55 protein-coding genes (1 of these 55 cut by a window edge) are annotated in these 56962 nt (G+C 61.9%); 12 read left to right on the top strand and 43 right to left on the bottom strand.

Going from position 1 to position 56962, the window contains the following annotated elements:
- Together lspA and C404_RS55770 are read right to left on the bottom strand one after the other, a co-directional pair.
- Positions 1–991, bottom strand: the 5' portion of a protein-coding gene (lspA, locus tag C404_RS55775) for a signal peptidase II (protein WP_009241671.1). The gene continues 83 nt to the left of window position 1, outside the view; 991 of the gene's 1074 nt are visible here — the first part of the coding sequence; its start codon is at positions 989–991; its stop codon lies off the left edge, out of view.
- The gene (locus C404_RS55770) at positions 988–3387 is read right to left on the bottom strand and encodes a heavy metal translocating P-type ATPase (protein WP_009241672.1); all 2400 of its coding nucleotides are present in this window, start codon (positions 3385–3387) and stop codon (positions 988–990) included. Before C404_RS55770 ends, lspA begins: the two co-directional genes overlap by 4 nt.
- Positions 3388–3472: 85 nt before the next feature.
- Here C404_RS55770 and cadR point away from each other — a divergent pair, with 85 nt between their 5' ends.
- Together cadR and C404_RS55760 are read left to right on the top strand one after the other, a co-directional pair.
- Positions 3473–3907, top strand: coding sequence for a Cd(II)/Pb(II)-responsive transcriptional regulator (cadR, locus tag C404_RS55765; RefSeq protein WP_009241673.1), 435 nt, complete (start codon positions 3473–3475; stop codon positions 3905–3907).
- Between the two features lie 160 nt (positions 3908–4067).
- On the top strand, positions 4068–5990 hold the full coding sequence (locus C404_RS55760) for a cytochrome c/FTR1 family iron permease (protein WP_009241674.1): 1923 nt from the start codon (positions 4068–4070) through the stop codon (positions 5988–5990).
- 71 nt (positions 5991–6061) lie between these two features.
- Here C404_RS55760 and C404_RS55755 read toward each other — a convergent pair whose 3' ends face one another.
- From C404_RS55755 to C404_RS55725, 7 genes are all read right to left on the bottom strand, one after another.
- A complete protein-coding gene (locus C404_RS55755; RefSeq protein WP_009241675.1) occupies positions 6062–7246 on the bottom strand; it encodes an MFS transporter in 1185 nt (394 codons plus the stop codon).
- Positions 7247–7455: 209 nt separating this feature from the next.
- Positions 7456–7899, bottom strand: coding sequence for an arsenic resistance N-acetyltransferase ArsN2 (gene arsN2, locus C404_RS55750; protein WP_009241676.1), 444 nt, complete (start codon positions 7897–7899; stop codon positions 7456–7458).
- 8 nt (positions 7900–7907) lie between these two features.
- On the bottom strand, positions 7908–8612 hold the full coding sequence (locus tag C404_RS55745; RefSeq protein ID WP_009241677.1) for an aquaporin: 705 nt from the start codon (positions 8610–8612) through the stop codon (positions 7908–7910).
- 5 nt (positions 8613–8617) lie between these two features.
- Positions 8618–9112, bottom strand: a complete 495-nt coding sequence (locus tag C404_RS55740) for an arsenate reductase ArsC (RefSeq protein ID WP_009241678.1) — start codon at positions 9110–9112, stop codon at positions 8618–8620.
- Between the two features lie 14 nt (positions 9113–9126).
- The gene (locus tag C404_RS55735; protein ID WP_009241679.1) at positions 9127–9621 is read right to left on the bottom strand and encodes an arsenate reductase ArsC; all 495 of its coding nucleotides are present in this window, start codon (positions 9619–9621) and stop codon (positions 9127–9129) included.
- Between the two features lie 10 nt (positions 9622–9631).
- On the bottom strand, positions 9632–10114 hold the full coding sequence (locus tag C404_RS55730; protein WP_009241680.1) for an ArsI/CadI family heavy metal resistance metalloenzyme: 483 nt from the start codon (positions 10112–10114) through the stop codon (positions 9632–9634).
- 13 nt (positions 10115–10127) lie between these two features.
- Positions 10128–10451 carry an ArsR/SmtB family transcription factor gene (locus C404_RS55725; RefSeq protein WP_009277705.1) on the bottom strand — a complete coding sequence of 108 codons (324 nt, stop codon included), beginning with the start codon at positions 10449–10451 and terminating at the stop codon, positions 10128–10130.
- Between the two features lie 118 nt (positions 10452–10569).
- On the opposite strand from C404_RS55725, the gene C404_RS55720 reads away from it, so the two are divergent.
- The gene (locus C404_RS55720) at positions 10570–11403 is read left to right on the top strand and encodes a recombinase (protein WP_009241682.1); all 834 of its coding nucleotides are present in this window, start codon (positions 10570–10572) and stop codon (positions 11401–11403) included.
- 344 nt (positions 11404–11747) lie between these two features.
- On the top strand, positions 11748–13013 hold the full coding sequence (locus C404_RS55715; RefSeq protein ID WP_009241683.1) for a hypothetical protein: 1266 nt from the start codon (positions 11748–11750) through the stop codon (positions 13011–13013).
- A 43-nt stretch (positions 13014–13056) separates the two neighbouring features.
- Here C404_RS55715 and C404_RS55710 read toward each other — a convergent pair whose 3' ends face one another.
- From C404_RS55710 to C404_RS55690, 5 genes are read right to left on the bottom strand one after another with little or no spacing between them, the layout of a single operon-like run.
- Positions 13057–13545 (bottom strand): DUF411 domain-containing protein, encoded by a 489-nt coding sequence (locus C404_RS55710; protein WP_021197391.1) that lies wholly within the window; start codon positions 13543–13545, stop codon positions 13057–13059.
- A 31-nt stretch (positions 13546–13576) separates the two neighbouring features.
- Positions 13577–14506, bottom strand: a complete 930-nt coding sequence (copD, locus tag C404_RS55705; protein WP_009241685.1) for a copper homeostasis membrane protein CopD — start codon at positions 14504–14506, stop codon at positions 13577–13579.
- A gap of 4 nt (positions 14507–14510) precedes the next feature.
- Complete coding sequence (gene copC / locus C404_RS55700) at positions 14511–14897, bottom strand: copper homeostasis periplasmic binding protein CopC (RefSeq protein ID WP_009241686.1); 387 nt, start codon at positions 14895–14897, stop codon at positions 14511–14513.
- Positions 14898–14929: 32 nt separating this feature from the next.
- On the bottom strand, positions 14930–15904 hold the full coding sequence (locus C404_RS55695; protein ID WP_009241687.1) for a copper resistance protein B: 975 nt from the start codon (positions 15902–15904) through the stop codon (positions 14930–14932).
- Positions 15904–17799 carry a copper resistance system multicopper oxidase gene (locus tag C404_RS55690; protein ID WP_009241688.1) on the bottom strand — a complete coding sequence of 632 codons (1896 nt, stop codon included), beginning with the start codon at positions 17797–17799 and terminating at the stop codon, positions 15904–15906. The genes C404_RS55695 and C404_RS55690 overlap by 1 nt, the downstream gene beginning before the upstream one ends.
- A gap of 171 nt (positions 17800–17970) precedes the next feature.
- Between C404_RS55690 and C404_RS55685 the strand changes: the two genes are divergently transcribed.
- Entirely contained in the window at positions 17971–18657 is a 687-nt protein-coding gene (locus C404_RS55685) for a heavy metal response regulator transcription factor (RefSeq protein ID WP_012435757.1), read from the top strand.
- Positions 18657–20054, top strand: coding sequence for a heavy metal sensor histidine kinase (locus tag C404_RS55680; protein WP_009241690.1), 1398 nt, complete (start codon positions 18657–18659; stop codon positions 20052–20054). Before C404_RS55685 ends, C404_RS55680 begins: the two co-directional genes overlap by 1 nt.
- Positions 20055–20176: 122 nt before the next feature.
- Here C404_RS55680 and copC (C404_RS59705) read toward each other — a convergent pair whose 3' ends face one another.
- Entirely contained in the window at positions 20177–20563 is a 387-nt protein-coding gene (copC, locus tag C404_RS59705) for a copper homeostasis periplasmic binding protein CopC (protein WP_009277764.1), read from the bottom strand.
- 577 nt (positions 20564–21140) lie between these two features.
- On the opposite strand from copC (C404_RS59705), the gene C404_RS59700 reads away from it, so the two are divergent.
- Complete coding sequence (locus C404_RS59700; RefSeq protein WP_012435756.1) at positions 21141–21467, top strand: four-helix bundle copper-binding protein; 327 nt, start codon at positions 21141–21143, stop codon at positions 21465–21467.
- 165 nt (positions 21468–21632) lie between these two features.
- Here C404_RS59700 and C404_RS55675 read toward each other — a convergent pair whose 3' ends face one another.
- The 11 genes from C404_RS55675 to C404_RS55625 form a co-directional block, all read right to left on the bottom strand.
- Positions 21633–22940 (bottom strand): MFS transporter, encoded by a 1308-nt coding sequence (locus C404_RS55675; protein ID WP_004635140.1) that lies wholly within the window; start codon positions 22938–22940, stop codon positions 21633–21635.
- A 7-nt stretch (positions 22941–22947) separates the two neighbouring features.
- A complete protein-coding gene (locus tag C404_RS55670) occupies positions 22948–25392 on the bottom strand; it encodes a heavy metal translocating P-type ATPase (RefSeq protein ID WP_004635142.1) in 2445 nt (814 codons plus the stop codon).
- Positions 25389–26039: a DUF6629 family protein gene (locus C404_RS55665; protein WP_004635145.1), complete on the bottom strand. Its 651-nt coding sequence runs from the start codon at positions 26037–26039 to the stop codon at positions 25389–25391. The genes C404_RS55670 and C404_RS55665 overlap by 4 nt, the downstream gene beginning before the upstream one ends.
- A gap of 4 nt (positions 26040–26043) precedes the next feature.
- Positions 26044–27387 (bottom strand): SAM-dependent methyltransferase, encoded by a 1344-nt coding sequence (locus C404_RS55660; RefSeq protein ID WP_009241691.1) that lies wholly within the window; start codon positions 27385–27387, stop codon positions 26044–26046.
- Positions 27388–27529: 142 nt separating this feature from the next.
- The gene (locus C404_RS55655) at positions 27530–28435 is read right to left on the bottom strand and encodes a ribose-phosphate pyrophosphokinase (RefSeq protein WP_004635153.1); all 906 of its coding nucleotides are present in this window, start codon (positions 28433–28435) and stop codon (positions 27530–27532) included.
- Positions 28432–29946: a thymidine phosphorylase family protein gene (locus C404_RS55650; RefSeq protein ID WP_004635154.1), complete on the bottom strand. Its 1515-nt coding sequence runs from the start codon at positions 29944–29946 to the stop codon at positions 28432–28434. Before C404_RS55650 ends, C404_RS55655 begins: the two co-directional genes overlap by 4 nt.
- The gene (locus C404_RS55645; protein ID WP_004635157.1) at positions 29943–31307 is read right to left on the bottom strand and encodes an MBL fold metallo-hydrolase; all 1365 of its coding nucleotides are present in this window, start codon (positions 31305–31307) and stop codon (positions 29943–29945) included. Before C404_RS55645 ends, C404_RS55650 begins: the two co-directional genes overlap by 4 nt.
- A gap of 16 nt (positions 31308–31323) precedes the next feature.
- A complete protein-coding gene (locus C404_RS55640) occupies positions 31324–31989 on the bottom strand; it encodes a methyltransferase family protein (protein WP_004635159.1) in 666 nt (221 codons plus the stop codon).
- 23 nt (positions 31990–32012) lie between these two features.
- Positions 32013–32327, bottom strand: a complete 315-nt coding sequence (locus C404_RS55635; protein ID WP_004635160.1) for a DUF2933 domain-containing protein — start codon at positions 32325–32327, stop codon at positions 32013–32015.
- 73 nt (positions 32328–32400) lie between these two features.
- Positions 32401–32694: a heavy-metal-associated domain-containing protein gene (locus tag C404_RS55630; RefSeq protein WP_004635162.1), complete on the bottom strand. Its 294-nt coding sequence runs from the start codon at positions 32692–32694 to the stop codon at positions 32401–32403.
- A gap of 771 nt (positions 32695–33465) precedes the next feature.
- Positions 33466–35061, bottom strand: a complete 1596-nt coding sequence (locus C404_RS55625; protein ID WP_004635167.1) for an oleate hydratase — start codon at positions 35059–35061, stop codon at positions 33466–33468.
- Positions 35062–35439: 378 nt separating this feature from the next.
- Between C404_RS55625 and ftsH the strand changes: the two genes are divergently transcribed.
- Positions 35440–37380, top strand: coding sequence for an ATP-dependent zinc metalloprotease FtsH (gene ftsH, locus C404_RS55620; protein WP_009241692.1), 1941 nt, complete (start codon positions 35440–35442; stop codon positions 37378–37380).
- A 112-nt stretch (positions 37381–37492) separates the two neighbouring features.
- Here ftsH and C404_RS55615 read toward each other — a convergent pair whose 3' ends face one another.
- Both C404_RS55615 and ppk2 read right to left on the bottom strand, forming a co-directional pair.
- Entirely contained in the window at positions 37493–38098 is a 606-nt protein-coding gene (locus tag C404_RS55615) for a YqaA family protein (protein ID WP_009241693.1), read from the bottom strand.
- Between the two features lie 76 nt (positions 38099–38174).
- A complete protein-coding gene (gene ppk2 / locus C404_RS55610; protein WP_004635170.1) occupies positions 38175–39035 on the bottom strand; it encodes a polyphosphate kinase 2 in 861 nt (286 codons plus the stop codon).
- 348 nt (positions 39036–39383) lie between these two features.
- Here ppk2 and C404_RS55605 point away from each other — a divergent pair, with 348 nt between their 5' ends.
- A complete protein-coding gene (locus C404_RS55605) occupies positions 39384–39632 on the top strand; it encodes a hypothetical protein (protein ID WP_004635173.1) in 249 nt (82 codons plus the stop codon).
- 156 nt (positions 39633–39788) lie between these two features.
- Here the strand turns inward: C404_RS55605 and C404_RS55600 are convergent, their stop codons facing one another.
- The 4 genes from C404_RS55600 to C404_RS55585 are packed head-to-tail and all read right to left on the bottom strand — an operon-like array spanning position 39789 to position 42318.
- On the bottom strand, positions 39789–40265 hold the full coding sequence (locus C404_RS55600) for a hypothetical protein (RefSeq protein ID WP_009241694.1): 477 nt from the start codon (positions 40263–40265) through the stop codon (positions 39789–39791).
- A 51-nt stretch (positions 40266–40316) separates the two neighbouring features.
- Positions 40317–40817 carry a TPM domain-containing protein gene (locus tag C404_RS55595; RefSeq protein WP_004635178.1) on the bottom strand — a complete coding sequence of 167 codons (501 nt, stop codon included), beginning with the start codon at positions 40815–40817 and terminating at the stop codon, positions 40317–40319.
- Complete coding sequence (locus C404_RS55590) at positions 40817–41698, bottom strand: TPM domain-containing protein (RefSeq protein ID WP_004635180.1); 882 nt, start codon at positions 41696–41698, stop codon at positions 40817–40819. The genes C404_RS55595 and C404_RS55590 overlap by 1 nt, the downstream gene beginning before the upstream one ends.
- A complete protein-coding gene (locus C404_RS55585) occupies positions 41695–42318 on the bottom strand; it encodes a LemA family protein (protein WP_004635183.1) in 624 nt (207 codons plus the stop codon). Before C404_RS55585 ends, C404_RS55590 begins: the two co-directional genes overlap by 4 nt.
- A 254-nt stretch (positions 42319–42572) precedes the next feature.
- Here C404_RS55585 and C404_RS55580 point away from each other — a divergent pair, with 254 nt between their 5' ends.
- Positions 42573–43757, top strand: coding sequence for a methionine adenosyltransferase (locus tag C404_RS55580; protein ID WP_004635185.1), 1185 nt, complete (start codon positions 42573–42575; stop codon positions 43755–43757).
- A 50-nt stretch (positions 43758–43807) separates the two neighbouring features.
- Here C404_RS55580 and C404_RS55575 read toward each other — a convergent pair whose 3' ends face one another.
- The 6 genes from C404_RS55575 to C404_RS55550 form a co-directional block, all read right to left on the bottom strand.
- Positions 43808–45505, bottom strand: coding sequence for an ABC1 kinase family protein (locus C404_RS55575; protein ID WP_004635187.1), 1698 nt, complete (start codon positions 45503–45505; stop codon positions 43808–43810).
- Between the two features lie 96 nt (positions 45506–45601).
- Positions 45602–46747 (bottom strand): hypothetical protein, encoded by a 1146-nt coding sequence (locus C404_RS55570; RefSeq protein WP_004635189.1) that lies wholly within the window; start codon positions 46745–46747, stop codon positions 45602–45604.
- Entirely contained in the window at positions 46740–49232 is a 2493-nt protein-coding gene (locus tag C404_RS55565) for an ABC transporter permease (RefSeq protein ID WP_004635192.1), read from the bottom strand. Before C404_RS55565 ends, C404_RS55570 begins: the two co-directional genes overlap by 8 nt.
- Positions 49229–49933, bottom strand: coding sequence for an ABC transporter ATP-binding protein (locus tag C404_RS55560; RefSeq protein ID WP_004635197.1), 705 nt, complete (start codon positions 49931–49933; stop codon positions 49229–49231). The genes C404_RS55565 and C404_RS55560 overlap by 4 nt, the downstream gene beginning before the upstream one ends.
- The gene (locus C404_RS55555; protein ID WP_021197388.1) at positions 49930–50733 is read right to left on the bottom strand and encodes an outer membrane lipoprotein-sorting protein; all 804 of its coding nucleotides are present in this window, start codon (positions 50731–50733) and stop codon (positions 49930–49932) included. The genes C404_RS55560 and C404_RS55555 overlap by 4 nt, the downstream gene beginning before the upstream one ends.
- Before the next feature lie 9 nt (positions 50734–50742).
- The gene (locus tag C404_RS55550) at positions 50743–50967 is read right to left on the bottom strand and encodes a hypothetical protein (protein ID WP_004635200.1); all 225 of its coding nucleotides are present in this window, start codon (positions 50965–50967) and stop codon (positions 50743–50745) included.
- A gap of 490 nt (positions 50968–51457) precedes the next feature.
- Between C404_RS55550 and C404_RS55545 the strand changes: the two genes are divergently transcribed.
- Positions 51458–51703: a hypothetical protein gene (locus C404_RS55545; RefSeq protein ID WP_004635201.1), complete on the top strand. Its 246-nt coding sequence runs from the start codon at positions 51458–51460 to the stop codon at positions 51701–51703.
- A 186-nt stretch (positions 51704–51889) separates the two neighbouring features.
- Positions 51890–53773: a DUF3141 domain-containing protein gene (locus C404_RS55540; RefSeq protein WP_004635203.1), complete on the top strand. Its 1884-nt coding sequence runs from the start codon at positions 51890–51892 to the stop codon at positions 53771–53773.
- A 415-nt stretch (positions 53774–54188) separates the two neighbouring features.
- On the opposite strand, the gene C404_RS55535 is transcribed toward C404_RS55540, so the two are convergent.
- The 5 genes from C404_RS55535 to C404_RS55515 form a co-directional block, all read right to left on the bottom strand.
- Positions 54189–54851 (bottom strand): methyltransferase family protein, encoded by a 663-nt coding sequence (locus C404_RS55535; RefSeq protein ID WP_004635205.1) that lies wholly within the window; start codon positions 54849–54851, stop codon positions 54189–54191.
- 2 nt (positions 54852–54853) lie between these two features.
- Positions 54854–55105: a DUF2933 domain-containing protein gene (locus C404_RS55530; protein ID WP_004635207.1), complete on the bottom strand. Its 252-nt coding sequence runs from the start codon at positions 55103–55105 to the stop codon at positions 54854–54856.
- 44 nt (positions 55106–55149) lie between these two features.
- Positions 55150–55449 carry a YHS domain-containing protein gene (locus tag C404_RS55525; protein ID WP_004635209.1) on the bottom strand — a complete coding sequence of 100 codons (300 nt, stop codon included), beginning with the start codon at positions 55447–55449 and terminating at the stop codon, positions 55150–55152.
- A gap of 14 nt (positions 55450–55463) precedes the next feature.
- A complete protein-coding gene (locus C404_RS55520) occupies positions 55464–55682 on the bottom strand; it encodes a hypothetical protein (protein ID WP_004635211.1) in 219 nt (72 codons plus the stop codon).
- Positions 55679–56962 (bottom strand): heavy metal translocating P-type ATPase (locus C404_RS55515; RefSeq protein ID WP_021197385.1); only part of this gene is annotated, 1284 nt, incomplete at its 5' end. The genes C404_RS55515 and C404_RS55520, both read right to left, overlap by 4 nt.

Raw genomic sequence — 56962 nt, 5'->3', positions numbered from 1 at the left:
CCATATCAGCAAGGTTGAATGCCGGCCAGTGGAGTTGCATCCAATGCAGGTCCAGAAAGTCCACGACCTGACCACGCCAGACGCGGTCTGTGAGATTTCCCGCTGCACCGCCAAGGATCAAGCTGTACGCCAAAGCTTCCATACGAGACAACCGCTTGCGCAACGTGTGGGCCAACCACGCTGAGACAGCCAGGCCCAAGCCAATAAAAAGGTAGCGCTGCCAGCCGGCCTCATTGGCGAGGAAACTGAAGGCCGCGCCAGGATTGCGCACGTACACGAGGTTGAACGTTGACGTGATCTCAACCCGCTCACCATAGGCAAACATCCGCGTGATGGCGAACTTGGCAGCTTGATCGGCCATGAAGCAACACGCCGCAACGCCATACCAGACCGCGTTCGGTGTGCCACGGTTCCTCCATGTTGCAGCAAGCAACGGCACCAGGTGGCCAGCGACAACGACGCAGCCAGCCCCGAGGGTCCAGCCCGCAAGTACATCCGCCGGAAAATGCATCCCCGCCGCAATGCGTGACCACCCGACGAGAGCGGCGTAGCACACCAAGGCGAGATGGCCTCGACGTCCCATCAAGGGCCAGAGTGCGCCCACAACCAGTGCCGCGTAGGTCGCGTGTCCGCTGGGCAGGCTGTAGCGCAGTTCCGCTACGCCGATGACGTGCACGAGAGTGCCAAGCACTGCGGGCGGCCGCGGGAAATCCAGCCCCCACTTCAACGCGGAAGCGGCCAGCAAGGCGAGCGCAAAGGCCACGCCGAACGTGACCAGACGGTGCCGCACAGCGCATGCGCGAGTCGGATTCGATGCAGACGTGGACCACCACCACAGGCCCAGCAGCATGAGCGGCGCGGTCCAATAGCTCCCAACCAGACTAAAAAGCCACGCCCACGGGTCCAGCGCGCCCGGCGTCCCGGAATTGATGGCCTGGAACAGCGCGACATTCCAGCCGCCCCAGTCGTACAACAGGAACTTCCAATTCATTTGCGCAGCAACCTCAGCCCGTTGCCGACCACCAGCAGGCTGGCCCCCATGTCGGCAAACACCGCCATCCACATGGTGGCCTGGCCGGTAAAGGTCAGCACCAGGAACACCACCTTGATGCCGAGCGCCAGCGCAATGTTCTGCTTCAGAACTCCCGCCGTGGACCGGGATAGCCGTACAAAGGCCGGGAGCTTGCGCAGATCGTCGTCCATCAGCGCGACGTCGGCCGTTTCGATCGCCGTGTCCGTCCCGGCGGCCCCCATCGCGAAACCGATATCGGCCCGTGCCAGCGCCGGCGCGTCGTTGATGCCATCGCCGACCATGCCGATGGTTCCCTGTGCCGATAGCTGCTCGATTTCGCGCTGCTTGTCTTCCGGTAGCAGGTTGCCCCGAGCTTTGTCGATACCCACTTGCTGCGCGATCGCCTCCGCGGTGTGCGGGTTGTCACCACTGAGCATCACGGTTTTGATGCCCAGCGCGTGCAGGTCCTTGATCGCCTGGCGACTGCTGTCCTTGATGGTGTCGGCCACGCCGAACAGCGCGCGTACGCCGTCCGGGCCGATCAGCATCACGACGGTTTTGCCCTGGGTTTCGAGGGTGGCAAGGTTGGTTTCCAATGCCGGCGAGCACACCCCGAGTTCCTCAACCAGGCGATGATTGCCCAAGTGATAGAGCGCACCGTCGATATGGCCCCGGACGCCGCGCCCAGGCATGGCCGCGAAATCGGCGACCTCGCCTGGGGTGAGACCTTTGTCCTGCGCTGCGCGGGCCACCGCCTGAGAGACGGGGTGGTCGGAGCGAATCGCCAGGCTGGCGGCAAGCCTCTCGGCGGCCGAGGGGTCTGTGCCGTTCCAGGCCATGACATCGGTGAGCGCCGGCTTGCCGTGTGTGATGGTGCCGGTCTTGTCGAGCGCCAACCATTTCAGCTTGCGCCCCTCTTCGAGATAGACCCCGCCCTTGATCAGGATGCCGCGTCGCGCGGCGGCGGCCAGGCCGCTCACGATGCTCACCGGCGTCGAAATCACGAGGGCGCAGGGACACGCGATCACCAGCAGTACGAGGGCCTTGTAGATCCAATCCAGCCAGGCGGCACCGAACAGGAGCGGCGGCAAGATGGCCACCGCCAGCGCGACGGCGAAGACGATGGGGGTGTACAGCCGGGCGAACTGATCAACGAAACGCTGCGTGGGTGCGCGACTGCCTTGAGCAGCCTCCACTGCGTGGATGATGCGTGCCAGCGTAGAGTCGCTTGCCGCCGCGGTGACGCGGTACTCGAACGATCCGGACTCGTTGATGGTGCCGGCGAACACCGGGTCGCCTTCCGCCTTCTCGACCGGCAGGCTCTCGCCCGTAATCGGTGCCTGGTTCACGGAGGAGCGCCCCTGCAGCACCTCGCCATCGAGCGCGATGCGCTCGCCCGGCTTGACCCGCACCCGGCTGCCGACGGCAACGGTCTTGGCATCGACGTCGCCCCAGCTCCCATCGCTGCGCTGAACCATGGCGGTCTCGGGCGCGAGATCCATCAAACCACGGATCGCGTCACGCGCACGATCCAGCGACCGGGCTTCGACGACTTCGGCCAGCGCGAACAAGACCATCACCATCGCTGCTTCCGGCCAGTGGCCGATCACCATCGCGCCCGTCACCGCAATCGACATGAGGGCACTCATGTTCAGGTTGCGGTTCTTGAGCGCGATCCAGCCTTTCTTGTAGGTGGTGAGCCCGCCGGTCAGGATCGCGGCTAATGCCAGGACCACCACCACCCAGTGATTGCCACCGTTGAGCCAATAGACGACCTCCGCCAGTACGGCGTTCGCCCCGGAAATGGCAAGCGGCCACCATTTGGTGGGCGCGGCATCCGGCACAGAAGCGGGTGCGGCAGCGGAGGTGTCGCGGACCTCGGCATCGAAGCCAAGCGATTGGATGGCGGCCAATACTTGGGGCAACGTGTGCGCAGCGTGACGGACCGCCAGCGTGCGCTGAACGAGGTTGAAATCAAGACCGGCCACACCCGGCACGCCCGCCAGCTTGCCCCGAATCAGTGCTTCCTCAGTGGGACAGTCCATCTGCCGGATGGTCAGGACCGTGCTTTGCGCGGAACGCGTCTCTTCCGCGCGCACGGCTTGCATGCCAATGGCCGACAACGCCTGTTCGATTGAGGCCGGGGACGGCAGCCGGTGATTGACGGTCAGCGAACGCTGTACCAGATTGAACTCAAGCTTCACCACCCCAGGCAACGTCGCCAGCTTGTTGCGAATGAGCGCTTCCTCGGTTGGGCAATCCATGTTGTCGATCCGGTAGCGCGAGCGCTTCAAATCGACGCCAGTTGCATCGGGGGCCGGAGGCGCCACGTTGACAGCAGCGCAATCGCATCCCTTCGGGCCGCATTCGCTCACGGCAACTCCTTGTCGCTTGAATTGGATTGGGCTTAAGTACACACTCTATAGTTACTATAGAGTCAAGAGACTCCTGCCCAACATCATGACGATTCAGATCGGTGAACTGGCCAAGCGCACGGCGTGCCCGGTTCAAACCATCCGCTACTACGAGCGCGAAGGCCTGCTGCCGCCGCCTGAGCGCAGCTCAGGAAATTTCCGGCTGTATGGCGAGCGGCACATTGAACGGCTGCAGTTCATCCTCCACTGCCGGTCGCTGGACATGCCGCTGAGCGACGTGCGGGCTCTGCTGCGCTACCGCGAGCAACCGCGCGAGGATTGCGGTGCGGTGAACACCCTCCTGGACAAGCATATCCATGAGGTCGAGCGGCGCATCGAGGCGCTTGCGGCCTTGAAGCGCCATCTGTACGCGTTGCGCGAAAGCTGCTCCGATGGCCGGGCCGCTGAAGCGTGCGGGATCCTGCAAGGGTTGTCCGACGCGAGTTACGGGTGCGACGCTGACGTCACCCGTCAAGGCTGATACGCAGCCCACAGGTCATCGTCCCGATTCTTCGCGCCGATCATCTCTCAGGAACCGCCTGCACGGCTGCAGGGAGGACGTGGATGGCTTTTGCTGCGAAACATGAATTACAATCATTCTCATTTAAGGCAATCTCTCCCGCTTCGCCGGAAGGTTTTTCATGCAGCTGCAGCGCGTCGTTTCTCTCCTCCTGTTCTACCTTCTGGCATCGGTCTCAAGCGCGTACGCCGACACGCTGTCGACGCAAGACAAGACCAAGCAGGTCTGGCAGTTGCTTGATTATCTGGCGGTCGATTACGGCCGCTCCGTCAAGGACGGGCAGGTCGCCAATGCCGACGAGTACGCCGAAATGCAGGAATTTGCGCATGCGGCGGAGCGCCAGATTGCAGAGTTGCCGGCGGGGCCCGGCACGCAAGCACTGCTCAAGGATGCCGGGGCATTGCGCTCGCAAATCGCCGACAAAGCCGCGCCAGCCGCAGTCGGTGAGCAGGCGCACAAGCTCGCGGATAGCTTGCTGGCAGCCTATCCGGTGCCAATGGCGCCCAGCAAGGTGCCCGACCTCAAGCGTGGGGCCACGCTGTATCAAAATCAGTGTGCGTCCTGCCACGGTAGCTCCGGACACGCCGATGGCGTTCTGGCCGCCAAACTGAGTCCGCCGCCCATTGCCCTGGCCGATCATCAACGGGCTCAGGAGCGCAGCGTCTTCGCGCTCCAGCAGATCATCACGCGCGGTGTCGAGGGCACCTCGATGCCGAGCTTCGCGCAGCTCACCGACGACGATCGCTGGGCGCTCGCCTATTTTGCGTCGACCCTGTCGTATTCCGATGCGGATCGGCAAGCCGGCGCCAAGTTGTGGGCGTCCCGCCCTGAGTTGCATGGCGCGGTGCCCACGCTCGCCAAACTCAGCCAGACGCCCGAGGCGTCGCTGGCTAAGTCGACCAGCCCGGATGCTGCGCGGCAATTGACCGCTTACCTCAGAAGCGCTCCGGACGTGCTGAGCGCGTCCACCGCTGACAGTCTCGCGATTGCCAAGGACAAGCTGAAGGAAAGCGTGGCCGCCTTCGACCAAGGTGACAAAGCGACCGCCTCGCGCCTTGCGCTTTCCGCCTACCTCGACGGCTTCGAGCCGGTTGAGCCCGCCTTGGCCGCCAAGAACCAGGCGCTGTTCCAGGACATCGAAAAGACGATGGGGCTGTACCGCAACGCCATCACAACCGGACAGGCAGGGCAAGTGCAGGAAATCGCTCAGCGTCTGCAGACCATGTTGACCGAAGCCCAGGACGCGCTGGGCGGCACTAACGATCCGCTGTCGACCTTCCTGGGCGCCTTGACGATCCTGCTGCGCGAAGGCCTTGAAGCGCTGCTCGTCGTGGTCGCCATGATGGCGTTCCTGAAGAAAGCGGAGCGCACGGACGTGCTTCCGTACGTCCATGCCGGCTGGATTGTTGCACTGGCCGCCGGTGGGCTGACGTGGGCCGTCGCCACCTATCTGGTGGACTTGAGCGGCGCCAGCCGCGAGATGACCGAAGGTTTCTCGGCGATCTTTGCGGCCGTGGTCCTGCTTGGCGTGGGGATGTGGATGCACCAGAAGAGCCTGGCCGGTCGCTGGCAGGCCTACGTGAAGCAGAAGCTGTCGTCGGCGCTGAACAAGCGCTCGGCGATCATGCTGTTCGTGCTGTCGTTCGTGACGGTGTACCGCGAGGTGTTCGAGACAGTGCTGTTCTACGCCGCACTGTGGAGCGAAGGCAACGGCATCTACCTGCTGGCCGGCTTGGGCTCGGGGATCGCCATCCTGGCAGCCATCGCCGTTGTTCTACTGCGATCCTCGGCACGCCTGCCGATCCGCCAGTTCTTTGCCTTCAGTTCGGCTCTGGTCGCTGTCCTGGCGGTAGTGCTGATCGGCAAAGGGGTCGCAGCGCTGCAGAAGGTCGGCTTCCTGCACATCACGCCGATTTCGATGCCGCGCATCGACGTGCTGGGAATTTACCCCTCTGTGCAGACCGTGCTGGCCCAGGTGGCGATTCTGTTGATCATTGCCGGCATGATCGCCTACAACGTGCGGTCTGCATCGAACAAGGCATAAGCGTCAGCCTACCGCGAACCAGGGGTCCGGCCGAAGCGCGTCGGACTCGTACAGCCTCAAGTGAGCTGCCGTCACCGGCGCATACGCCCGGCACCTGCCGTCTCGCCCGACGACAGCCTCCGCGCGCCATACCGCGCAAGGATGATCAACGCGATGGTGGCCACACAGAAGGCAGCGCCGGCATAGAAGGTGAAAGCGGCCCCGAGCTGGTCCCACAGCAGGCCAGCCAAGGCGCTGGCCACCAGCAGCGCTAGGCCGCTGGCCAGGTTGAAGAAGCCGAAAGCAGTACCGCGCAAATCCTCTGGGGCGGTGTCGGCGACCATGGTGGCGAGCAGCCCCTGCGTCATGCCCATGTGAAGGCCCCACACTGCCACACCGGCAAGCGTGGCGGCCCAATGCGCGCTTACTGCTAGCACCAGGTCGGCGAGAATCAGGACCCCAAGGCCCCACGCCAGCAGCGTGGTGTGACGTAGGCGATCGGACAGCTTGCCAAACGGATAGGCCGAGAGCGAATAGACGACGTTCATCGCGACCAACACCAGCGGCGCCAGGTATAGCGGCAGGCCGACCTGCTGGGAGCGCAGCACCAGAAACGCTTCGCTAAAGCGCGCCAGCGTGAACAGCGCTCCAATTGCGACCACTTGCCAGTATGGACGTCCAAGCCGGACAAGGTTCGCCCACTTGATCGGGTTGGTCCGCTTGGCGCCGATGTGGGTATCCGGTTCCCGCACGCCGACCAGAAGGAGCAACACCGAGAGAATGCCCGGGATGACGGCCACCCAGAAAACAGCCCTGAAATCGTTCGCCCACAAAAACATCAGGCCAATGGCGATCAGGGGGCCGAGAAAGGCGCCCACAGTATCCAAAGACTGCCGCAACCCGAAGGCTGCCCCTCGGAGATGCGGTGGCGCAATGTCTGCGACCAGCGCGTCACGGGGTGCGCCCCGAATGCCCTTGCCGATCCGGTCGGCCAGACGCGCCGCCAGCACGACTCCCACCCCTGGCGCCAGCGCGAAGAACGGCTTAGACAGCGCCCCAAGGGCATAGCCCAGCACCGCGATCCCTTTACGCTTGCCGAGGTAGTCGCTCAATGCGCCCGAAAACACCTTGACGATCAACGCAGTCGCCTCGGCGACACCCTCGATGAGGCCAACATAGAAGGCACTCGCGCCGAGTGCGGTCACCATGAAGACAGGCAGCAGGCTGTGAATGATTTCCGACGAAATGTCCATCAGCAGGCTGACAAAGCCAAGCATCCAAATCCCTGCGGGTATCTGGCTCAAGGTGGTGCGAGTGGGTGCAGTCACAGCGATTGGCTCTGTGTCGGGTGGATCGATCCTGCCATAGCGAGGCCGAGAACCGCGGTCGCTTGAGCCGCGCTGGTCGCGCCCATACCGTATGGCCGCGCCACGAGTCTATCCGCTCCCTTGAGGTCGTCGCGACACAAACGGGCATTTTCCCGCGATTACAGCAGGTTCTTTGTCATACACGTGGCGGACGCCGGACACAGCAAGCTGAATTGCGAGCTGGATTGAAGCGAGCCAGGCGCCAAGCGCCGGTCGAAGCGCTCGTACCCCAGCGCGGTGAAGTAGCCTGCTGCTGTCGTCGTCAGCAGAAAGAGGCGGCTTACGCCAATGGCAAAGGCATCGCGCTCGGCGATTCCCACGAGGGCGCGGCCAAGACCGTTCTGGCGGGCGCATTTGGCGACGGCGACCGATCGGAGCAGCGCATCCGACCCGTATAGCTCCAACCCTGCACAAGCCAAAAGCTCTCCATCCTGCACAGCCAGGTGGAAGCGGCTGACTTGCCCGACCGCAACATCCTCGCTCGGCAGCCCTTCCTCAATGAGCAGCGCGCGAATGGCTGGATAGTCCTCAGGGCGTGCAGGGCGAAAGTCAGGTGTGCTCATTGGAGAAGTCAATCCGCCGGGTGTTCGCCGGAGGACTCGATGACGTTGGGATGCCCGCGACGCGCCAGACGCGGCTCCAGCATCCGGTGCAGCATCAATCCGAGCACCGCGCCAGCGCATTCGGCCAGCACAAAACCCGGTACGCTGCTTGGGGCAATGCCGGCGAAACTGTTGCTGAACATGCGTCCGAACGCGGCCGCCGGGTTGGCGAACGACGTAGAGGCCGTAAACCAGTAGGCCGCACCGATGTAGGCCGCCACCATGGAAGAGGCACGACCGTTCGGCGCACGCAGAATCACCAGCAGCAGCCCCGCGGTCGCCACCGCCTCGGCAATCCATTGCCCCGGTCCGCTGCGCACCTTGGTCGAGAACTGCAGGATCGTCATGTCGAACATGGCGTGCGCCAGCCATGCACCCAGTACCGCCCCCACAAGCTGTGCCGCGATGTAGGGAGCGAGCGCCGAACCGGGCAGTTCTGCGCGTGCCGCCATGACCGCACGGACAGCCGGATTGAAGTGCGCGCCGCTGATCGGCCCGAACACCTCGATCAGGATGTAGAGGCCGCCGACCGTGGCAGCTGTGTTGGCCAGCAGTGCCACCGCGACGTTGCCGCCCGCCAGGCGCTCGGCCATGATGCCGGACCCGATGACAATGGCGAGCAGTAGCGCCGTGCCCAATGCTTCGGCGGCAAGCCGGCTGCGCAGATCCACCATGGCGTTCAGTCTTGCGAGATGCGTTCGAGCTGCGCTTGCAACTCGGCGTTGGAGAGCGTATCGAGTGGCAACGCCAGCAGTTGTAGCATGCGGTAGCCGATGGCTTGGCGCGTCACCTCAAACGCTTGTCGCTTACCCTCGTCGCCGCCTGGAGCGTTGGATGGGTCGGCATAGCCCCAATGCACCTTGACCGGGCTGCCCGGCCAGTAGGGACATTGCTCGGCGGCGGCGCTGTCGCACACGGTGATGACGACGCGCATCTGTGGCGCACCGTCAGCGACGAACTCGTCCCAGCTCTTGCTGCGATAACCGGCGGTGTCGATGCCGGCGTTGGTGAGGGCTTCCAATGCAAACGGGTTGAGGCGGCCGCTCGGCGCGCTACCGGCGCTGTAGGCGCGCACGTCTTTGCCGAGCTTTTGTGCCCAGTGGTTGAGCATGCCTTCACTCAGCACGCTGCGTGCGGAGTTGTGGGTGCAGAGGATAAGGACGTTTGTAGTCATGGGAAGAAATCGGGTTATTGCTGGCCGATGTCGCGCACAGCCTTCTGTAAGGCAACGGTATCGAGCTTTGGAATTGGCAACGACAGGAACAGCTCGATGCGGCGCTTCAGGGTGATGGCTGCATCGCGGATGGCCTGCTGCTTGCGCTCGTCGGAACCCTCCACCGCTGCAGGATCAACCACACCCCAATGGGCGGTCATGGGCTGGCCCGGCCATACCGGACACACCTCGCCGGCTGCCTTGTCGCAGACGGTGAAAACGAAGTCCAGTTCGGGCGCGCCGTCTTGCGAGAACTCGTCCCAGCTCTTGCTACGGAACCCGTCCGTCGGGATACCGAACTGCTGCAGGGCATGCAGCGCAAACGGGTTCACCGCACCGGCGGGGTGGCTACCTGCGGAGAAGGCCTTGAATCGGTCGCCACCGAGGTGGTTCAACAGACCCTCGGCCAGGATCGAGCGCGCGGAATTGCCGGTGCAGATGAACAGCACGTTGTAGGTCTTGTCGGCCATGGAGGGGCTCCTAGCAGCAGGACGAACCCGACTTCACCGCAATCCCAATCGGCTTTCCACCCGGCGCACGCGGAGCGCAGCAGGCGGAGCCTTCAGTAGCAACTTCTTCCTTCTTGCCTTCGCTGAATACCGGGATGTTGCCGAGCGAATGGAAGTGCTCCCACGCGATGCCCTGCGGGTCGGTGATCCAGTGCTTGTCGCTACGGGCGTAGCAGCAGGTGGTCTCGCCCTCGTCCAGCAACGCCATGTCTGCGGCTTCGGCTCGCGCCTTCAACTCGGCCAACTCGGCAGCGTCATCGACCTGGAAGCCGAGGTGGTCCACTCCGGCGGCGCTGCCGCGCGTGGAGATGGCAAAGTTGATGCGCGGATCGTCCAGCATCCATTTCGCATAGTCGCTTTCCACGCGCGCCGGCTCGGCGGCGAACAGCTTCGAATAGAAGGCGATGCTCTTGCCAAGATCGTCAACGTGAACGTGTACGTGAAATCGCTTCATTTGGCATCTCCAGTCAGCATTTGCATGCGGTGGTGTCGGCTTCCAGGCAGGCTTCGCCCTGGCAGCAGTTGGCGGTCAGGAAGCCCAACAGTGCATCCATATGGTCGTAGGCCGCGCGGTAGATCAGGTTGCGGCCGTCGCGCTCTTGCGTCACCAGGTGCGCGTTCATCAGTTCCTTGAGGTGGAACGACAAGGTCGCACCCGGCACGTCGAGCTGTTCGGCGATCGCACCTGGAGTCATGCCCGTGGGCCCAGCCACCACCAGCATGCGGAAAACTTGCAGGCGGAGGCTGTGCGCGAGCGCGGCGAGGGATCGGATGACGTCGTTTTCTTCCATATTTCCAATGTAGTAGAAATATGGATTGATGGCAAGGAGTACGGTCACTGTTGACCGGTGCCACATCACGGTGCTGCAGCGGCGACAATATGGCCATCCAGCCCACCACGACTGCTTCATGGCCGACATCGACCGATACCTGGAAGCCGCAACCCGCGATCACACGCGACGCAGCTATCAGTCTGCCATCCGCCATTTCGAGCGGGAATGGGGAGGCTTCCTGCCGGCCAGCGCCGACAACATTGCGCAGTATTTGGCCGAGCACGCGCAGACGCTTTCCATCAACACGCTGCGTCAGCGTTTGGCTGCGATCGCGCAATGGCACATCTCGCAGGGCTTTCCGGACCCCACCCGAGCGCCACATGTCCGCAAGGTTCTGAAGGGCATCCAGGCGCTGCACCCGGCCCAGGAGCGACGTGCCAAGCCGCTGCAGCTCGCCCAACTGGAGCAGTTGGTGGCGTGGCTGGACGCGCAAATTGCGGCAGACTCGGCCGCGGGAAACGTCCATCCACTACAAGTTCATGCCCGCAACAAGGCGCTGGTGCTGATCGGCTTCTGGCGGGGCTTCCGCTCCGACGAACTGAGCCGGCTGCAGATCGAGCACATCACGGTCGAGGCCGGCCGGGGCATGACGATCTTCCTGCCGCGCACCAAGACGGACCGCAACCACGTGGGCACCACCCACAAGGCACCGGCCCTGTCGCGCTTGTGTCCGGTCGCCGCCTACGAGGCTTGGCTGGGCGCATCCGGATTGGCCGGCGGCCCCGTGTTCCGACGGATCGATCGCTGGGGACGGATGGCCGACGACGGGCTGCAGGCCAGCAGCATCGTGCCGTTGCTGCGTTCGCTGTTTCGTGACGCAGGCCTGGCGCAGGCGGGTAGCTACAGCAGCCACTCGCTGCGGCGCGGCTTCGCCACCTGGGCCAATGGGAGGGATGGCCGGGATTCGTAAAAAATCCGCCACATCCGATCTAAGGTGCTGATTTGAAAAGAAAATAGGTCATAGGATCAAGCGGTGGAGCGCGCCTCTATGGATTCAAGGGGCAACGTACACTTCAAAAACATACACCTTCGCAATTGGCCGTACGGCCACCGACCCTGCTCTCAGTGAGCCACACTGGTATCACCTGACGCCTGCGGTGCACGTTCCAGGGTGTCCGCCGAAATCAGTTTGCGCCCATACAGCATTCCCGGCACCAGCACGCTGGTTATCGAAACAAGACGCGCATACGAGCGACAAATTGAACGCATTCTTTGAGAAGATAGACTCCGATCTTTTGAAGAACACTGGCGTGCATGACCGATTTGACAAGAACGCTCATTGAGCGATGGAAAGCTGACAGGGACGGGACATATCAGACGTGGTTTCTCTGGCCGGAGCGCCTCAAGAACTTCCGCTCCATTCGGCGCGGCATCGGCGCGGTCGTCAATGAGATTCAAGCTGGGACATTCGGCAACGCCTATCGCGGGTCCCCCCTCGAAACCGTGGTCTCCTCGATTGCAGAGCAGCGCCAGATCTTCAAGGGGGCGGACCATGCCTTCCTCTGGAAGCCCAAACTGCGCATCCCGGACATCTATGAGAATGCCGATCATCAGCGAGCGTTCGCCAGGCTGCTGCATACGTGCAATTGCTGCGACACCGAACAAGAACTGGTTCAAGCGATTCAGCAGTTGAACCAACACGGCATCAAGGGGCTGGGCCCGGCCGTCGCCAACCTGCTGTACTTCATTCACCCGACGCTGGCGGTTCCCTTCAACACCGCGATCGTCAACGGATACAACGCGCTGACGGGTTCTCGCGTCAAGCTCGGGAAATGGGACCACTACCTGGCCATGCGCGAGGGTGTGCTGTCCCTGAATGGTCGCTACCGCGACCTCCTGTCCAACGATTTGGGCGCAGTTGCCGGACTGCTGTTCGATATCGGAATGGAGCGCTATCCGGCGCCGCCGCGAGAAGGCGATGCTGCCACGATCGCTGAGTGGGAGAGCAATCTGGCCAAGGCGCGCGAGGAAGCGGCCTCCTTCGCCAAACAACTTCAGGCGGGACGAACCGACGATGCCTCCCATACAGAGGTGCAAGGCTGGTTGCGCGATCTCGGCAAGGCACTGGGCTTCGCAGTATGGGTGGCAACCAACGACCGTAGCCGCCCTTACAACGGCGGCGTGCTCAGCGATGGCTGCCTGGCAACGTTGCCGAACTCGCTGTTGGTAGCGGGTGCCGACACCGTGCCCCTTATCGACGTCGTTTGGCTGAACGCTGCTTCGCTGGAGGTGGAAGCCGCCTTCGAGGTCGAACACACCACTTCGATCTACTCAGGCATCGTGCGACTGCTTGATTTAGCCCTGGGCACAGAACAGCCGGCGAAGAAACACCTGTTCCTGGTTGCGCCGGATGGACGAGAGGCCGACGTGCGCGCTCAACTTGCACGCCCCGCCTTCAGCCGCGTATCGGAACTTGGCATCCGATATGTGCCCTACACCAGCCTCACCGAGCACCGGGAAACCATGGCCCGGTTCGGCGCAGGTATCAAGCCGATTGAAGCCATCGCCAAAACGCTCTGACCGGTGGCACGATTGCGGGTGCCAAGGAGACGGTCACACCCCATCAGCTGTATGCGCGGAACACGGTGGCCTGTCCGTCCAATCCGATCAGCAGGACGTTGTATGGCATGCGCCGATTACCGTATGCCGGCCCATCCATGCCAGGGGCGCCGAGCGGCATGCTGGGGACCGCCAGCCCGATCGCTTTCGGGCGCTCCTGCAGCAGACGCTTGATTTCGCGTGCCGGAACATGGCCTTCCAGCGCATAGTCCTGCACGATGCCCGTGTGACAAGAGGCATAGCGCTCTGGCATGCCAGCCTTTCGCCTGGCTTCCACCGTTTCCTCGACGTCATGTGCAACCACGTCGAACCCGTTGTCCCGCAAGTGGGCAAGCCAATCCTTGCAGCAGCCGCAACCCGGCGTTTTCCACACCTGGATCACGGGTTTCGATCCGGCCTTTTGCGCCAGGGCTACGGCAGGCAGCAGTAACAGACCTGCAATCAGGGACCGTCTTGTCGCGGACACGGGCTTGGCAGTCGGCGATTTCATCATCATGGTTCCTCCGGCAAACAGGTAAGCAGTATCAGGTTCCAGGCGGCGAAAGCACACCAAGCCAAGCGACCAACGCCAAAATCAGTATGGCAAGGCTGGTTTCCATGACCAGACTGCGGCGCAGTGCTATCACCGCGTGGACGTGGTCTGCGGCCCTAACCGCCGCCGCAAGCCGTGGGCTCAGCCGATAACGATTGGCTGCGGCCAGTCCGAGCATCAGCGCGAACAAAGCCAGCTTGATCAACAATAAGCGCCCGTATGGCGTGGTGAACAACCCGTTAATCGTCGGCCCAACGATCAAAAAATAGTTGAACGTCCCTGTCGCAAACAGCGTGGCAACAATCAGCGTCCCAAGACGCGCGAAGCCATTGGATGTGTGACTAAGGATTTCCACCGTTTCCGATGAGGCCGCTTGTCTTGTCGACGCCAGCAGCACAAACGCTGCCAATGCGCCAACCCAGGCGCCCGCGGCCAAAACGTGCGCGATATCAAATGTGAGATGAAGGTATCCCTTCACACCGTCGTCCATCGCCCCATGCCCGGCCCAAGTGACCGTTAGCAGAGCCACCGCACCCAGCCCGGCGCACACGCCGAAGTGAGGCGCTGGGTGCTTCCGCAAACGCGCAACGGCGACCAAGCATCCGGCCAGGGCCACCAATCGCGCCATCCAGGCCAGGCCAACCGCGGTGGTGGTCAGCATCATGCTGAAGACATGGCTGGTGAGTTCAGCGTACTCGGTGGCCCCCGTCATCGCCTTGGCCATGACAACGAAGCTCCAGAGCGACAGCACGATGCCCAATGCGGCAGTGACTCCGACGGCACGGACGTATCGGCGCGCAATCGCCGTGGCCCGGTGATCGGGTCGCAACGCCTGGACCCCGAACAGCGAGACCCCGAAAAGGATCGTCAAGTCCAGGTACAGCCCAAAGCGCAGGGCGATATTGAGCCAATCGTCCGCCATGGCCTTACTTCACCTTGAACGTGAAATTCCCCGTCATCGGGTGGGTATCCGACGAGACCGCGCGCCACTCCACCTTGTACGTCCCGGTCGTCAGCGGTTGTGCGGGCGTGATGACCATCGTCTTGGCGTCGTCGCCGGCGGAGACTTTTGCGCCAACCTTCATCGGGTTATGCCCCGACATGCCGGGCATCTCCGTCATGACGAGATTGGCCCCGGAGAATTGTGTCGTGAGGGTCTCCGAGAACTTCAGCTCGATCTTCGTCGGCGCAGTCACTTCCGCCTGATCGGCGGGCGTCGAAGAGACCAGTTTGGGATGCGCGAACGCGGCCGAAGCCAGAAGCGCCAAGGACGTGCCAATGATGGCCTTGGTGGCAAAACGAGACGTGAACATAGAAACACCCTTGTGGTTGGGAGTTGAGAAAACTAGAACCAGAGGCGCACACCCGCAACAAAACGGGTGTCGCCGCGGCGCCCACCGGCCGCTTCGATCATGTTGGCGGTACCGCCAAATGCCTGACTGCGTTCGACGCCGATATAGGGCGCAAACTGGCGGCTGAACTCATAGCGCAGCCGCAAGCCCACCGTCGCGTTGGAAAGCCCGCTGCCAACGGCGAGATCGGGATCGCGCTTGCCATAGAAGTTGGCTTCGATGCGCGGCTGCAGGATCAGCCGCTGGGTCAGCAACAGCTCGTATTCGCTGGACAGACGCAATGCCGTGCGTCCACTATTGCCCACATAGGCGGTGGCCTCGACATCGAACCAGTATGGAGCCAGACCTTGCACGCCGAAGGCCACCCAGTTGCGTGTGGGTCGGCCGAAACCCGTGTCATTCCGCACACCGAGCTGGGTATCCCAGAACGTTGTGACGGCATGGCTCCACAGCAACTCGGTGCGCGCCTCTTCGAAGCGCCCCTTTGAGACATCGCCTTCGGCTTTTAGGACCGCTTTGTTGTACACGCTGCCGAACCGGGCTTGCAATTCGTAGGCGGTTGCATTGGCATCGTTACCGTGCACCCACTCCAGCCGGTCAACCAGCACTGAGCCAAAGTTGTGCGCGTCCGCCATCATCATCATGTGGCGGGGATCGCCCAGTGCGTATTTGCCGGTGCCGAGCTGGTATCCGCCCGAGTAAGCATCGGGATCGCGTGCGTCGGGCGGCGCCGAACCATCCTGCATCTTCATGCTGCCGTGGTCCATGCCTTGCATCGAGCCGTGGTCCATCCCCTGCATTGAGCTGCCAGTATTCTGAGCGCCAGATTGGGACGCCGGGGTTGTCTCCCCGTTCATCAGTTGGATTTCCTGGGCCGAGGCAACGCCGATGCCGGCGGCAGCCAGCGCCACAGTCAACAGTGTTCTTACGTGCTTGTGCATGATCAATCCGCTGTGAAAGTCGAGCATCAGACCACCACCACTTCGCGGAACATACCCGCATCCATGTGCAACATCAGGTGGCAATGCCAGGCCCAGCGACCCAGCGCGTCCGCTGTGACGAGAAAGCTGATCCGTTGGGCGGGCTGGACGGGGATGGTATGCCGGCGCGCGAGGAACGTACCGTCCGGCGCTTCCAGTTCGCTCCACATACCATGCAGGTGCATGGGGTGCGTCATCATCGTGTCGTTGTGGAGGATGACGCGCAGCCGTTCGCCATAACGGAAGTGCACAGGTGTCGATTTGCCGAACTCCACGCCGTCGAACGACCACGTGTAGCGCTCCATGTTGCCGGTGAGGTGCAGTTCCACCTCGCGCTCCGGACCGCGCTTATCCATCGGACCGCCGATGGTATGCATGTCGGCGAGCACCAGAACGCGGCGCCCGTTGTTGCGCAGACCGACGCCGGGATCGTCCAGGTTGGTGCGCGCCATGTCGACGTGCATATCGGTGCTCGGACCGTATTCCGTGCGCGCGTGCCGTGCTGTCTTGCTCGGCACCTTCAAGCTGTTAGCCGCTCCGCCGGATTCCGCATGCTGGCTGTGGTCCATCATCTGCATGCCGCCGGAGTCCATCATGGTCATGCCAGTGTCGTCCATCATCTGCATGTCGCCATGATCCATACCGGGCATGCCGCCGTGGTTCATACCGGACATCGCACCATGGTCCATGCCCGACATGCCACCGTGGCTCATGCCACCCATACCGCCCATGTCACCCATCATGTCAGCCATGGACAGCCATTCCACCTTGTCGAGCGCAGGCACTGCAGCCTGCAAGCCCCGGCAGACAGCCAGCGTGCCACGTGCATAACCAGTACGGTCCATCGACTGCGAGAAGATGGTGTAGGCGTCGTCCTTGGGCGCGACCAGCACATCGCAAGTCTCGCCGGGGCCGAAGCGGAATTCGTCCACCGTGACCGGCTCGATGTTCTGCCCATCGACCTGAACCACCTTGAGTTTCAGCCCCGGGATGCGCACGTCGTAGAACGTGTTGCCGGAGCCGTTAATGAAGCGCAACCGCACAGTCTCGCCCGGCGTAAACAGGCCCGTCCAATTGCCGGCCGGCGTGACGCCGTTGGTCAGATAGGTGAGCGTTGCACTGGAGAGATCGGCCAGATCGGTCGGGTTCATGCGCATCTGGTTCCACATGGCCCGCTTTTCCATGGCCGCCTTCCAGCCATCGTTGGAAACGTCGCGGAAGAAGTCCACCACCGTAGGCTGGTGGTAGTTGTAGTAGTCGCCCTGCGTCTTGAGCTTGGAGAGGACGCGCATCGGATCTTCGTCGGTCCAGTCCGACAGCAGCACGCTGTAATCGCGGTCGGCCCGGATCGCGTCACCGCCGGCGGCATCGATGATGAGGGCGCCATAGACCCCGGTCATCTCCTGGAAGCCCGAATGCGAGTGGTACCAGTAGCTGCCGCTTTGTCGCACCTTGAAGCGGTAGGTAAAGGTCTCGCCGGGCGGAATGCCGTGGAAGCTGATGCCCGGTACGCCATCCATCTCGAACGGCAGGACAATGCCGTGCCAGTGGATTGACGTCGGCTCGCGCAGGCGATTGGTCACGCGCAAGGTGACGGTGTCACCCTCGCGCCAGCGCAGCGTGGGCCCCGGGAGCATGCCATTGATGGTCGTGGCCATAGCCGGCTTGCCCGTGAAGTTGACCGGCGTCTCGTCGATCACCAAGTCGAATTCGGTGCCGCGCAGCACTGGTGCGGTCCCCAGCGCGGTGGACGCAGCGGATGCCGCCGAAGTGAAACCACCCAGGCCCAAACCGGCGATGACACCGCCGGCAGCCAAACCTTGCACAAACCGCCGCCGCGGCAGGTTCGGTAGCACGAGGCCGGATGCACGATTGCTGCGCATGATCGAGATTTCCTTAACAAAATGTCCGACTCTGAAAGGTGGGTGCAGGCTACCCAGCGCCAGGCTACCCCGACCTGACTGAAACATTACAAATCCGTCATCTTGGTGTGATGCCGCCTGCAGCGCGGTACTCTACAGCCCATAAATCATAGGAAGTGATTCAGGCGCGATATGAAACTGTTGGTCGTCGAGGACGAGCCCAAAACCGGAGAGTATCTGCAGCAAGGCCTGACCGAAGCCGGCTTTGTGGTCGATCTGGCACGCAACGGTACTGACGGCCGCCATCTGGCCATGTCGGGCGACTACGACTTGCTGTTGCTGGACGTGATGCTGCCTGACGTGGATGGCTGGCAGATCGTCCAATCGTTGCGCGCTGCGGAACAGGCGGTGCCGGTGTTGTTCTTGACCGCCCGCGACAGCGTGGCCGACCGCGTCAAAGGCCTTGAAATGGGCGCCGACGACTACTTGGTGAAGCCATTCGCGTTTGCTGAGTTGCTAGCCCGGGTCCGCACGCTGCTGCGCCGGGGAACCGGTGCCGTCTCGTCCGACCGAATCCAAGTGGCCGACCTTGTGCTGGATTTGGCTCGCCGTCGTGCCTCACGCGGAGGCCAGAAGATCCCGCTGACGAGCAAGGAGTTCTCCCTGCTGGAGCTGCTGGTCCGCCGCCGTGGCGAGGTCTTGCCTCGCTCCCTGATCGCCTCGCAGGTCTGGGACATGAACTTCGACAGTGATACCAATGTGATCGACGTCGCCATTCGCCGGTTGCGCGCCAAGATCGACGACCACTTCGAGCCGAAGCTGATCCAAACGGTACGCGGCATGGGTTATGTACTGGAAGCGCCCGAGGACGCGGCCTGATGGGGCAGTTCTCCCTGACCACTCGGCTCACCGCGTATTTCTCGCTGTGTTCGGCAGCCGTCTTGCTGGGCCTGGGCGTGGTGATTGCGCTGGCCATGGATCAGCACTTTGCGGTGGAGGACTACACCGCGCTGCGCGAGAACGTCAGCGTCATTGAAAAGATTGTCGAATCGAGTCCCGCCGAACAGGTCCCCGAACGCATCCGCGAGGCAATCCAACATCGCACCGATCTCGTAGCTCGTATCCAGGGTTCGGACGGGCACATGCTGTACGTAACCCAGGATTTCGATTTTCAAGCGGCAACGCAAGCGCTGGCGCAGTTGCGGCATACCAGCGAAACCCTCGTTTGGGCGCAAGGCGGTCAGCAATATCGGGGCATGCACGCGGCCATCCCACTGCGAGATGGATCATCGGGCGAGCTTGATGTCCTGCTGGGGATCAACACGGACATTCACGCCCACTTCCTCCACACCTTCCGCGGGACGCTCGCTTTCTATATCGCCGTCGCAGCGCTGGCCACGGGCCTATTCGGCTGGTGGGCTGCACGCCGAGGCCTGGCGCCTTTGCGCACCATGGCCTCGCGGGCGCGCACGGTGACTGCCGACAAGCTCGATGAACGCATGCCTGTTGATACCGTGCCAGTCGAAGTGGCGGACCTTGCCGCGACCCTGAACGGCATGTTGGAGCGCCTGCAGAACGATTTCCGCCGCTTGTCGGACTTCTCGACCGACATCGCCCATGAACTGCGTACGCCTATCACGAACCTGCTCACGCAGACGGAGGTCGTGCTATCCCAGCCGCGCGAGGGCACGAAGTATCGCGATGTGCTGACCTCCAATGCGGAGGAACTGCAGCGCCTGGCACGCATGGTGTCCGACATGCTGTACCTCGCCAAGATGGAGCACAGCCTGACGCTGCCAAGCGCCGAAGACATCCGCATCGCTGACGAAATCCGCGCGTTGTTCGATTTCTATGACGCGCTTGCAGAAGACAAGGCTGTCCTGCTCGAAACGCGGGGCGATGGACACGTCACAGGAGACCGGCTCATGCTGCGCCGTGCGTTGAGCAACCTGCTCTCCAACGCCATCCGGCACACCCCGCGACATGGCCGCGTGGTCGTCTCGGTCAGTGATGATCGCGACGGCATGACGGTTTCGGTAGACAACGACGGCAGCGAGATCGCGCCGCAGCTGCTGCCATTTATCTTCGAGCGCTTTTTCCGGGCGGACAAATCGCGCGCGCGGCCCGAGTCGGAAAGTGCCGGCCTTGGCTTGGCCATCACCAAAGCGATCGTTGCGGCGCACGGCGGCACCATCACCGTTGCGCGCATTGACGGGCGCACACGGTTCTCTATCCGCCTACCGCGTTGCATCGATGCCGCAATATTGTCTGTATAGTTCTTTGCACACTGCGGCGACTACTGCCAAGCCGGGCTTGGCGGGCATTTTGGGTCGCAAACCGAAACAGCCGCCGGTTTCGCGCGCCACTCCGATGGACTCAAACGATGAGGATCGGCGCTTCATCGTACTCGGAATACGATCCTGCCATTGACAGGATGCCCATCGGATGAGACCGCTTGCCAGTCAACGCGATAGGAACCAGCCATGAGAGGTTGAGTCGGCTGAATAACGACCGTCTTGGCGTCTCCGCCACGCGATACTTCAGCCGGAATCTTCATCGGCCCGTGAAGCGCCCGGCCCGGCAGCCACGCCATAACTAGATTACCTCCCGAAGGCGGGAATACAAGTTCCTCTGAAAATCTCAATTCGATTCGCTTTGGGGCGGCCACTTCAGAATTGTTCGCTGGTCTCGATGAAACCAGCTTTGGATGGCCGAGAGCGATCTCGCTCAGAATCGCGAACAGGACGGTGACTGAGCCTCGCAATGCGCGGCGACTTGCGGACATGGCGCACCTCCGTTTCTTGGGAATGTGCATTTAGCTTAAGTCGTTGCACACGGAGCCTGTTGATGCAGGTCAGACCACCCACGAGCAACTAGCGTGCGATGAGATGGTAATCGGTGTCCCAAAACAGCACGATATGGCAATGCGTACCGAAGTTGTTGGTGCGCGCGGTAGCGCCCGCTGGGTGATGTCACGACGCATAGAGGTGTACGGGTTCGGCACCGGCTCGACACCGTCCACCAGAGGCTAGTTCTAGACCACTTTGCTGTGGCGCTGCTACGTTGGTGATTTGCTGCCCAATGCGATCCGGCACACCCCCGCGACATGGCCTTGTGGTCGTCGTGGCGCACGCGCGTCTCCACGTGCCGACCGCATTCCGCCGAGAGCGCGAACACTTCGGTTCACCATGGGCCACTGGCGGAAAGCGCACATGACCGCCACATGGCGGTCCGATTACGGTTCGGACAGATCTGGCCATTTGCGACTCAACGTGCCCCGCCTCTTTGGCACAAGGCGCCGTCCTTGCTTTCTCGTGGGTGCGCATGCCATGTCGGTACGCCAACCACCCAGGAGAACGACGATGTCTCACCAAACCTATCAAGAATGTCTCGACGCCTGTAACGCGTGTCAGGTCACATGCTTGCACTGTGCTGTGGCTTGCCTCAACGAGCCAAGCCCGGCGGAACTTGCCGACTGTATTCGCCTGGATCTCGATTGCGCGGAGTTGTGCCAGACTGCCGTTGGTTATATGGCACGCGGCAGCAGCCAAGCCAAAGCCGTTTGCGTATTATGCGCAACCATCTGTCAGAAATGCGGCGCAGAGTGCGCGAAGCATGCACACGACCACTGTCAAACTTGCGCACGTGCGTGTGAGGAATGCGCGCAAGCCTGTCGAGCTATGCAATAACGGCTTTGAACCCCAGTTCAATTGGAAGGAGCAAATGGCGCTGATAGGTCACATCCGCCGTCACGTGTTACACCATCCACGAATTGCCGGTTCGGTGCGCTGCCATTGGAAAGCGGCCTCAAAAGCACAATGCGCGCACATAGCACGAGGAATTTTCATTGTTGTTCATGCGCCCCGCCCTTCCCTCGTCTGCCTTTCTCCTTCTGCTTGAAAGCTGCGCTGCTCTGGCTGACGTTCAGCCTGCCGCGCCGCGCCCCACCAACGCAGTGCAGCCACACTACCAAGCAGCAACACAGCCGCCGCTGCCCAAAATGGAGCGAACGTATTCCATCCAAACAGGGTACCGGCACTCACCGAACCTAGTGCCTGCCCCAGGTTGCCTGCGGCTGCCTGCCTTGCCAACAGCGACCCAGCGAAACTACGGTCACCTTCCAGCAACTCATAAGACAGCACCGGTCCAATCATGCCGACGCCGGTAGCCACCACGGCGATTAGCAGCCCAAGCGCGGCGGCATCGGGCACCAGTGCGGCAAAGCCCAGTGCCACCGCTGAGCCGGCAAATGCGCCGGCAACCCAGCGATGGTCGATATGCTTGCGCACTGCCGGAAGCAGCAGCAAAGCCTGCGCGGCGAGCATCGCCAGGCTGCACGTGACAAACATCACCGCAATCATCGAGTTGGGTAGGCGCAGTGTCTGGCCACCAAACAGGCTGAAGCCGACTTCGAAGGTACCTGCGGCAAAGGACGCCAGCAGGGCTAACAGCATCGATACAGCAACGAAGCGCTTGCGCTGCCGGGTCATCTGCACCGAGCCGCTGTCGAGCAAGATCGGCTTGGTCGTGCTCAGGCAGCGGCGAACCGCCAACAGAAGTGGCAGTCCGACCGATGCGACCACCAACGCGGGCCAGTTGACCATACTGGGCATCTGGCCTGCAGGCATGCCCATCAGCGGCCCGGCAAGCCAACTACCGAACGCGGGGCCCGCGAGAAAGCCAACGAACGATGCACTACCGATCAGCACAAAGCGCCGACTCCTGTCCTCGGTATTGCTGATGTCGGTCACATAGGCCTGGGCACCGGGCACGATAGCCGCTGCCCCCGCCCCGGCGATCAATCGACCGCCATAGATCGCCATGAGACTGGGTATTAGCGCGACCATCGCGGTTCCCAGCACAAACATAGCGAAGCCGGTAGTCAGCGCCGCCGCCCGCCCACGATGATCCGACTGGCGGCCCCACCACGGCGCAAAGATGAACAGCGCGAGCGTGTAGATTCCTCCCAGCATGCCAACGTGCCACGCCAGCGTTTGCCGCGTCGCACCAGGCAGGTACTGCGCCAGATACAACTGCAGCAACGGCAGCCCGACTCCATAGCCGAGAGAGACAACAAATACCAGAGCAAGCAGCACGACCAACGCTGGCCTGACGGCCCGCGCATCGAGGGGTGCGGGAGTGGCGGACGATTGATTAAGCATGATGCCTTCAGCCCGCGCCGTGAGCGGCCACCGGAGCGGTCACGCCGTTGTGGACCGTCGCCGCGCTTGCGCGTCGGATTCCAGTCAGCCGGGTTCGCTTGAGCATTAGCGCGTTAATCGCCACTAGCGCAGAGCTGCCCGACATGGTAATCGCCGCCACCTCGGGGCTGATCGTGAATGGGTAGAGTACGCCGGCCGCCAACGGGAACGCCACTACGTTATAGGCGACCGCCCACCACAGGTTCTGATGCATCTTTCGCAAGGTCGCGCGGGACAGTTCAATCGCACCGACCACATCCAGCGGATCGCTTTTCATCAGGACCACATCGGCACTCTCCATCGCGACATCGGTGCCCGCACCGATCGCGAAGCCCACGTCGGCTTGCGTCAGCGCCGGAGCATCATTGACGCCATCGCCCACCATGCCGACCTTCTTGCCCTGCCCCTGCAGTTCCTTGACCTTTGCGGCCTTGTCGCCCGGCAGCACGTCGGCCAGCACGATGTCGATGCCCAATTCCTTCGCAATGCGCTCAGCGGTCGAACGGTTGTCACCGGTTAGCATTGCGACCTGCACCCCGCGGCCATGCAGTGCCTTGATCGTCTCGGCCGAAGACGGCCTCACTGCGTCGGCGATCGCGATCAAACCGATCAGGCGACCGCCGTGTGCGACGTGCACCACGGTGCGGCCTTGGCCCTGCAGACGGTCGGCATCTGCCTTGAGCGCGCCAAGGTCAACGCCATTGGCCTCCATCAACCGCCGATTACCGAGCAGGGCCAGCCGACCGGCCACCACCGCCTGCGTGCCCTGCCCATCGATGTTGGTGAAATCCGTCACCGCTTCGGAGGCCAGTGCGCCGGCACGCTTGAGGATCGCGACCGCAAGCGGGTGTTCGGAGAGCTTTTCGACCGAGCCTGAAACGCGCAGCAGGTCGTCTGGCGTTACGTCCCGGGCCACCGCTATATCGACCACTTCCGGCTCGCCAAGCGTCAGGGTGCCGGTCTTGTCGAAGATCACCACATTTAGCCGTGTCGCGTCCTCCAGCGCCGCAGCATTCTTGAACAAGATGCCGTTCATCGCGCCCAGGCCGGTACCCACCATCACCGCCATCGGCGTCGCCAACCCCAGTGCATCTGGGCAGGCAATCACAAACACCGTGATCGTGAGTGTCAGTGCCAGCAGTACCGGCTGCCCGAGCACGAAGTACCAGACAGCGAAAGTGGCCACACCGATCAGGAAGGCGATCACGACCAGCCATTGTGAGGCCTGGTCGGCCAGCAACTGCGCTGGCGCTTTGGAATTCTGCGCCTCCTGCACCAGTTTGACGATCTGCGCCAACGCGGTGTCGGCACCCACCTTGGTCGCACGATAACGGAAGCTGCCGCTCTTGTTGATCGTCGCGCCAATCACCTTGTCGCCCACCATCTTCTTCACCGGCATCGACTCGCCGGTGAGCATCGATTCGTCCACCTGAGAACCGCCCTCGAGCACCTCGCCGTCAACCGGAATCTTGTCGCCAGGACGCACCAGGACGATGTCGTCGAGCAGCACTTCGGCGGTCGCCACAGTCACTTCCTTGCCGGCGCGCAAGACAGTGGCCTTTGGCGGGGCCAAATCCATCAGCGCGCGGATGGCTTCCGACGCTCCTGCGCGCGCGCGCATCTCCAGCCAGTGGCCCAGCAGAATGAACACCAGCAACACCGACACAGCCTCATAGAACTGCGCACCGCCGAAAATGAAGGTGCTGCCGACACTGAAGACGTAGCCGGTGCCGACGCTCAGCACCACCAACACCGCCATGTTGAGCACGCCATTGCGCAACGCACGCGCGGCGGCGACGAAGAACGGCCACGCGGGGTAGATCACCGCAGCGGTGGCGAGCAGGAACAGCCACAGCCCCAAATCCAAGCCGAACGGTGGCTTCAGCTTGATGAAATCCATGCCCATCGGGGCATACAGGAAGATCGGCACCGTAAACGCCAGGCAGACCCAGAAACGGTTGCGCATGTCGCGCGCCATCCCCTTGGCATCCATACCGGGGCCATGGCCCATCTCGTGGGCCATTGCATCCATGCCACCGTGAGCCATCGCGGCGTGGTCGTGCGCGACGGGCGCCTCCGCTGTGGCCGGCCCACCAGCGGCATGTACGTGCCGCTCAGGATGCTCGTGCTGAATATGGCCGTGCGCGTGTGCCGGCGCCACAGCATGCTCCATCGGCCCGCACATGTGCCGGGGCAACATTTCGCCCGCACAGTGGTACCCGCAGTCCTGGATTGCCGCCCGGATGCGTTCCGGATCAATGCGCCCCTGGTCGTACGTCACCGTGGCCGATCCGGCCACCGCGTTGACCGAGACATGCTCAATGCCCGGCATCTGCGCTAGGTGCTTTTCGACGCCGCGCGCTGCCAGCGGCGATAGTAGCCCTGCCACCTCGAATGTGTTGGTTGTGCTCATGAGGGAATCCGTTGTTGGGGAATCGAACGCAGTGCGATGAAGTGCAGTGCGACAGCGCCACTCAGCAGCGCGGCGAAGAAGCACCACACCGAAATGAACCAATGGGCATAGAAAACGTAGGCGGTGAACGAAGCGGCCAGCGTGAGCGCCCCGAACACCTTGACCCAAACATGGCTGGAGAGCAACAGGCTCACCGTCGTGGAAAGCAGGTACAGCGTCATCGACGCGACAATGTAGAAATGCGGGGACTGGTAGTCCACATGGCCTGCCATCGGGCGCGCCTGAATCGGGTTGACCACCAGGCTGTACAACAGGTATGCACCCACAGCCAGACCCATAACCACAAAGGCCAACAACCCTCGGCGGCGCGGACCCCGGGGCTCTAGCAGCCATGCCGCTAAGGGGACGTACACCGGCCACAGTACGTGGGAGAAAAATGAGTACACCTGCGTAGCAACAAAGTTAAGCCAAGCGGGGCCACCAAAACTGAGCCAGACCACCCCCTCGACAAGCTGCTGGATCGCAAACAGCAATGGGATGGCGGCATAAGGGCGCTCCGCCGGGCAGCGCGCCATACGCAGCGTCACGGTGCCGATTGCCAGCAGTAGCGTGCCGGAGCCAAAGCTGGCCGTCGCGGAAAAGCACATAGCGCTAGTTCCCCCAATCCCAATGCGGTCGACTGCGGTACAGATCACGCCGTGTCATCGGCACAGGCCATTTACCCGGGTGGCGATTGGACGCCAGGATTTGATAGATGCCGGAGCCACCGGCCTCGAACTCCAACGCGCAGGCCGCCATGTACAGGCGCCAGACGCGATAGGCGGCTTCTCCAACTTCAGCGATCGCCGCATCGCGCTGAGCCTCCAGGCGATGCACCCAGTGCCGTAAGGTCATCGCGTAGTGCGGGCGCAGTCCCTCGACGTCATGGATCTCAAAGCCCGCGCGCTCCATGCCGAGTTGGATGTTGCTGATGCAATCAAGCTCGCCGTCGGGAAATACATAGCGATTGATGAACTCGGTGGCAGCTGTCTTGTTCCACCCTTCCTCGTCGTGCGTGATGCCGTGGTTCAAGAATAGGCCGCCCGGCTTGAGCATCCGACGCACCACCGCATAGTAGGCCGGCAGGTTGCGCAGGCCGACGTGCTCGAACATCCCGATGCTGGAAACCTTGTCGTAGACACCCTCGCCTTCCAGATCACGGTAATCGCGCAACTCCACCGTGACGCGATCCTGTAACCCTTCGATCCGAATGCGCTCGCGGGCGTATTCGAGCTGTCGCTCGCTTAGGGTGATGCCGTGGGCGTGCACACCGTGCTCGCGCGCGGCCCAACATACGAGCGCCCCCCAGCCGCAGCCGATATCCAGCAGCCGTTCGCCGGGCCGCAGGCGCAGCTTGCGGCAAACGTGCTCAAGCTTGTTGCGCTGCGCCGTGTCCAGCGAATCGGAGGGCTGCTCGAAGTAGGCGCAGGAGTACACCCGCTCCTCGTCCAGCCACAACCCATAGAACTTGTTGGACACGTCATAGTGGAACGAGATCGCGGCGCGATCGCTGTGGCGCGAATGCCGGTGCGCGAAGCGCCGGGCGACCCGGGATGCGAAGCCCGCATCCGGTTTGATCTCACCCAGGTCCGGAGCGGGCAGCATTAACGCGTCCTTTAACAGCGCGAGCTTGTCGCGCCACGACAACTGGATCGACTCGAAATGGTTCTTCAACCGGAGCGCGCCGTACAGGTCTCCCTCGATGTCGAGCACGCCCCGAAAGTACGCGTCAGCCAATAAAAGGGGACTGCGCGCCACCACCAACTGACGCAACAGGCTGGGGTCCCGCACCACCAACGTGAAATCGACCGCCGTATCGTGCCCGTGCAGCGTGTCGTTCCACAGCCGCAGTGCGGGCGGCTTCTCCATCCCAGCGAGCAACCGACGCAGGATGCGTAGCGCCGGCTCGGTGTCGGTCGAAGGAACGCTGCCAATAAATGCCTTGGTGCTGTTCATCTCTTGCCCTCCCGTTGGGTTGATGGCTCGTCGCGGTCCTCTCCGCCAATTGACACGATGAAGCGCCAACCCGACATCGGAATCGCGGCTTTGCAAAATCCGGCCAGATCTATCTCGAAGTGAACGTGCGGAGTCTTGGCACTCATGTGGCACCCCCGGGGTCTTGCATGAGTTCACGAACCGCGGACGCTAGGTCCGGGGCAACGGAGATTCCATTGGTGGGATGGACAACCGTGTCGCAGCTCACCACCAGCCCGGCCCCAGTGGACTCCAAATCCTGAACCGCGTTGCCTGAAAACACCGCGTGAATCGCGATGCACACAGGCGCGGCCAAGCCCGCGCGCCGCAGATGACCAATGGTCTCGGCCATCGTGCGACCGGTGGAGACAATGTCATCGACCAGCACCGGCGTGTGGTCGCGCCAGCGCTCCACATCCGGCACCGAAACCTCGACATCCCGGTCACCTTTGCGGACCTTGTGCAGCACCACCATGGGCGCGTCCGCCCTGCTTGCGACATCGGCCACCCATTGGTTGCTCTCCTCGTCAGGGCCCACAAGCGCCGGGCGTGTCACATGGGCGCGCAGCCATGCCGCCACAGCCGGCGCCGCGTGGACGTGACGCGTTGGGATTACATAGACCTGCGACAACTTGGTGATGCGGTGCAAGTGGGGATCGACTGTTGCCAGCCAATCAAATCCACGCGACAACCAGGCTGCAAAATGCCGTGCACTCACCGTCTCACCCGGCTGGAAGCAACTATCCTGTCGCATGTAGGCGAGGTAAGGTGCGACCAGACCAACGTCGGTCGCACCGTTCTCCCGGGCGGCCGCCGCCAACAGCAGCAACGGAATCAGCTTGTCGTCCGGCCGGTCTAGCGTGCAGACGATGGCGACCCGCCGCCCCTCCACGGCAGACTCCACCCGCACATACGACTCTCCATCCGGAAAGCGCCGCACCGTCGTAGTCCCGCGCTCTGCGCCCAACGCCGAAGCCAGCTTCTCTGCCATCGCTTCATTGCCCGGCATGGCAAAAATCAGTGGCGTCATCTCGAATCTCCCACATCGATCAGCGGGTGAGCCTCCAGGTAGTCGAACGCGTAGTCCAACTCGCCGAGCGCTTCGGCATGCACGGTGAACAGCGGCATACCTCGCTCGACGCGATCCCCCAGCTTGACATGCAGTTCGAGCCCGGCAGCGGGTGCCTTCGGTGCCCCGGCGAGCTTGGCCACGCGAGCCAACCGCCGGCTGTCGATCTCACGTACCATCCCGTCACGTTCGGCCAGCACAGGCTCGCGTAGCCGCGCCCGCTGCGGCTCGCGTAAGCCCCCTTGCGCTTTGCAGATCGCCTGGAATTTGGCCCACGCGGCGCCGCTATCAAGCAACCGCTGAGCGACCAAGACGCCAGTACCCGGCTCGCTGTGACCGCAAAATTCCAACAGTTGTCCAGCCAATGCGACAGCGCGCACGCTCAGATCCTCGGGCGCGCGCTCGGCACGCTGAAGGACTGCCAGCACGTCGTGCGCCTCCAGTGAGGGACCAATGCCACGGCCCACCGGCTGCGTCCCGTCCGTACGCACTACCTGCAAGTGCAAATCAAAGGCCTGCGCTACCTGCTCCAGCATTTGCTTCAGGCACTCGTAGTCTGCGTCACTGCGCACCTTGGCGGTCGGCCCGACCGGCACATCGATCACGGAGTGGGTAGCGCCGGCAGCGATCTTCTTCGACAGCACAGATGCCACGAGCTGCGCGTCGCTGTCGAGGTCCAGCGGGCGCTCGACGCGGATCAACATGTCGTCGGCCGGGCTGAGCGCCAGCGAGCCTCCCCAGACAAAGCAGCCGCCCTCGCGTTGGACAACGCGGCGCATCTGCTCCAAATCGAGCGCCACCGGCGTCATCGTTTCGATCACGTCGGCGGTGCCAGCCGGCGAGGTAATGGCCCTTGACGACGTCTTCGGCATCGTGAGCCCGGCCGCGGTGATGATCGACACGACAATCGGCGTCGTGCGGTTTCCCGGCAATCCACCCACACAGTGCTTGTCCGCGATCGGTGCATGCCCCCAGTCGAGCCGCTTGCCCGCGGCCAGCATCGCTCGCGTCAGATCGATCGTCTCCTGCAAATCCATCCGCCCGCCGGCGCAGGCGCTTAGAAAAGCGGCGATATGTGTCCCAGGGTAGCTGCCAGCGGCGACGTCACTAATGATCGAGTCCAGAGCCGACGCGTCGAGCCTGTGGCCGTAGATCTTCGCCCGCACCTGGCTCATTGAGTCCAGCGTCGGGGCATGCGAGATCGTGATCCGGTCGCCCGGCGCGGGCGCCAGCGCTCGCCACGCGCTGTTCGAAAGCGCCGCCTCCCCCAACTCCAGCAAGGTCGGATCGACAACGTTCAGCGTGGCGATGATCGAGCGTCCGTTCAGGCTAATCAGTACTCGCGTCTGCGCCTCGAAACCCTCGGAGCGGCAAACATGGCAGTCTCGATGCATGTAGACGACATATTCCTGCTGCGTCTCGATGCCCATCCGACGCACGGCAAGACTTGCCCTGTGGCGAGGGTTCCTCATACATCGAACTCCACGTGCTGTCCCAACAACGGAACGCTGGCGGACCACCCAAGTTCCCGCTCGATGCGCTGGCGCATCGCATCAGCCGGCCCCGGCTCGCCATGGGTGACGAACACCGAGCGCGGCGCCGCTGGCGCACTGCCCAGCCACTCGATCAATTGGCTTGCATCGGCATGCGCCGACATGCCCTGCAGTGAAATCACTTCGGCACGCACGGCGACGTCCTCACCGTGAATGCGCAGGCTTCGCTCACCAGCCTGCAGCCGCGCGCCGCGTGTCCCCCCAGCCTGATAACCGGCCAGGATGATGGTGTTGCGCCGGTCCGGCGCCAGATGCTTCAGATGGTGCAGCACGCGGCCGCCGGTGGCCATGCCGCTGGCCGAGATGATCACAGCCGGGAGGGCCAGCCCAGCCAGCGCCCGCGATTCCTCCGGGGTCCTGATCATGCGCGCAGCTTTGTACATCCCGAGGCAATCTTCGAGCGACAGCTTATGTTCGGCGTGATGGCGGTGATAGATCTCGGTTGCATCTATTGCCATCGGGCTGTCGAGAAAAACAGGCAGGTCTGGAATCGCGCCCTGTTGCTTCAGCTTGTGGATCAAATGCAGCAGCAACTGTGCACGCCCCACCGCAAACGCCGGAATCACGACCATGCCGCCACGGTGTGCTGTGCGAGCAATCGCCTCACCGAGCACGGCCTGCGCATTGGGTACCGGTTCGTGTAGCCGGTCCCCATAAGTCGATTCGACAACGATGTAGTCTGCCTTGGGAGCCGGCGCAGGCGCACGCATCACCGGGTCGTCGGGGCGGCCAACGTCTCCGGAGAACAGCACTGTCGTCTGCCCCGCTGTCAGTTCGGCCGAGGCCGCGCCGAGAATATGCCCAGCCGGGCGCAAGGTCACCGTAACGTCGGGGACGACGTCCACACACTGGTCGAAAGGCAATCGGTGCAACTGTTCCATTGCGCGACGTGCGTCGTCCTCCGTGTACAGCGGCAAAGCCGTGGCGTGCTTGGAGGTGTGATGCCGGTTCGCATAGGCGGCGTCCTCCTCCTGGATTCTCCCGCTGTCGGGCAACAGCAGACCGCATAGTTCGATTGTCGAGGGCGTCGCCAGAATCCGGCCCCGGAAGCCCTGTTTCACGAGCAACGGTAACGCACCGGCATGGTCCAGATGGGAGTGTGTCAGCACCACCGCATCGATGTCGGCGGCGCTGAACGGCAACGGCTCCCAGTTCAGCAATCGCAACTGCTTGTAGCCCTGGAACAACCCGCAATCAACCAGCAGGCGCTGCCCCTGATGCTCCACCAAATACTTTGAGCCGGTCACTGTGCCGGCCGCACCGTGAAAACTGAGCTTCATCGCCTCCCCCTTTTTGTCATGCGTGGTGGTGGCGATCCGCTTGCTTGTCGCCAAAATTCGGGATGAACCGCGGGGTGTGCGACGCATAGTGCGCCCACTCCTCCCCAAATTCGCGCTCCGCCCACTTCTCTTCCGTAATGGCCAAACGCACGTACATGACCACCAGCACTGGGAACATCAGCAGTGTCAGGATGGTCGGCCACTGCAGTAGAAAACCGAACATGATCAAAACGAAGCCCACATACTGCGGATGCCGGATACGGGAGTAGGCGCCGGTGGTCGCCAGCGTATGGCTCCGCTGGTTGTGGTAAAGCACCGCCCAAGCGGCCGACAATAGCCAAAAGCCACCGCCGATGAAGATAGCGCTCAGCAGATGGAACGGCCCGAAATGCGGATTGGCGCGCCAGCCGAACATCACCTCCAGCAGGTGGCCAGCGTCATGCGACATGAAATTCACGCCGGGGAACTTCGCGCTCAGCCAACCCGACAGGAGGTAGATCGTCAGCGGGAAGCCGTACATCTCGGTGAATAGCGCCACCAGGAACGCAGAGAACGCGCCAAACGAACGCCAGTCGCGCGGGCTTTGTGGCTTGGCGAAGCTGAACGCGAAGATGATGAAAACGAGGGAATTGATGATTACCAGCGACCATAAGCCATAGGCGGGAGGTGTCGATTGGTCCATGATGGCGCTCCTCTGAGAAGAACTTAGTGGTGGTGATGCTGAGCGCCCTGAACGGGCGGTTGTTCGCTGGCCGTCGACCCCGATGGGCGGCTACTTCCGGAATCGGAACCGCGCGGCTGGTCCTCGTGACCTGCGTGCCCTCCATGGCCACCGTGCCCGTGGAAGAGGTGCAGCAGCGGACAAGCCAGCAGTAGAAGAAACGGCAACCAGCCGAACAGATGTGCCCGGTGCTCGGTGAACAGGAAGAACAGGGCAATCAACGCAAACGCAATGAAGATGGCCCCTGAACCGATGCGGCCCGACTGGCGGTGCCTGGAGAGAGATCGAAGCGACGACATGAGAACTCCTTCGCAAGGTCAAGGTTAGGGACGCCGATCGGTGCACTGCCCGGCCGCCCCTCCTAGCGGTCTATCAGTGGCAGCATCCACCGCTCTTGTGAGCAGTGCCGGTTGGGACGTCACCATGGTGGGCATGCTCCGTCTTCGCTCCGGCGCCAGTGCTAAGCGACTCGGCTTCGTAACCGGCTGCTGCCAGCGCGGCCAGCATTGCGGGCGCGGCCTGGGCGTTACCGCTGACGCGCGCGATACCGCGCGCCAGATCCACGTCGACGGCATCCACACCAGGCACTCGCTGCAGTGCATGAGTAACCGACGAGACGCAAGAGCCGCAGCTCATGCCCTTGATCTTCAGTTCGATAGTGTCCATGGAAGAAATCCTTTTAGGAGGTGACGTTGAAAATCTCACTGCGACTGCGTTCAACACAGCGCCAGACACTTTCCGGCAGTAGAGAAAGAACGCAATCGAGACGCTCGGGGCGAATGCCGACCAAGGCCGCTTTTGTTCAGTGCATTGACGATGGAACGGCGTGTTGCAACGCACCTTTGGCGGTGTCCGCACTGGATGCGCGTCAAGGCGATACGTAAGACAAAGCCGCGCACTGCCAAACAGCGACAGAGCGCTATAGCGTCAACCGGAGGAAGACGATTGGTATAGACGCGAACTTGTCCGCTGGCCGGGGATTGGACTGACGGTGCACACTGCAGCGGTCCACCTCCGGCGTGGATGCCATGCTCATCGGTAATGGCACGGCCACCGGAATGAGAGGCTTGTCATGATCCGACAGCACACGGGGAATGCTGGTTGAGGACTTTTCGCAGAAGCTGTGGCAGGCAATCTTGCCGCTATCGTCACAGCCATCATCGTCGGCATCCGCATGGTGTCCATGACTGTGGGCTGACACGTGGCCAGATGCCGGCGCTGCGGCCTTACCTGCATCCGCGACAGCGCACGCGTTTGCGATGCCGACGGCCAGACCCAACAGCCACACCAGTAGCATTTGAGCTGCCCAGCGGCGTAGATGTCGGGAGTGGAAGAACATGATTTCTGCCCAAAGAGAGGAACGGTCACACAGAGTCAGCCTAGGCGCGGATGTCCAACCTCCGGTTGATACAAATCAACCGTAAACCGTCCGACGGTTCAACTCAACAACGTCTTCAGGCCCGCAAACGCAGCGCCTGGGTCAGCAATCCCGTGGTAAATGGCCGGGATCTCGTTCTTCAAGCCCAGCAGCCCATAAACCGCGTGCATCGCGCCGCGAACCGAATATTCGACGGTGAACACTACGTCCTGAGGGATCTCAACATACTGCCCAAGCAGCGCGAAGTTCTTCGCTCCGTGCGGGATCACTGGCGGCCGATCCGAAGGCTCGCGGCGCTCAAATTCGCTGGTGATGTACGGCATCATCACCGGGATCACAGTGGTGGTACGACAGACCTCGTCAAGAATGTCCTCGCAATGCAAATGGTGCAGCAGCTCGGTGAGGATTTCCTGGCCGGTTGCCTGGGCCATCGTCTTGTCGATGTAATCGCCCTTGTTGTCCACGAAGAGCCCGTAGCCCCACAGGGTGTACATGTCTTTCGGCTGTCCGGCGAAGTGCGGCGCGTGAGGCACGACGATCGACATCAGCCAACTCGAATCCTTGAACGTCATCAGACCGCCGGTGCCTGGCGCATTGCCGGTAAAGGTCTCAATCCGGTGCACAAGCGCCGGGCTGCGCATCGTCAAGGTGAACGACTCCCACTTGCTTTCGTCGACGTTGCCACAGAACGCATTCGGCCGCCCGAGCCCAGGTTCCTTACGGGCCATGGTCTCCCACAGAGTCCAGGCGCCATCGCGTTTGTCGCGCACCAGTTCCGGTGCATGGTGGTCGTCCCCATAAGACGCGTCGGCGGTCATCGAGCCGATGGTGATGAGCACCAGATCCTCTTGCCGCACGTCATAGGCCATCGGCTGTCCGCCGCGCACCACGCGCAGCAGTCCAATTCGCCGGCCGTCACCGGTTTCAACAAAGTCGACATCCTCCACCTTTGTGCCATATTCGAACACCACACCCTGCTGTTTCAGCCATTGCTCCATCGGCCGCACGATCGCGTCATACTGGTTCAGCGGCGTGCGCCGTACGCCGGCCAACGTGTGGATACGCGGGAACTCCTGCAAGAAGCGCAACATATAGCGTTTGAGTTCGATCGCGCTGTGCCAGTTCTGGAAGGCGAAGGTCGTACGCCACATGGCCCAGAAGTTGGTCTCGAAGAAGTGCGGCGAGAAACAGTCCTCAATGCGAAGCGTATGCAGCAGCCCTTCTGGCGTGGCCAGCAATCGCATGATCTCCAACCGGTCATGGAGGTTGAAACCCAGATCGGCAGCGTCGAGGATACGGCGTTGCCCGTCGATCAGCCGGGCGTGTGAATCCGAGCGCCATTCGGCGTTGAAGGCCCAGGCCTGCTGCTTGACACTGATTTTCGGATCATCCAGCGACGGAATGCTGTCGAGCACGTTCCACAGACAGACATAAGTCTCTTCGGTGAACATGCGACCGCCCCGAGTTACATAGCCTTTGTGCGGATCACCGGAGCCATCGAGCGCACCACCGGCCACCTGCTGTTCCTCCAAGATGTGGATGTTCTCCCCCTTGAAGCCTGCGTCGCGAATCAGCAGCACGGCAGCCGACAATGACGCAATGCCGCTGCCAACCAGGTATGCGCTACGGTGCTCGTTCTTCGTTACCTCAGCCATGGAATCCTCTGATTCTGTGTGGATGCTCAATGAGCAACGCGACTTGGGAATACTTTAGGTGGGTATGCGATCGATACTTTGCGCCAGCGCAAGTTGCTGTTGAGTCTCATGCCGCCGTAATGGATTTGTCATGTTTGCTTTCCGCGACACATCCCCTATCGGCTGGGCACAACCATGGAGAAGCCACGGCGCTTGCGCCCGCGCGCGCGGCCCCAATGTCGCGGGTTGATGAAGGTCAACCTCGGCGATTTCCAAGCGTCAATACTGGGAACGCATACCAATGCGCGGTTGTCCGGCGCCTACCCAGGCCGCCCACCAACCTTCCCAGCATTGGAGACCAGACTCACTTTCAATAAGGTCGACTTGGAGAAGAATCCCATGGAACCGCGACAGCAACAGTTCTCCCTCTGGTACGTGCTCGTGACCATACTGGCCATGCTTGCAATCCAGACGCTCTTCGTGTCGGGGCATGTCGAGACGATCCCATACAGCGATTTCAAGGTCCTACTGAAGGCTGGCAAGCTCAAGGACGTGGCTATTGGTGAGCAGGCTATCAGCGGAACCTTCTCGACAGAAGGTATCGACAATCTCCTTGCCAAGCAGCAGATCGAGGAAATCCGCCGAGAGGCAAAGGGCGACCACGCCTTCTCCACGCTTCGAGTGGCCGATCCTGAGCTGGTGCAGGAGCTCGAAGCGGCAAAGGTGCGCTTCGTCGGGCAGCCCGACAACAAATGGCTGAGCACGATCCTCTCGTGGGTTGTGCCGGCCGTCATCTTTTTCGGTATCTGGAGCTTTCTCATCAAGCGCGTGGGCGGCGCCGCCGGCAGCATGATGGAAATTGGCAAGAGCAAGGCAAAGGTCTACATGCAAAAGGAGACCGGCGTGACTTTTGCCGACGTGGCTGGAATCGACGAAGCCAAGGAGGAGCTGTCGGAGATTGTTAGCTTCCTGAAAGATCCTCAGCGGTACCAGCGCCTGGGCGGAAAAATTCCCAAGGGCGTGCTGCTGGTTGGGGCCCCGGGCACTGGCAAGACCTTATTGGCAAAGGCCGTGGCAGGCGAAGCCGGCGTGCCATTCTTCAGCATGAGCGGCTCCGACTTCGTCGAGATGTTCGTTGGTGTGGGTGCAGCACGGGTCCGCGATCTCTTTAAGCAAGCCGAAACCAAAGCCCCCTGCATCATCTTCATTGATGAGCTTGACGCACTCGGAAAGACGCGAGCACTGAATGCGGTCGGCGGCAACGAGGAGCGCGAACAAACACTGAACCAGCTTCTGGTCGAGATGGACGGTTTTGATAGCAACAAAGGCGTCATCATCATGGCCGCCACAAACCGACCCGAGATACTGGACCCCGCCCTGCTTCGCCCCGGTCGCTTTGACCGCCACGTCGCACTGGACCGGCCTGACCTCAAGGGACGGGAGCAGATTCTCAAAGTTCACGTCAAGGGCGTTGTCCTCGCTCCTGAGGTCGACCTGACTAAACTCGCCGGACGGACCCCGGGGTTCGCAGGTGCCGATCTTGCCAACTTGGTTAACGAAGCCGCGCTCCTTGCCGCGCGCAAGAGCAAGCAAATGGTCGAGATGGCAGATTTCGACGAGGCGCTTGACCGGATCGTCGGCGGCCTGGAAAAAAAGAACCGCGTGATGAATCCGAAGGAGAAGGAAACTATCGCATTCCACGAGGCAGGACATGCCATCGTCGCGGAGCATCGGCCGCTGGCTGACCGTGTCTCCAAAGTTTCCATCATTCCGCGGGGCGTTGCGGCGTTGGGTTACACGCAACAGACCCCAACCGAGGACCGCTACCTGCTCAAGCGCAGCGAACTGCTTGACCGGCTCGATGTCTTGCTCGGTGGCCGTATTGCGGAACAGCTCATTTTCGGCGACGTATCCACGGGCGCACAGAACGACCTGCAGCGCGCAACCGACATGGCTCGGCAGATGATTACCCAGTTTGGCATGAGCGACCAGCTGGGCCTGGCCACGTACGAGAATATGCCGAACCCGCTCTTTGCTGGGACGGGGCTAATGCAGCGCGAACGCAATGAATACAGCGAGAGCACCGCACAGATGATTGATGCTGAAGTCCGTAAGCTATTGGCAGAAGCAAGTCATCGCGTACAAGCGACGCTGGAAGGACAGCGGACCAAGCTCGATGCTCTGGCCCAATTACTTCTCGAGAAGGAAGTGGTTGACCGCCAAGACCTGGACATGTTTTTGTCAGCGAAGGTGACGCCAATGCCTCCGCCCAAGCCCGTCGCGAATATCGAGGAGTCAACTGCAACGGGGAAACCGGACCAAAAAACGCAAGGCACATAGAGCGAAGATTGATGCCATGGCATGCCAAGAACGCAACCACGCCAAAGCGCGGCCGGCTGCCGGCAATCAATGCGTTCACCACGTGAGACAGGCGCCCCGATGGTGTATTGAGCTACCGACGCCCTCCCCGCGTGGGGGTTGTGCCACCGTCAGCCTTCGTGCCGTTGCCGAGCACTGCCCGCAACGTATCGACATGGCGCCGGCCGTGGCGCACAAGCCGATCCGGAAATCGCGAGGCGAGCCAGGCGTAAACATGGTATTTCGCCAACTTGCCGAGCCACAGTGCGGCGATGACCTCTGCGACCGGAAGTCGCGAGATCGCCGCAAACATGAGAGCGGGGGTGAGAGGCACCGGTAATGCGGCAATGACCGAAAGCGATACGACGCCGTAGTGTTCGAGCCAGTGGGTCGCATCACGCCACGCGGTGGATCGCACCACGTCCGGGTAGGCAGCGAACAACCGGTTCCACCCCAGGTGATGAAAGACGAGGTACAGCACGAGAGCGCCAACAGCGGCCCCCAGGCTGGCCAAAGTCGCGATGGACACCCAGCGGCGCGGCGCCAACAGGACTGCGGCCATCAGCAGGCTGGCAAATGGAACCGACATCGACAGTTCCGCCGCCAGTGCTGCCCCGGCAACCACCAGTGGGAACGCGCGCGAGTCGGCCCGCCGGGTTAGGGCACGGAGCAGACCGGACTGCAGGCTCAGGCGTAGCATTGCTCAGTTGCCTTCATCGCTCACGCAGACGACCTTCAAGCGTCTCCTCCTTATCGATTGCGTCTGCTGGATAGCATCAGGATGCGAGACGTTTCGCATCGAGGCACTCCTTCGAAAATTCGAACACGACCTCAGGATCGGGAGCGACCAGCTTGTTCTTCTTGCCCGCGTAGTGCAGCCGCGACAGGATGTGACGAATCAAGTTGAGCCTGGCCGTGCGCTTGTCGTCGGCGAGCACGATGTGCCATGGCGCGGCAGCCGTGTGCGTATGCATCAGCATGGCGTTGCGTGCCGTCGTATAGGCATCCCAATGCTTCAACGCCACGGCGTCGACCGGGCTCGTCTTCCACTGCTTGAGCGGATCGCGGCGCCGCTCGGCAAGTCGGCGAGCTTGCTCGGCTTTGCTGATGTCGAGGTAGTACTTAAGCAGCTTGATACCGGAATTGACGAGCATTTCCTCGAAGTGGGGCACGGAGTACATGAACTCGTCATACTGCTCAGCAGTGCAGAAGCCCATCACGCTCTCAACGCCTGCCCGGTTGTACCAGCTGCGGTTGAAGAGGACAAACTCTTCGGCGAGAGGAAGATGGGGCACGTAGCGCTGGAAATACCAGCCGGTGCGCTCGCGATCTGACGGCTTACCCAGCGCTACCACCCTCGTCTCGCGGGGGCTGAGAAATTCGATAATGCGTTTGATGCTGCCGTCTTTGCCTGCCGCATCCCGCCCCTCCAGCAGGACAAGGATGCGGTCACCACACCCGATGAAATGCCGTTGAAGCTTGACCAATTCAATTTGCAGCAGGTGCAGTTGCGCCTCGTAGTCCTCGCGACCCTGGACTCCTTTGGCAGCATCGACTCGCGCCTGGCTGGACGATAAGCCAGTTACGTGTTCGGCGTCCGATGAAGTGGTCTTTTTCTTCGACTTGCCTTTTGCCATATGCGCACCTCCGGCGTTGGCTATGGAAACGGGAGTAACGCTCCAGAGCGTCATCAGCCGTATGGCGGTTTCGTTGTTACGAAACGCTCAAATGGGCAGACAACCACATTTTGAACCTACGAACGGGTGAACAAGCTTAAGCACCTGCCAATTTTGCGCGGTTGATGTGAGTCAAGCGCCCTCCGATGTATGGTCGAATTCAGGAGGACATGGATCAGCGCGACTATTGCGCGATCCTTTGCCCGAATGACGCTCTCGTAATGTGGTCGTCATCGCTCGGTCAGGGGCGGATTCTTATAGTGGCTCCCATAGCAAGTCCTTTGAGTCCAACCACTTCAGGAGAATGCAATGAACCACACCAAGAAGACCGTCTTGATCGCAGCCGCGCTGATTTCTCTCGGCGCGAACATTTCCAGCGCAGCAACCTCCAGCAACGGGGCCCTCGCTCAGCGCGACGTCTACACCGACGGGGCGCGGGCTGCTGACGCGCGCGATCCGTACACTGATGGCGCCAAGGCTGGAAAGTTTGAGATCTACTCGGACGGCGCATGGACGGGCGACACGCGCTATCCGGCCACCGGTGGCTCGTCGAGTTGAGGCATTACGAAATGTCTACGCGATCATGGCCCTCAACCTGAGTTGACAGGTCTTGGTCGCTGCTGACCTTTTCGACGTCCAATCATCGTCTTACAGGCTTGGCGAATCCGCCGAGATGCATTGGTCGGCACAGTATCGGCCATGCTCCATCCGGTATCAAGGTTCACTTCCGCCGATGTGCGGAGGCGAGACCGAAATCCGATATTCGATGTCATTCGTTCGGTCAACAAGTTTCACCAGTACGCGGAAATACACGCGCCCACTCAGCACCGAGGTGAACACCTGGCCGTAGGAAACCTGGCCGTTGATAACCATGGGCGTCAGATACTTCGGCGGCGAATCAACGATCCCGACTTCCTTGAGTTGCGCACGCACCACGGCATCTGTGATACGGGAGCCGTCGGCACGAAACAACGCCACTAGCAAGTGGTGAGGGCGGCCGCCTCCCGGTGAAGGTGCGCCATGCGACTCCTCCAAGTCGAGCCTTTCCGAGGCGATGGCGGCGGGAATCAACCCCCAGTAGAGGACGACGCCCTCACGTTCGAGCCGCGCTTGCGCGAGCGTTTCCACCGACGGCAGCGCCAAGACACAAATCACCGCAGCGTAGGGAACAAATGAGCGCAGAGACAACATATTCACCTCCTACCGCGACTTCGCAAATATCAAACAGAGATTTCTGCGTCTTCACAGGATGACCGGCTTGCCGGGCAACCTCTGCTCGCGCCGGTCGCGCGCCGGGAAATGCTGCGTCAGGCGCAGCGTGATGGATCGTATCCCGTCGATCACACCGCGCTCATATTCGGCGCGCCGACACGCGGCTTCCATCTGGCTGCAGATCGCCTGCCATCCTTGAGCACCAACCCGCGCGTGAATGCCACGGTCGGCAACGATCTCGACACTGCGGTCCGCCAGCAATAGATAAATCAGGACGCCGTTGTTCTGCTCTGTGTCCCACACACGCAGTTGCGAAAAGACTTCAAGAGCCCGTTCCCGCGCCGTCACCCCCTTCCATAGCGCAGAGAAGCTCAACGCGCCTTCCACGGCAAAGCACAGATGCCCGACATGGGACGACTCGCTTTGAGCGATCGCTTGCCCGATGGCCCGCATCGCCTTGCGCGGGAACGCTCGCCTGACGCGCCAGTGCGTCGTCAGTAGATGGGAAAGAATTCGCTTGATGTTTTCCATCACCATTTTCCCGAGGCACCACCACCACCGAAACCACCGCCGCCTCCACCGAAACCGCCGCTGCCACCGCCGAAACCGCCGCTGCCACCGCCGAATCCCCCGCGGCCCGAGCGTGAGCCTGTAGACCAAGAGCCTCCGTGCCCAACCATGCCCGGACCCAATAGCGTATAGATGAGCGCGATCACTCCCGCCGTAAACGCGACAAAAATGGCGCCCGAAAGCAACCAAGCGACTAGGGCGACGGCGCCGCCCGCTGCAACCGCCCCCGGAAAACGGCCAAGGAAGTCTCGCAGCGCGCCGCCAAACACCAACGTCAACACCAGAATGACAGGCATATAGGACCGAACGGATACGCCTCCGTCGCGCGTCGACCGTGAGGGGGGCGGCAGTGCTTCACCCTCAATCACGGCTTGCATACTCTGAACACCGTCTTTCACGCCGCCATAAAAATCGCCAGTCTTGAACCGCGGCGAGATGACTTCGCTAATGATGCGCTTGCTTGTCGCATCGGTTAGGACACCTTCCAACCCGTACCCGACTTCAATGCGAAGTGTGCGGTCGTCTTTAGCGATGATCAGCAGTGCGCCGTCGTCGACGCGCTTTCGCCCCAACTTCCATTGCTCGACCACGCGCAGCGAATACTGTTCGATGGCTTCGGGCAGTGTGCTGGGCACGATCAGTACAGCGATCTGCACGCCCTTTTTGTTTTCGAAGGCTTGCAGCGTCTGTTCTAGCTCTGCTAGTTGCCCAGGCGTGAGTGTGCCGGTCTGGTCAGTCACCCGCGCCGTCAAGGGTGGCACGGCAACTTCGGCAACCGCCCCAAAAGAGACGAGCGCAGCCGCTGCCACAAGCAAGCCACGCGCGATTTTGAGGAGGTTCACTTGGAGCTCCCCGGCGCACTGGCGGACGGCGAACCGAATTCCACCTGGGGCGGCTTGGCAATGGCCGTCTCGTTGGCAACGGTGAAATTGGGCTTCTCCTGATAGCCGAAGGCCTTCGCGGTCAGATTCGATGGAAATGAGCGCACGGTCACGTTGTAGCTCTGTACCGATTGGATGTACCGATTTCGTGCAATGGTGATCCGGTTCTCGGTCCCCTCAAGCTGTGCTTGCAGATCGCGAAACCCAGCATCTGCCTTCAACTGCGGGTAGTTCTCCGACACGGCAAGGAGTCGGGACAGCGATCCGGTCAACTGCTGCTGCGCCGACTGGAATCGGGCAAACGCCTGCGGATCATTGAGCAACGCAGGCGAGGCTTGGATGGCGCCGACACGCGCGCGAGCCTCAGTCACCTCCGTCAACACCTCTTTCTCATGACTTGCGTAACCCTTGACCGTGTTGACCAGGTTCGGTACCAGGTCGGCGCGCCGCTGGTATTGGTTCACGACTTCAGACCAGCCTGCCTTGACCTGTTCATCCTGCGCTTGAATGGTGTTATAGCCGCACCCCGAGAGGCTGATTGCCAAAATTACCGCAACAACGACTGACCATGCTGCTCGCATCAGACACCTCCATTTTCGAGATTCTTAGCCCCGGAGGCATGGGAACACCGCGCATGGGCCAACCATGCCGTTCCTGCCACACAAGAGCCCATGCCGCTCCGGGTGTCCTGTTTCCATGCTAGTCACTCGGGCGGCGAATTTGTTGATGTCGCTCAAGGCCCACAATCGCGACCCCCGAGGGGACGGTCTTAATACCAAACTGGACTGCCAGTGAATAGAATGACCCAATCGGATTTGGGCAGGAGCGTCTTATCATGCGGACTGTCGGCGAAATTGCACTCTCCATCTCGACCACGTCGACGCTGGAAGCCACACAAACCGAAATTGCCGAGCACAAGGGCTTCGGCCATCCGGACAGCCTGTGCGATGGCGCCGTCGAGGCGGCAGCCTGCGCCCTATCCCGAGCCTATCTGCAAGCATACGGAGCGATTCAGCACTTCAACCTGGATAAGGCGCTGTTAATCGGAGGCATCAGCCAGCCACGGTTCGGCGGCGGCAAAGTTCTGCGTCCCGCGCGGCTGATCGTCTGCGGCCCCGTGACCGAGTTGCCGTCGGCTTCGGCCACGTCACTCGTCGAGCAATCCATCCGCGAATACCTGGTGGCAACCTTGGGAAAGGCAGGCAATGACATCGGCATCGAGCTTGTTTTGAGGCCTTCGGCGCCGAATCTTCAGCGTGTTATCCAGCAGGCGGCGCTTCCGCTGGCCAACGACACCTCCTTCGGCGTCGGGTACGCACCCCGCTCCCGACTCGAAGACACGGTCCTTTGCGCTGCGCGCGTCCTGCGCTCCAACGAATTTCGCAGCGCCTTTGATGCGGCTGGGGCGGATTTTAAGATCATGGGGCACCGGCTGGGCGCGCACTTCGGCCTTACCGTGGCGCTCGCACTCGTCGACCGAGACGTGGGAAGTATTGAAGACTATTTCACACTCAAGGGCCGATTGGCAGCGTACCTGGCTGGGTGTCTGCCGACGGCGTGCCATATCGGGATCAACACCCTGGATGACCCAGCTACGCTTGACGAGAGCGGAATTTACCTGACCGTGACCGGGTTAAGTGCGGAGCACGGCGACGATGGCGAGGTCGGCCGCGGCAATCGCGTCAACGGCTTGATCACGCCGTACCGCCCGATGTCATTGGAAGCGGCAGCGGGAAAGAATCCGGCCGCGCATGTCGGCAAGCTCTACAACGTGCTGGCACATCGATTGGCGGCGAGCATTCATGCCGACATCGAAGGCGTGGATGAAGTGACGGTCAGGCTGCTCTCGGCAATCGGCCACCCGGTCGACCAGCCTCAGTTGGTGGCGATCGACCTTGCAGCGGCGGGTGGGTTCTCCGCTGCGCGGCAGCGGCAAGTTCGCGAGCTGACCGCGCAGCATTTGGCGGCGCTTCCAGCGCTGATACGGGAGTTGGCCACGGGTGCCATCGCCGTCTTTTAGCGGAGCGCTGCATCGTTGCTTTCGAGGCCCCATTGCTTGTAGCGGCGCCTCTAGAACTTTCCTGATCGCAGGATCGCAACCGCCCAAGCGAGGCCCATCACGCTGGCGACGACGAAACCCAGAAGCCCCAGCACTGGAATGCCCGCATAGTGCGGACCGCTGTGGAACGCCATGACGATTGAGGAGCCAATCACGACGCTCGCAATAATCAAGCTCAAGCTCAGCCGGTTGCTTGCACGGTCGATATGCGCTTCCAATCCTTGCAACTGGTCGTGTTTGATATGCAGCGTCGCCTTACCGCTGCTGAGCGCCTCCACCGTGCGGTTCAGAATGTCGGGCAGCAAGGCGGCGGCGTGATGCAGCGCGCGCAAGGTGCGGAATCCCCTGCTGAACTCGGTCTGTACATTCGCCCCCTGCAATAGTTTGCGGCCGAGCAAATGCGGCGCATATTCCCGCAAGGACGCGAGTGCGTTGAAGTCCGGGGCGAGCGTCAACGCTTGCGATTCGACCAGCATGAACGCTTTCGAGACCAGCAGAAACTGGCGCGGCAGTTTGATCCGATGGCGCTGGCTGAGCAGCGCAAACTGGCGGACAATTTCGCCGAACGAATAGCCTTTCCCGGCGGCTTCGTAGTATGCGTCAAGTGCCTGCGAAGCATCGCGGGTAAATGCCTCACGATCCACCCCCTCGGTCGCCACCCCCATCTCGAAATAGGCATCCACCATCCATGACACCTCGCCGGAACTGACGGCGAGAATCAACTGGGCCAAGGCTTCCTGATCATAGGCGGACAGCCGTCCCATGATGCCAAAGTCATGAAAGCAAAGCCGGCCGTCCTCCAGCAAAAATACGTTGCCCGGATGCGGGTCGCCGTGAAAGAAGCCGTCCTCGAAGACCTGCTTCAAGAACGATGCCATCAGCGCCTGCGCCACGCGCCGTCGGCTCTCCTGTTCGGACGACGGAATATGCGTAAGCTTCTTGCCGAAACTGCGCTCCATGGTCAAGACACGTCGGCTGGTCTGCTCCCAAAAGATGCGGGGCACGAAGACGTGCTTATCATCCTGCAAATTCTCCCTCAGGAGATCGCCGTTGCGCGCCTCGACTTGATAGTCCAATTCTTCGTTGATGAGCCGGGCAAACTCTTCCACCAGATCGCCCGGGCCAAATCGGCGACTCTCCGGCACATACCGCTCCAGTTGACGGGCCAAGAAGCGCATGATCCTGACATCGGCATGAATGATGGGCTCGATGCCGGGGCGCTGCACCTTGACCACCACGCTGGTGCCGTCAATCAACTGCGCCGTATGGACCTGGCCGATCGACGCGGCAGCCAGGGGCGTCTCATCGAAACTGGTGAACAACGCGTGAACGGATTTGCCCAGTTCACGCTCGACAATCTCACGCGCCTGCTCGCCAGGGAAAACAGCGACATCATCCTGGAGCCGTTGCAGCTCCTCGATATAGACCTCCGGCAACATATCGCGCCGCAGGCTCAGAAGCTGGCCAAACTTGACGAACGCGGGCCCCAGCCCTTCGAGCGTAGCTCTCAGCCGCTTTGCATCCTGATCGGTCGCTTGCACCGCCTCAACTGAAGCTTCGAGTGCGTCACGGCCAATCCGTAGCCGCTCCACATAATGCGCCCACCCTGCCCCGGCCAATGCGCGCAGGATGTACAAGAGCCGTGGCAGTTCAGCGGGCACCCGCTCGCGCACCGCTGGTTCGGGATTCGCATGCGTTATGACGCCCATGTTCCTTCTCCTCGTTGCCCACCTTCCCCATTGCCGCGCCATGCACGCATCCGAGCCCAGCTTTCCGGACGTCGACAGCCGGCAAGCACTATCGTTTTAGAAGAACCACTGTATCTGCGTGTAGTAGATGTGATGGAAATGTCCAAACTCACTGCCACTGCTGCCCATAAAGAACTGGGCGCCGATCTGCCAGTCGAGATTCGTCTTGATCGAATAGGTCAGCAGGGGCGAAACGAAACGGCTATGGTCGTCCAAATTGACCACCACATAGCCCTCCCACTTGAGCAGCGGCGTGATTTCGTAGCTCATGTAGCCACCAGCATAGTGCTTGGCAACGCTGCGAATCTTGCCGGTCAACAGCGACGTGAAATCGTACGCGGCGGCATTGGTCGTGCCGGCGCCGTTGTAGTAGAGCTCGGCGCTAAGCGTGAGCGTGTTCGCAAACGCATAATCGAGCGCGAGAACGGCACGTTGATAGGTCGAGCCAGTCTTGGCACGCACTTGCGTGAACTCACCACGAATGCCCGCCGTGCCGATCTGCCCCGCGAGATCGAAGCCGGCGACCTGCTCATTGCCGAAGCGCCCGCCGACAATGGAATAGTCCACGCCATGCGTGTTGGCGTGCCAATTGAATGCCGCGCTGGAGTCCGCGCCACCGTGCCCCGGCGCGTACACAGCGCTGATGCGGGAGATGGGCCCCAGCTTGTGCTCGGCCAGCACCGCGTCGACACCCACGCGCTCCTCGCGCTCGATGGCAGTCGGGTTCAGGGGGTTCAGCAGGTCGAGCGGGCTCCAGAAACGGCCCGTTCCCCATGCGATGCGCTGCCGCCCGATGCGCACATCGGTGTCGCCCGATGACAGGGTGACGTTGCCGCGATACAGCCGGTGCTGGCCGTAGTACGAGCCGCCACGCAGGTAATTGCCGTCGAGATCCAGGTACTGATCCGGCGCGAGACTGCTCTGGCTTGCGAACTGTGCGGTGTGCAGGTAGCTGCCGAACAGCAATTCGTTGTCGTACTGCAGATCCACGGCGACGTGCTCGGAGAGCTTGCCCTGCAACTGCAGCCGCAGGCGATTGAGATCGAGCAGATAGCGTTGCCCGCCGGGCACGATGGTTTCCGATTCCTCCAGCAAGCTCTTGTAGTAACCGGAAAATTTCAACCCGGACTGCGACGTCTCCTGCGCCGAGGCTCCGAAGGCCAGAGCCGCCAGAAGTCCGAACGGCACGGCTTGCTTAAACATGGCGTATCGCTTGCACTGGATCGAGCCGCGCCGCCTTGGCCGCGGGATAGAGCGAAACCAGCACGCCGGCAATCAACAGCGCAATACCCGGCGGGACCACCGTCGCACCGAAAATGCGCGGATAAACGATGCCGGTCAACCCGGGGATGGCGGAATATCCGGCGAAGAAGCTCGACAGGTCCATACCGGCATGCCCAAGATACAGCACCAGCGCAATGCCGGCGCCATACCCGACGGCAGACGCGATCAACAGCAAGGCGATGGACTCATATACGACCATGCGCCTCAAGGCGGCGGGCGACGTGCCAAGCGCCAGCATCACGCCAAACTCGCGCGTGCGCTCGGTGACGGCCATGAACACGGTATTGATGACCGACGTGGTAATCACCAGAAGCAGCACCGCCAGGATGATACTGCTCACCACGCGCAGGAGCCGGACCATGTCTTCGAGCTGCGGCAAGAGTTCCTGCCACGGTATCAGCGTCACGTCGGTGCCACCGATACGCGCGCGTAGCAGGGCAACGGCAGCGGACACGTGCGCGCGATCCTCCAGCCGGACATTGATGGTGGAAACGCGTGAACCGAGCGCAAGCAACGACTGCGCCGCTGGCAGCGTGACAAAAGCAAATGCGCCATCGAAACTGGCACTTTCCGTCGAGAAAATGCCCCCCACCCCGTAGGCTGCCGTGCCGAGCTCGCCGTTGGCGGCCTGGGCCATGACGACGATCTTCTCGCCCAGGCGGACACCGAGCTTGTCGGCGAGCCTGCGGCCAATCATGACTTCGCGATCGGCGCCAGGTATGAGCGCCCGTCCCTGGACAACCGTGCGGGAAATGAACGTGACCTTAGCCTCCGCCACCGGATCGATGCCGATGAGCATGATGCCTTCGGATTTCGAGGCCGTGCTGGCCAACGCCTGGACCTGGGTGCGCGGCGCAGCCGCAATCACGCCAGGCGTGCCCCGGACGGCTTGCAGCAGCGAGACGGCATCGTCGATGGCAAGCTCGGGGGCATAATCCTTGCGAAAGCCCTTGCGTTCGACCTGGATGTGCCCCGTCAGATAACGCGTGGAGTTCTCGATCGTCTGGTCGAAGAATCCGTCGAAAAACCCCAGGATGAAGACAAAGCCCACGATGCCGAAGGCAGCGCCTGCGGCCATGAGGGCCGTGCGGCGTGGATTGCGCAGCAGGTTGCGCAGTGCGAGCAGCACGAACACCGGCAAGCGGGAATCGCCCGTGTTTCGTGACGACACCCGCATGGCAGCGGGTAGCCCGCGAATCGCCTCGATGGGCCGCAACTGCACGGCCTTGGCAGCGGGATACAGTGCCGCCAGCCCGGCAATGACGAAGACCGCCACTGACAGCACGACGCCACGCTCGGCGCTCACCACCGGATAGACGACGTCGGACAGCCCGGGCATCGTGCGCAGCCCGGCTTCAAAACCGTGCAGATGGATACCCGCGCGCGCGAAATACGCCGTCACTGTCCAGCCGACGGCGTTGCCGACGATCAGGCCAACGATGCCCAGAAGGATCGATTCATACAGGACCAGCCGAAGCACGCGCGTGCGGCTCATGCCGACGGCAAGCATGATGCCGAATTCGCGCGTGCGCTCCATCACGGACATCAGCACAGGATTCGCCACCGCGAAGACGACCACCACGAAGAACACCAACAGCACCACGTAGGTCGTGACCTCGTGAAAGCGCGAACTGACCGCTACCATCGGTAGCAGCCGTGGCCACCCCACGACTTCGTAACGATCTCCCAGGCGCTCGGCGAGCCCCGCGCTGACCGGCTCCAGGCGCGAGCGCTCGCGCAGCCGCAGGGCGATGGCGGTGGCGCCACCGGGCGCGGAGAGAAACTCCCGCACAACAGGCAGCGGCATCACGGCGACGTAGCCGTCGAGATCGTCGATCTTGCTGCGGAAGATGCCGCGCACCGGATACTTTCCGCTCGATATCGAGCCGTCGTAGCCCTGCCCCACGAACACGATGTTCTGCCCGGGCCGCACCGCGAGCGCTTCAGCAAGCATCTCCCCGATCAGCACGCCGGGCGCGCCGGTCGTCAGCGGCTGCCCGGCCACGATGGCGTCCGAGAGCATCGTCACCTGCGCCTCGTCTGCCGGCTCGACGCCGACGAGCATGAGGCCGCGCGACTTGTCGCCCCGGCTGGCCAGCGCTTTGGTTTCCAGGCGGATGCTGGCGGCTGCCACCCCAGCCTCGTTGCGCACGGCATGCAGGATGGGGGCCGAGTCTGGCATGGCGAGATCAAGGATCGGATCGTCGTGGTAGCCCTTGAGATGCACCTGCGCATCGCCGGCGAAATACCGCGTGGTGTTCTCGACCATCTCGCGGTTCATGCCAGCGGTGAATCCCCAGTTGAAGATCATCGCCGCTAGGCCGATGGCGATCGACGAGATGGTGATGGCGGAACGCCTGCGGTTGCGCAGCACATTGCGCACGGCGAGTGGCAGCAGCATCATGGCGGTCGGCGCTCATCGGCTTCGATCCGGCCGTCACGCAGGCGAATGACCCGCCGCGCGCGTTCGACCACCATCGGGTCGTGGGTGGAGAACACGAACGTCACGCCGCGCCGTTCATTCATGGCCTTCATCATGTCCATGAGCGCGGCGCCGGCTTTGGAATCCAGATTGGCGGTCGGCTCATCGGGCAGCACGATGATCGGCTCGGCCGCGATGGCGCGCGCCACCGCCACGCGCTGCTGCTGCCCACCGGAGAGTTGCTGCGGACGCCTGTGCTCCATCCCTTCCAATCCCAGTTCCTTGAGCAGCGTCATGGCGCGGTCCCGGCGCTGCATCTCTGGCACCCCCTGCAACAGCATCACGAATTCCACGTTTTCTAGCGCGGAAAGAACGGGAATCAGATTGAACTCCTGGAAGACGAAGCCGATCTTGCGCAAGCGGATGTCCGAAAGCGCGGCTTTACCCAGTGTCCCGATCTCGCTGCCGTCGACCCAGACATGGCCTTCGGTGGGTGAGTCCAAGCCACCGATCACGTTCAGGAGCGTTGTCTTGCCCGAGCCGGACGGCCCTACCAGCACCGCAAAGTCGCCTTTGCGGATTTCCAGATTGATATGCTGCAGCGCATGCACGACGCTGGCACCTTGCCGATACAGCCTGGAGACACCTACGAGCTTGACGACTGTATCGGCTGCAGCATTCATGGCTTTTGCAGATTGCGCTGCGTAAAGCGTTCGTCGTCAATCGGCTGGTCGTAGCGCGCGGCCTTGACGACGATCACGGTTGCGTGGCCTGGATCATTCACGGGGCGCATTTCCCATTTGGTCGGAATGGTGCGGCCACCCATCGGGCCAACGTCGGAGAACGTCAGGACCCGCACCAGTTCGTTGCGCTCGTTGTAGTAATACTGCTTGAGCGGAATCGTATCCGCTTGCCGAATCCAGTAGAGAATCTTTCCCCACACGACGGCGGCATCCGGCTTGGGAATCGATTCAATCACGTAAGACGCGGCGCCGTTCAGCACCTCCGTGCGGAGAACCCGATGCGTGTAGTCATCCACGGCGCTGCTTTGCTTGACCAAGTCGTCGTTGGTGAAGTCGGAGCCCATCCAGGGCTGCAGCATCATCGACGGCGGAATCTTGATGGTGCGCTCGATGTTGGGCAGGTAGTTCCACATCTCCGAGCCGATACGCAGCGACCCAATACCGGCCTCCTTGGCCGGCGCCAGAACGCGGATGAACGAGCGCCGCGGCCGCTCCATCCAGGCGCGCAGGTCAAGCGCGCGCTGCCAGCGCGGTGTGGTGATCGTCATCTGGAACTCGCCTTGCAGCGTCTTGCCCCACAGCAGGGTATCGACGCGATCGACGAGCGTGCGGCCGTCTGGTTCCTCAGCCCAAGCCCCACCCACCATGCATGCGGCAGCAAACGCCACAAGGCACGCGGACACCAGAGAGGGAATGGCCTTGCGAACCATGGTGCCATCCGGGCAGCTGAACGATTTCATGGCATCCGACTAGCCAGGACGGCCAGACCCTTGCCGTGGCCATTCGACAAATGCCAGCACCCAAAGCCCGATCAGGTTGAAGAATGGCACCAGCACCAGAATGGCCCAAAAAGGCGACAACCCGATCCGCATCAGGATTCGGCCGATGGGATACAGCAATACCACCGCCATGACGGCAAACGTGATCCAGTGAGCGAGACCATAGCCGGCCATGTCGAACCCGTGAACCATCATCGTGCACCTCCTCGTGAAACCCAAGGTGTAACCCCAAGCACAATTCACGTTACACCTTTATGGGCGGCATCGCTTTACCTGGATCAAGGCATATTCGATCCAATTGCGTAGCAGGTAATAGCTTACCCGTCGCCATTTCAGCCCCCATGTGCCAGAAACATGCACCTGAAGATCAAGCAACTGGAATGCATGACAGAAAAGTCACCTTCCGGTCAGCTTCCCATCGGGAAGCAGTTGGCAGACTGCCGATACCCCGCTCATGGAAACCATCCCCGCACCCACCGCCCCTGCCCAAGAGCATTGGGGCATGGCGTACGAGACCAAACATCCTGCTATTGGCTGGGTGAAATGAGACATGGAGCGCCGATCCGGCTTGACATGGATCAAGCCACGGTCGCTATCCAGCAGGAGTCAGTGCAATAGTGGCCCCTCATCACCCAGAATGGACTGCAAAACTGAACCGCCAACTTTTATCGCTAGGAGACACAACGTGAACCGCAAAACCATCCTTTCCGCACTGCTGCTTGCAACCGCCGCATCCATGTCGGCCGGCGTATTTGCCACGGACAACGACATGCCCATGGCATCCGAAGCCTCCGGCGCGCACAAAATGAAACCGCATTCGCACGTCGCCGAGAAAGCTGGCGCTTCCGCCGCCAGCGCGCCGGCGGCCGCCCCCGCCGAGGACACCAAGGGCAGGGACAAGTCCAAGCATTTCCATCCCGATACCAAGTAAGTCTGCGCGCGGGCTCAGAAAAGAGCCCGCGCTTCAATTCACCTGACCTGCGACAACGAAGTTCGGCCCGATGCGGCTAAGCTGGCCTACAAGGCCCATGCAGTTGCACCGCATGATTTGCAGCCCGTGTCCGCACTGTCTGGTGACGGACATCACGACTTTCACAGGAAGTGATGAGGTGGTGTGATGACAGACCGTACGGTACAGCGCAAACGACGTCCGGCCCGATCGGCGCCGGGTGTAGCAGCCCCGGCGCTGCGGTTGGTTAGCGAACCGGACCACCAGGCCGAGCCACAGCCGGCACCTGCCGAGCCCCCTCTTGAGCAAGGGTGGGACTACTGGGTGGATGTCACGCAGCGGTGGATTCTGTTCATCGATATCCTGCGGCAACGCGCCAACAATATGTTGGCCCATGAGGAGGCCGGCCTGCCGCCACCGCTGCATTTCGACTACGAATTGCTACTGGATGCGCGAACCTTCGAGCGCCCGGCCAACTATGCCCTGCTCCGTATCACGCGCTGTGGCACCGACCACCTGGAGCGACAGGTTCGGGCGGATGCAACCCCCGTCATCGTCATCGACCCGCGTGCCGGTCACGGACCGGGCATTGGGGGCTTCAAGCGCGATTCGGAAGTCGGCATGGCCCTCGCCGAAGGCCATCCTGTCTACTTTGTCAGCTTCTTCCCGGCCCCCTGCCGCGGACAGACCCTTGGCGACGTCCTGAACGCGCTTCGTACCTTCGTCGAGGAGGTCGCGCGACGGCATGACGGGCAGGCGCCGGTGCTCTACGGCAACTGCCAGGCCGGCTGGGAAGTGATGCTCCTGTCTGCCCACTGCTGCGAGCGCGTCGCCTGCCCTGCGGTGCTCAACGGCTCCCCGCTCTCGTACTGGTCCGGCGAAGCAGGCGTCAACCCGATGCGCCTGCTCGGGGCGTTCACCGGCGGCGTGTGGTCAGCAAACTTTCTTGCCGATCTGGGCAACGGCCGTTTTGACGGTGCATGGCTGGTACAGAACTTCGAGGCACTCAAGCCTGAGTCCGCGCTCTGGACCAAGCTCTACACTGTCTTCGCCGATCCGGATGGTGAAGGTGACCGGTTTTTGGAATTCGAGCGCTGGTGGAATGGCTTTTACTTTCTCAGCCGGGAAGAACTGGTCGCAACCATCCAGGATCTTTTTGTCGGCAACAAGTTGGAAACCGGCGAAGTGCATGTCGACGGTAAGTGCACGGTCGACTTACGGCGCATTTGCAAACCGATCGTCATCTTTGCCTCGTACGGCGACAACATCACGCCACCGCACCAGGCGCTCGGCTGGATTCCCGTCGTGTACGAAAGTACGGAAGCTCTGGTCGCCGCCGGCCAGCGAATCGTGTATCTCACCAACCCGCATGTCGGACACCTCGGCATTTTCGTCTCCGCAAGCGTGGCGCGTCACGAGCATCGCGCGATCCTGCAAAGCCTCGATGCGATTGAGGCGCTGCCGCCCGGCTTGTACGAGATGAAGCTGTCGGAACACTCCGATGCGCCGCCACAGAACAACTCCCAACGCGGGGTCACGTTTGAGCCGCGTCGCGTCGAAGACATTCAATTCCCATACCCGCGTGCCCTGTTCGAGCATGTGCGCGCCGTCTCGGAAATCAACGAACGGCTGTATGACCAGTTCTGGAGCCCAACCGTGCGCGCGCTGGCAACGCCGTGGAGCGCTGAATGGCTGAAATGGAGCCATCCGATGCGCTGGACGCGCTATGCATGGTCCGAGCGGTTCCAACCATGGCTGTTGCTCGTAGCCGCCATGGCTGCGGGCGTGAGGGCCTCCAGGCGAAAAGCCGGGGAAGACAATATCTGGCGCGCTTCGGAAGAAGCGCTTAGCGCCACGCTGACACACACACTTGAGACAGGTCGGTCAGTGCGCGACTTGGTGGCCGAGACGGCATTCCAGTGGCTTTACGGGCCATCTTGGCCCTACTCGTTTGCGCAGTCTTATATTCCGGCATCAGACCATCGTGACTGCGACGTTGGAGAAGCAACGGTTCGCCAAGCTTGCAGCGCTTGCGACACTGACGTGCGGTGAGGTTTCCGGCGACTCTTAGCTGCATATCCAATGGGCGGTTGTGATGATCCAGACATGGGCAATGGCCCAATCAACGGGCGCTCGAATTTGCCGGCCAAGCGCACTAGCAACGCGAGCCTCAGCGGGCAGCGCTTTCTCTTTGACCTAACTGGCCGTTGTGCGGCGACTAAAAGAAGGCGCCCGCCGCAAAGAACCGTACTACAAACATGATGGCGGGATACAGAAGGGACCATCACGTGAGCAGTTGGCCGGCAGATGCTTGAAATCTACGCCATGGAAAAGCGTGCCCATGAAATCCACGAAAGGTTCGGGCGCCGCCAGCCAAGCCAACGTGCATTACGTGGAGAAGAGGATCAGAGTGGCGGACTCTGTTACAGCGGCTGCGAAGGGTTGCCTCCTGCCGAGGATGTCGTGATCAATGAGACGACGCCTTCGACGCACCACTGCTCCAACGGGGGATGAAACGTGGTGTGCGCTCACAATACGCTTCGTATGCCCGGCCGAACTCGGCCAGCGCATCTCGCTCCTCAGTCAGCGCGAGATGAACATACATCCAGACCAGCACTGGAAACATGATCAGCGTGAGCAACGTCGGCCACTGCAGCAGGAAGCCGAGCATGATCAGGACAAACGCCACATATTGCGGATGGCGCATGCGGGTATAGAGTCCACCGGTGGCCAGACGGTGCTGCTGCTGCGCCAGATACAGCACCCGCCAGGCGGAAGCGAGCATGATGAAACCACCGAAGATCAGCAGGTTGCTTAGGATGTGGAACGGCCCGAAATGCGGATTAGCGCGCCAGCCGAACATCACCTCCAGCAAATGCCCCGCGTCGTGAGAGAGGAAATCGATACCGGGAAAATGCTTGCTCAACCAGGGCAGCAACAAGTAGATCGTCAGTGGGAACCCGTACATCTCCGTAAACAGCGCCACGAGAAACGCCGAGAAGGCCCCGAAGGACCGCCAGTCACGCGAGGTCTTTGGCTTGGTGAAGCTGAAAGCGAAGATGATGAAGATGGCCGAGTTGATGATGACCAACGACCAGAGCCCGTAGCCGGATTGTGTGTCGTGCTGCATCGTTACTCTCCCTTTGGATGTACGTGCGTTGACGGCTCGCCCCCTTCGTCTTGGTGGCCGTGGTGCATGAACAGGTGCATCAACGGGCAAGTAGCGAGCAACAGGAAGGGCAGGAACGGGATCACGTGTGCCCGATGTTCCGTGAACAGGAAATAGGCGATCACAAGCAGGAAGCCTATCAAAACCCACCTGGACCTGAAGACTGTCCTGTGCGCCGCGTGCGGCCCATCTTCAGGGTTCATTTGATCATTCATGCGAGCCTCCTCGTCCACAGGCAATCGGCTTGAAAAAAGGCTGGCTAGCAGCACCCGCCGTGATGGCGATGGTGTTGGTGGACGAAACGTGAAGGATTCTGCTGAAAGACCGCGCGAGATTGCTCAGACTCGAAGTAGAACGTCTTCCCTTCAAAATTGGCCGTGATGGCGTGGGTCGGGTCAACCCGGTTTCCGGTCACTGGGTCACTGTTTGCATCTGGAGCGCCGTGCATCATGCCGGCACCCTCGCCGCCTCTGGAGCGCATCGCTTGGCTGCGCCAAAGGAACACCACCACCAATCCGCCCAGCACGATCCAGATCAGGTTTTGCGAAAGCCAGGTCATTTTCCACCTCCGTCTTACGACTTCCTACGCGATTTCAGTTCCCGCTCCACTGCCGCCTCAACCTCTCGTCTGGTTTGCCGTGAAAGACGCAAACTCATCCAGATCACCCAGACCGGACAGGCCAGGAGAATCAGCGCAACCAGCACCGAGAACAGTGAGATTCCGTACCAATAGAGGATGGCGGCGGCCAGCGCCGTCGCCACGGCGGCACAGAACCAGACAGCGGGTTTCATGCCGGCACCTCCTGCGCCTTACTTGTCAGCCGCACGCGCTTGAGCATGGCCGAATTCGCCACCACGCTAAGCGAGGACAGCGACATCGCCGCCGCCGCCAGGATGGGATTGAGCAGGCCGAAAGCCGCCACCGGAATGCCGATGGTGTTGTAGAAGAAGGCCCAAAACAGGTTCTGCTTGATCTTGCGCATCGTGGCGCGGGACAACTCGATGGAAGCCGCCACGTCGCGTACGTCATTGCGGATCAGGATGATGCTGCCGGTCTCCTTGGCCACATCCGAGCCCGAGCCGATAGCGACGCCGATATCCGCCGCAGCGAGCGCGGGCGCGTCGTTGACCCCATCGCCGACCATGGCAACCACCTCGCCGTCCTTCTGCAAGCCCTGGATGGTCTTGACCTTGTCTTCCGGCATGACCTCTGCGATTACGCGCTCGATGCCGACCTGCCGCCCGATAGCTTGCGCGGTGCGCTGGTTATCCCCACTGAGCAGAACCACCTTGATGCCGCGCGACTTGAGCATGGCAATGGCCTCTGACGCCTCTGGCTTGACCGTATCGGCCACGGCGATGATGCCAAGCAGTTCATGCCCGATCCCCGCCAGCATCGCTGTCTTGCCATCAGCCTCCAGCCCGGCCAGCGTCGCTTCAATCGTATCGACTGAGATGGCCTGCTGCGCGAGCATGCGCCGGTTTCCTAGCCAGGCCTGCTGGCCGTCGATGGCCCCCTGAATACCCATCCCCGACAGCGCCTGGATGTTGTTCGCCTTACGCGTCGCCAGCTCACGATGCTGTGCGGCACGGACGATCGCTTCGCCCAGCGGATGCTCCGAGCCGGACTCGACCGCTGCAGCAATACTGAGCAGCTCGGCTTCCTGGTGTGTCCCAAGCGGCAGGATATCGGTCACGGTCGGTTCGCCGCGCGTAATCGTGCCCGTCTTGTCAAAGACAACGGTGGTCAATTTCTCAGCGCGTTCGAGCACTTCGCCGCCGCGGATCAGGATGCCGGCGTCCGCGCCTTTTCCCACGCCGACCATCAAGGCGGCAGGCGTCGCTACACCCAGAGCGCACGGGCAGGAGATGATAAGCACGGCAATAAAGGCGAGCAGCCCCTGCGGGAAATGCCCCGCGAGCGTCCATCCGATGACAGCCAGCAGTGCAACGCCCACGACCGCCGGCACAAAATAGCCGGTCACCTGGTCGGCCAGCCGCTGAATCTGTGCCGAGCTTGCCTGCGCGTCTTCTACCATCTTGATGATCTGCGCCAGCGCCGTATCCGCACC

Origin of the sequence: Ralstonia sp. AU12-08, assembly GCF_000442475.1 — a bacterium.
In the GTDB taxonomy this organism is placed as follows: Bacteria; Pseudomonadota; Gammaproteobacteria; order Burkholderiales; family Burkholderiaceae; genus Ralstonia; species Ralstonia insidiosa.
Note: the sequence above shows the minus strand (reverse complement) of the source record. Positions and strands in the feature narration are given on the sequence as shown.

Bases quoted from the DNA above. Each gene is read 5' to 3' on its own strand.
- cadR (WP_009241673.1), top strand. From the start codon at position 3,473: ATGACGATTCAGATCGGTGAACTGGCCAAGCGCACGGCGTGCCCGGTT.
- C404_RS55760 (WP_009241674.1), top strand. From the start codon at position 4,068: ATGCAGCTGCAGCGCGTCGTTTCTCTCCTCCTGTTCTACCTTCTGGCA.
- C404_RS55755 (WP_009241675.1), bottom strand. From the start codon at position 7,246: ATGCTTGGCTTTGTCAGCCTGCTGATGGACATTTCGTCGGAAATCATT.
- arsN2 (WP_009241676.1), bottom strand. From the start codon at position 7,899: ATGAGCACACCTGACTTTCGCCCTGCACGCCCTGAGGACTATCCAGCC.
- C404_RS55745 (WP_009241677.1), bottom strand. From the start codon at position 8,612: ATGGTGGATCTGCGCAGCCGGCTTGCCGCCGAAGCATTGGGCACGGCG.
- C404_RS55740 (WP_009241678.1), bottom strand. From the start codon at position 9,112: ATGACTACAAACGTCCTTATCCTCTGCACCCACAACTCCGCACGCAGC.
- C404_RS55735 (WP_009241679.1), bottom strand. From the start codon at position 9,621: ATGGCCGACAAGACCTACAACGTGCTGTTCATCTGCACCGGCAATTCC.
- C404_RS55730 (WP_009241680.1), bottom strand. From the start codon at position 10,114: ATGAAGCGATTTCACGTACACGTTCACGTTGACGATCTTGGCAAGAGC.
- C404_RS55725 (WP_009277705.1), bottom strand. From the start codon at position 10,451: ATGGAAGAAAACGACGTCATCCGATCCCTCGCCGCGCTCGCGCACAGC.
- C404_RS55720 (WP_009241682.1), top strand. From the start codon at position 10,570: ATGGCCGACATCGACCGATACCTGGAAGCCGCAACCCGCGATCACACG.
- C404_RS55715 (WP_009241683.1), top strand. From the start codon at position 11,748: ATGACCGATTTGACAAGAACGCTCATTGAGCGATGGAAAGCTGACAGG.
- C404_RS55710 (WP_021197391.1), bottom strand. From the start codon at position 13,545: ATGATGAAATCGCCGACTGCCAAGCCCGTGTCCGCGACAAGACGGTCC.
- copD (WP_009241685.1), bottom strand. From the start codon at position 14,506: ATGGCGGACGATTGGCTCAATATCGCCCTGCGCTTTGGGCTGTACCTG.
- copC (WP_009241686.1), bottom strand. From the start codon at position 14,897: ATGTTCACGTCTCGTTTTGCCACCAAGGCCATCATTGGCACGTCCTTG.
- C404_RS55695 (WP_009241687.1), bottom strand. From the start codon at position 15,904: ATGCTCGACTTTCACAGCGGATTGATCATGCACAAGCACGTAAGAACA.
- C404_RS55690 (WP_009241688.1), bottom strand. From the start codon at position 17,799: ATGCGCAGCAATCGTGCATCCGGCCTCGTGCTACCGAACCTGCCGCGG.
- C404_RS55685 (WP_012435757.1), top strand. From the start codon at position 17,971: ATGAAACTGTTGGTCGTCGAGGACGAGCCCAAAACCGGAGAGTATCTG.
- C404_RS55680 (WP_009241690.1), top strand. From the start codon at position 18,657: ATGGGGCAGTTCTCCCTGACCACTCGGCTCACCGCGTATTTCTCGCTG.
- copC (WP_009277764.1), bottom strand. From the start codon at position 20,563: ATGTCCGCAAGTCGCCGCGCATTGCGAGGCTCAGTCACCGTCCTGTTC.
- C404_RS59700 (WP_012435756.1), top strand. From the start codon at position 21,141: ATGTCTCACCAAACCTATCAAGAATGTCTCGACGCCTGTAACGCGTGT.
- C404_RS55675 (WP_004635140.1), bottom strand. From the start codon at position 22,940: ATGCTTAATCAATCGTCCGCCACTCCCGCACCCCTCGATGCGCGGGCC.
- C404_RS55670 (WP_004635142.1), bottom strand. From the start codon at position 25,392: ATGAGCACAACCAACACATTCGAGGTGGCAGGGCTACTATCGCCGCTG.
- C404_RS55665 (WP_004635145.1), bottom strand. From the start codon at position 26,039: ATGTGCTTTTCCGCGACGGCCAGCTTTGGCTCCGGCACGCTACTGCTG.
- C404_RS55660 (WP_009241691.1), bottom strand. From the start codon at position 27,387: ATGAACAGCACCAAGGCATTTATTGGCAGCGTTCCTTCGACCGACACC.
- C404_RS55655 (WP_004635153.1), bottom strand. From the start codon at position 28,435: ATGACGCCACTGATTTTTGCCATGCCGGGCAATGAAGCGATGGCAGAG.
- C404_RS55650 (WP_004635154.1), bottom strand. From the start codon at position 29,946: ATGAGGAACCCTCGCCACAGGGCAAGTCTTGCCGTGCGTCGGATGGGC.
- C404_RS55645 (WP_004635157.1), bottom strand. From the start codon at position 31,307: ATGAAGCTCAGTTTTCACGGTGCGGCCGGCACAGTGACCGGCTCAAAG.
- C404_RS55640 (WP_004635159.1), bottom strand. From the start codon at position 31,989: ATGGACCAATCGACACCTCCCGCCTATGGCTTATGGTCGCTGGTAATC.
- C404_RS55635 (WP_004635160.1), bottom strand. From the start codon at position 32,327: ATGTCGTCGCTTCGATCTCTCTCCAGGCACCGCCAGTCGGGCCGCATC.
- C404_RS55630 (WP_004635162.1), bottom strand. From the start codon at position 32,694: ATGGACACTATCGAACTGAAGATCAAGGGCATGAGCTGCGGCTCTTGC.
- C404_RS55625 (WP_004635167.1), bottom strand. From the start codon at position 35,061: ATGGCTGAGGTAACGAAGAACGAGCACCGTAGCGCATACCTGGTTGGC.
- ftsH (WP_009241692.1), top strand. From the start codon at position 35,440: ATGGAACCGCGACAGCAACAGTTCTCCCTCTGGTACGTGCTCGTGACC.
- C404_RS55615 (WP_009241693.1), bottom strand. From the start codon at position 38,098: ATGCTACGCCTGAGCCTGCAGTCCGGTCTGCTCCGTGCCCTAACCCGG.
- ppk2 (WP_004635170.1), bottom strand. From the start codon at position 39,035: ATGGCAAAAGGCAAGTCGAAGAAAAAGACCACTTCATCGGACGCCGAA.
- C404_RS55605 (WP_004635173.1), top strand. From the start codon at position 39,384: ATGAACCACACCAAGAAGACCGTCTTGATCGCAGCCGCGCTGATTTCT.
- C404_RS55600 (WP_009241694.1), bottom strand. From the start codon at position 40,265: ATGTTGTCTCTGCGCTCATTTGTTCCCTACGCTGCGGTGATTTGTGTC.
- C404_RS55595 (WP_004635178.1), bottom strand. From the start codon at position 40,817: ATGGAAAACATCAAGCGAATTCTTTCCCATCTACTGACGACGCACTGG.
- C404_RS55585 (WP_004635183.1), bottom strand. From the start codon at position 42,318: ATGCGAGCAGCATGGTCAGTCGTTGTTGCGGTAATTTTGGCAATCAGC.
- C404_RS55580 (WP_004635185.1), top strand. From the start codon at position 42,573: ATGCGGACTGTCGGCGAAATTGCACTCTCCATCTCGACCACGTCGACG.
- C404_RS55575 (WP_004635187.1), bottom strand. From the start codon at position 45,505: ATGGGCGTCATAACGCATGCGAATCCCGAACCAGCGGTGCGCGAGCGG.
- C404_RS55570 (WP_004635189.1), bottom strand. From the start codon at position 46,747: ATGTTTAAGCAAGCCGTGCCGTTCGGACTTCTGGCGGCTCTGGCCTTC.
- C404_RS55565 (WP_004635192.1), bottom strand. From the start codon at position 49,232: ATGATGCTGCTGCCACTCGCCGTGCGCAATGTGCTGCGCAACCGCAGG.
- C404_RS55560 (WP_004635197.1), bottom strand. From the start codon at position 49,933: ATGAATGCTGCAGCCGATACAGTCGTCAAGCTCGTAGGTGTCTCCAGG.
- C404_RS55555 (WP_021197388.1), bottom strand. From the start codon at position 50,733: ATGAAATCGTTCAGCTGCCCGGATGGCACCATGGTTCGCAAGGCCATT.
- C404_RS55550 (WP_004635200.1), bottom strand. From the start codon at position 50,967: ATGATGGTTCACGGGTTCGACATGGCCGGCTATGGTCTCGCTCACTGG.
- C404_RS55540 (WP_004635203.1), top strand. From the start codon at position 51,890: ATGACAGACCGTACGGTACAGCGCAAACGACGTCCGGCCCGATCGGCG.
- C404_RS55535 (WP_004635205.1), bottom strand. From the start codon at position 54,851: ATGCAGCACGACACACAATCCGGCTACGGGCTCTGGTCGTTGGTCATC.
- C404_RS55530 (WP_004635207.1), bottom strand. From the start codon at position 55,105: ATGAATGATCAAATGAACCCTGAAGATGGGCCGCACGCGGCGCACAGG.
- C404_RS55525 (WP_004635209.1), bottom strand. From the start codon at position 55,449: ATGACCTGGCTTTCGCAAAACCTGATCTGGATCGTGCTGGGCGGATTG.
- C404_RS55520 (WP_004635211.1), bottom strand. From the start codon at position 55,682: ATGAAACCCGCTGTCTGGTTCTGTGCCGCCGTGGCGACGGCGCTGGCC.